This window comes from Aquamicrobium sp. LC103 (assembly GCF_001014615.2).
Classification (GTDB): domain Bacteria; phylum Pseudomonadota; class Alphaproteobacteria; order Rhizobiales; family Rhizobiaceae; genus LBCQ02.
Window position 1 is genome coordinate 1 of the sequence record NZ_LBCQ02000021.1, and the last position, 43,170, is coordinate 43,170.

Annotated in this window: 42 protein-coding genes and 2 pseudogenes; 18 read left to right on the forward strand and 26 right to left on the reverse strand. The window is 66.8% G+C overall.

Translation table 11 applies throughout. The features are described 5' to 3' along the window. Nucleotides 1-27: 27 nt before the first annotated feature. Nucleotides 28-1,947, reverse strand: coding sequence for a molecular chaperone DnaK (dnaK, locus tag XW59_RS28730; RefSeq protein ID WP_047149063.1), 1,920 nt, complete (start codon nucleotides 1,945-1,947; stop codon nucleotides 28-30). 267 nt (nucleotides 1,948-2,214) lie between these two features. On the opposite strand from dnaK, the gene XW59_RS28735 reads away from it, so the two are divergent. Together XW59_RS28735 and XW59_RS28740 are read left to right on the forward strand one after the other, a co-directional pair. Then, a complete protein-coding gene (locus XW59_RS28735) occupies nucleotides 2,215-3,294 on the forward strand; it encodes a zinc metalloprotease HtpX (RefSeq protein WP_246666265.1) in 1,080 nt (359 codons plus the stop codon). Between the two features lie 86 nt (nucleotides 3,295-3,380). After that, entirely contained in the window at nucleotides 3,381-3,818 is a 438-nt protein-coding gene (locus tag XW59_RS28740; RefSeq protein WP_047149065.1) for a VOC family protein, read from the forward strand. A 98-nt stretch (nucleotides 3,819-3,916) separates the two neighbouring features. Here XW59_RS28740 and mepA read toward each other — a convergent pair whose 3' ends face one another. The 4 genes from mepA to XW59_RS28760 form a co-directional block, all read right to left on the reverse strand. Next, a complete protein-coding gene (gene mepA, locus XW59_RS28745; protein ID WP_047149066.1) occupies nucleotides 3,917-4,939 on the reverse strand; it encodes a penicillin-insensitive murein endopeptidase in 1,023 nt (340 codons plus the stop codon). Between the two features lie 91 nt (nucleotides 4,940-5,030). Then, nucleotides 5,031-5,951: an SDR family oxidoreductase gene (locus XW59_RS28750; RefSeq protein ID WP_047149067.1), complete on the reverse strand. Its 921-nt coding sequence runs from the start codon at nucleotides 5,949-5,951 to the stop codon at nucleotides 5,031-5,033. Continuing rightward, a complete protein-coding gene (gene queG, locus XW59_RS28755) occupies nucleotides 5,948-7,114 on the reverse strand; it encodes a tRNA epoxyqueuosine(34) reductase QueG (RefSeq protein WP_047149068.1) in 1,167 nt (388 codons plus the stop codon). The genes XW59_RS28750 and queG overlap by 4 nt, the downstream gene beginning before the upstream one ends. Continuing rightward, nucleotides 7,114-7,806 carry a glutathione S-transferase family protein gene (locus XW59_RS28760; protein WP_047149069.1) on the reverse strand — a complete coding sequence of 231 codons (693 nt, stop codon included), beginning with the start codon at nucleotides 7,804-7,806 and terminating at the stop codon, nucleotides 7,114-7,116. The genes queG and XW59_RS28760 overlap by 1 nt, the downstream gene beginning before the upstream one ends. Nucleotides 7,807-7,962: 156 nt before the next feature. Here XW59_RS28760 and XW59_RS28765 point away from each other — a divergent pair, with 156 nt between their 5' ends. Then, nucleotides 7,963-8,769 (forward strand): undecaprenyl-diphosphate phosphatase, encoded by an 807-nt coding sequence (locus XW59_RS28765; protein WP_137327118.1) that lies wholly within the window; start codon nucleotides 7,963-7,965, stop codon nucleotides 8,767-8,769. 6 nt (nucleotides 8,770-8,775) lie between these two features. On the opposite strand, the gene XW59_RS28770 is transcribed toward XW59_RS28765, so the two are convergent. Next, nucleotides 8,776-9,747, reverse strand: coding sequence for a complex I NDUFA9 subunit family protein (locus XW59_RS28770; RefSeq protein ID WP_047149071.1), 972 nt, complete (start codon nucleotides 9,745-9,747; stop codon nucleotides 8,776-8,778). Nucleotides 9,748-9,925: 178 nt separating this feature from the next. Here XW59_RS28770 and XW59_RS28775 point away from each other — a divergent pair, with 178 nt between their 5' ends. Then, nucleotides 9,926-11,356: a sodium:proton antiporter gene (locus tag XW59_RS28775; protein WP_047149072.1), complete on the forward strand. Its 1,431-nt coding sequence runs from the start codon at nucleotides 9,926-9,928 to the stop codon at nucleotides 11,354-11,356. A gap of 242 nt (nucleotides 11,357-11,598) precedes the next feature. Here XW59_RS28775 and XW59_RS28780 read toward each other — a convergent pair whose 3' ends face one another. The 7 genes from XW59_RS28780 to XW59_RS29745 all read right to left on the reverse strand — a co-directional run bounded on the left by XW59_RS28780 (nucleotide 11,599) and on the right by XW59_RS29745 (nucleotide 16,639). Further along, on the reverse strand, nucleotides 11,599-12,735 hold the full coding sequence (locus XW59_RS28780; RefSeq protein ID WP_047149073.1) for an ABC transporter permease: 1,137 nt from the start codon (nucleotides 12,733-12,735) through the stop codon (nucleotides 11,599-11,601). Further along, a complete protein-coding gene (locus tag XW59_RS28785; RefSeq protein WP_047149074.1) occupies nucleotides 12,732-13,649 on the reverse strand; it encodes an ABC transporter ATP-binding protein in 918 nt (305 codons plus the stop codon). The genes XW59_RS28780 and XW59_RS28785 overlap by 4 nt, the downstream gene beginning before the upstream one ends. Beyond that, a complete protein-coding gene (locus XW59_RS28790; RefSeq protein ID WP_047149075.1) occupies nucleotides 13,646-14,608 on the reverse strand; it encodes an HlyD family efflux transporter periplasmic adaptor subunit in 963 nt (320 codons plus the stop codon). The genes XW59_RS28785 and XW59_RS28790 overlap by 4 nt, the downstream gene beginning before the upstream one ends. Continuing rightward, nucleotides 14,605-15,285 carry a CerR family C-terminal domain-containing protein gene (locus tag XW59_RS28795; RefSeq protein WP_246666266.1) on the reverse strand — a complete coding sequence of 227 codons (681 nt, stop codon included), beginning with the start codon at nucleotides 15,283-15,285 and terminating at the stop codon, nucleotides 14,605-14,607. The genes XW59_RS28790 and XW59_RS28795 overlap by 4 nt, the downstream gene beginning before the upstream one ends. Nucleotides 15,286-15,499: 214 nt before the next feature. Beyond that, nucleotides 15,500-15,847 carry an antibiotic biosynthesis monooxygenase gene (locus tag XW59_RS28800; RefSeq protein ID WP_047149077.1) on the reverse strand — a complete coding sequence of 116 codons (348 nt, stop codon included), beginning with the start codon at nucleotides 15,845-15,847 and terminating at the stop codon, nucleotides 15,500-15,502. Beyond that, entirely contained in the window at nucleotides 15,844-16,176 is a 333-nt protein-coding gene (locus XW59_RS28805) for an NIPSNAP family protein (RefSeq protein WP_047149078.1), read from the reverse strand. Before XW59_RS28805 ends, XW59_RS28800 begins: the two co-directional genes overlap by 4 nt. 247 nt (nucleotides 16,177-16,423) lie before the next feature. After that, nucleotides 16,424-16,639, reverse strand: coding sequence for a DUF1127 domain-containing protein (locus XW59_RS29745; protein ID WP_047149079.1), 216 nt, complete (start codon nucleotides 16,637-16,639; stop codon nucleotides 16,424-16,426). A gap of 91 nt (nucleotides 16,640-16,730) precedes the next feature. Here XW59_RS29745 and XW59_RS28815 point away from each other — a divergent pair, with 91 nt between their 5' ends. Next, entirely contained in the window at nucleotides 16,731-17,411 is a 681-nt protein-coding gene (locus XW59_RS28815; RefSeq protein WP_047149080.1) for a helix-turn-helix transcriptional regulator, read from the forward strand. 349 nt (nucleotides 17,412-17,760) lie between these two features. On the opposite strand, the gene XW59_RS28820 is transcribed toward XW59_RS28815, so the two are convergent. Together XW59_RS28820 and XW59_RS28825 are read right to left on the reverse strand one after the other, a co-directional pair. After that, the gene (locus XW59_RS28820) at nucleotides 17,761-18,069 is read right to left on the reverse strand and encodes a GIY-YIG nuclease family protein (RefSeq protein ID WP_047149081.1); all 309 of its coding nucleotides are present in this window, start codon (nucleotides 18,067-18,069) and stop codon (nucleotides 17,761-17,763) included. Nucleotides 18,070-18,935: 866 nt separating this feature from the next. Next, entirely contained in the window at nucleotides 18,936-19,439 is a 504-nt protein-coding gene (locus XW59_RS28825) for a ferritin-like domain-containing protein (RefSeq protein ID WP_047149083.1), read from the reverse strand. A 388-nt stretch (nucleotides 19,440-19,827) separates the two neighbouring features. On the opposite strand from XW59_RS28825, the gene XW59_RS29475 reads away from it, so the two are divergent. After that, complete coding sequence (locus XW59_RS29475) at nucleotides 19,828-19,980, forward strand: hypothetical protein (RefSeq protein ID WP_170990251.1); 153 nt, start codon at nucleotides 19,828-19,830, stop codon at nucleotides 19,978-19,980. Nucleotides 19,981-19,986: 6 nt separating this feature from the next. Here the strand turns inward: XW59_RS29475 and XW59_RS28830 are convergent, their stop codons facing one another. The 4 genes from XW59_RS28830 to XW59_RS28845 all read right to left on the reverse strand — a co-directional run bounded on the left by XW59_RS28830 (nucleotide 19,987) and on the right by XW59_RS28845 (nucleotide 24,360). After that, nucleotides 19,987-20,346 carry a DUF1850 domain-containing protein gene (locus XW59_RS28830; RefSeq protein ID WP_047149102.1) on the reverse strand — a complete coding sequence of 120 codons (360 nt, stop codon included), beginning with the start codon at nucleotides 20,344-20,346 and terminating at the stop codon, nucleotides 19,987-19,989. Continuing rightward, nucleotides 20,343-22,460, reverse strand: coding sequence for a TRAP transporter permease (locus tag XW59_RS28835; protein ID WP_047149084.1), 2,118 nt, complete (start codon nucleotides 22,458-22,460; stop codon nucleotides 20,343-20,345). Before XW59_RS28835 ends, XW59_RS28830 begins: the two co-directional genes overlap by 4 nt. Nucleotides 22,461-22,644: 184 nt before the next feature. Then, complete coding sequence (locus XW59_RS28840) at nucleotides 22,645-23,604, reverse strand: TAXI family TRAP transporter solute-binding subunit (protein ID WP_047149085.1); 960 nt, start codon at nucleotides 23,602-23,604, stop codon at nucleotides 22,645-22,647. A 138-nt stretch (nucleotides 23,605-23,742) separates the two neighbouring features. Beyond that, entirely contained in the window at nucleotides 23,743-24,360 is a 618-nt protein-coding gene (locus XW59_RS28845) for a LysE family translocator (RefSeq protein WP_047149086.1), read from the reverse strand. Between the two features lie 194 nt (nucleotides 24,361-24,554). Between XW59_RS28845 and lnt the strand changes: the two genes are divergently transcribed. Together lnt and gshB are read left to right on the forward strand one after the other, a co-directional pair. After that, nucleotides 24,555-26,153, forward strand: a complete 1,599-nt coding sequence (gene lnt / locus XW59_RS28850) for an apolipoprotein N-acyltransferase (protein ID WP_047149103.1) — start codon at nucleotides 24,555-24,557, stop codon at nucleotides 26,151-26,153. A 107-nt stretch (nucleotides 26,154-26,260) separates the two neighbouring features. Further along, complete coding sequence (gshB, locus tag XW59_RS28855) at nucleotides 26,261-27,202, forward strand: glutathione synthase (RefSeq protein ID WP_047149087.1); 942 nt, start codon at nucleotides 26,261-26,263, stop codon at nucleotides 27,200-27,202. Between the two features lie 122 nt (nucleotides 27,203-27,324). On the opposite strand, the gene XW59_RS28860 is transcribed toward gshB, so the two are convergent. Further along, nucleotides 27,325-27,516 (reverse strand): hypothetical protein, encoded by a 192-nt coding sequence (locus XW59_RS28860; protein ID WP_047149088.1) that lies wholly within the window; start codon nucleotides 27,514-27,516, stop codon nucleotides 27,325-27,327. A gap of 134 nt (nucleotides 27,517-27,650) precedes the next feature. Continuing rightward, the gene (gene znuA, locus XW59_RS28865; protein ID WP_047149089.1) at nucleotides 27,651-28,619 is read right to left on the reverse strand and encodes a zinc ABC transporter substrate-binding protein ZnuA; all 969 of its coding nucleotides are present in this window, start codon (nucleotides 28,617-28,619) and stop codon (nucleotides 27,651-27,653) included. A gap of 126 nt (nucleotides 28,620-28,745) precedes the next feature. On the opposite strand from znuA, the gene znuC reads away from it, so the two are divergent. From znuC to XW59_RS28880, 3 genes are read left to right on the forward strand one after another with little or no spacing between them, the layout of a single operon-like run. Beyond that, nucleotides 28,746-29,627: a zinc ABC transporter ATP-binding protein ZnuC gene (gene znuC, locus XW59_RS28870; protein WP_047149090.1), complete on the forward strand. Its 882-nt coding sequence runs from the start codon at nucleotides 28,746-28,748 to the stop codon at nucleotides 29,625-29,627. After that, a complete protein-coding gene (znuB, locus tag XW59_RS28875) occupies nucleotides 29,566-30,444 on the forward strand; it encodes a zinc ABC transporter permease subunit ZnuB (RefSeq protein WP_047149091.1) in 879 nt (292 codons plus the stop codon). Before znuC ends, znuB begins: the two co-directional genes overlap by 62 nt. After that, a complete protein-coding gene (locus XW59_RS28880; RefSeq protein WP_047149092.1) occupies nucleotides 30,441-30,842 on the forward strand; it encodes a Fur family transcriptional regulator in 402 nt (133 codons plus the stop codon). The genes znuB and XW59_RS28880 overlap by 4 nt, the downstream gene beginning before the upstream one ends. 39 nt (nucleotides 30,843-30,881) lie before the next feature. Here the strand turns inward: XW59_RS28880 and mbfA are convergent, their stop codons facing one another. Continuing rightward, a complete protein-coding gene (gene mbfA / locus XW59_RS28885) occupies nucleotides 30,882-31,865 on the reverse strand; it encodes an iron exporter MbfA (RefSeq protein ID WP_047149093.1) in 984 nt (327 codons plus the stop codon). A 168-nt stretch (nucleotides 31,866-32,033) separates the two neighbouring features. Between mbfA and XW59_RS28890 the strand changes: the two genes are divergently transcribed. From XW59_RS28890 to XW59_RS29480, 3 genes and pseudogenes are all read left to right on the forward strand, one after another. Beyond that, nucleotides 32,034-32,354, forward strand: coding sequence for a hypothetical protein (locus tag XW59_RS28890; RefSeq protein WP_047149094.1), 321 nt, complete (start codon nucleotides 32,034-32,036; stop codon nucleotides 32,352-32,354). A 121-nt stretch (nucleotides 32,355-32,475) separates the two neighbouring features. After that, nucleotides 32,476-32,943 (forward strand): annotated as a pseudogene (locus XW59_RS29750) (CYTH domain-containing protein); the annotation flags it as partial. A 60-nt stretch (nucleotides 32,944-33,003) separates the two neighbouring features. Beyond that, nucleotides 33,004-33,867: pseudogene (locus tag XW59_RS29480) on the forward strand (CHAD domain-containing protein); the annotation flags it as partial. Between the two features lie 29 nt (nucleotides 33,868-33,896). Here the strand turns inward: XW59_RS29480 and XW59_RS28900 are convergent. Together XW59_RS28900 and XW59_RS28905 are read right to left on the reverse strand one after the other, a co-directional pair. Then, complete coding sequence (locus XW59_RS28900) at nucleotides 33,897-35,624, reverse strand: SulP family inorganic anion transporter (RefSeq protein ID WP_246666267.1); 1,728 nt, start codon at nucleotides 35,622-35,624, stop codon at nucleotides 33,897-33,899. A 42-nt stretch (nucleotides 35,625-35,666) separates the two neighbouring features. Beyond that, the gene (locus XW59_RS28905) at nucleotides 35,667-35,936 is read right to left on the reverse strand and encodes a helix-turn-helix transcriptional regulator (RefSeq protein WP_047149096.1); all 270 of its coding nucleotides are present in this window, start codon (nucleotides 35,934-35,936) and stop codon (nucleotides 35,667-35,669) included. Between the two features lie 541 nt (nucleotides 35,937-36,477). On the opposite strand from XW59_RS28905, the gene XW59_RS28910 reads away from it, so the two are divergent. Further along, nucleotides 36,478-37,461 carry a GGDEF domain-containing protein gene (locus XW59_RS28910; RefSeq protein WP_246666268.1) on the forward strand — a complete coding sequence of 328 codons (984 nt, stop codon included), beginning with the start codon at nucleotides 36,478-36,480 and terminating at the stop codon, nucleotides 37,459-37,461. A 14-nt stretch (nucleotides 37,462-37,475) separates the two neighbouring features. Here XW59_RS28910 and XW59_RS28915 read toward each other — a convergent pair whose 3' ends face one another. Further along, complete coding sequence (locus tag XW59_RS28915) at nucleotides 37,476-37,814, reverse strand: hypothetical protein (RefSeq protein WP_047149097.1); 339 nt, start codon at nucleotides 37,812-37,814, stop codon at nucleotides 37,476-37,478. Nucleotides 37,815-38,019: 205 nt separating this feature from the next. Between XW59_RS28915 and XW59_RS28920 the strand changes: the two genes are divergently transcribed. The 3 genes from XW59_RS28920 (at nucleotide 38,020) to XW59_RS28930 (ending at nucleotide 41,580) form a co-directional block, all read left to right on the forward strand. Next, on the forward strand, nucleotides 38,020-38,862 hold the full coding sequence (locus XW59_RS28920; protein ID WP_047149098.1) for an alpha/beta hydrolase: 843 nt from the start codon (nucleotides 38,020-38,022) through the stop codon (nucleotides 38,860-38,862). A gap of 198 nt (nucleotides 38,863-39,060) precedes the next feature. Next, on the forward strand, nucleotides 39,061-40,425 hold the full coding sequence (locus XW59_RS28925; RefSeq protein WP_047149099.1) for a cytochrome ubiquinol oxidase subunit I: 1,365 nt from the start codon (nucleotides 39,061-39,063) through the stop codon (nucleotides 40,423-40,425). 150 nt (nucleotides 40,426-40,575) lie between these two features. Further along, entirely contained in the window at nucleotides 40,576-41,580 is a 1,005-nt protein-coding gene (locus tag XW59_RS28930) for a cytochrome d ubiquinol oxidase subunit II (RefSeq protein ID WP_047149100.1), read from the forward strand. A 20-nt stretch (nucleotides 41,581-41,600) separates the two neighbouring features. Here the strand turns inward: XW59_RS28930 and XW59_RS28935 are convergent, their stop codons facing one another. Continuing rightward, nucleotides 41,601-43,139, reverse strand: a complete 1,539-nt coding sequence (locus tag XW59_RS28935) for a DHA2 family efflux MFS transporter permease subunit (RefSeq protein ID WP_047149101.1) — start codon at nucleotides 43,137-43,139, stop codon at nucleotides 41,601-41,603. Nucleotides 43,140-43,170 lie beyond the last annotated feature (31 nt).

Genomic DNA, 43,170 nt, shown 5'->3' on the forward strand with positions numbered 1-43,170 from the left:
CTTTCCTGGTGTCGTAGGGACGATCCGTCAGGCGGACTTCTTCTTGTCGTCGTCCTCGTCGATTTCCTCGAAATCGGCGTCGACGACGTCCTCACCCGACTTTTCGGCATCGGACTTGGCGTCGGCCTCGGCGGCTTCCGCCTGGCTTGCCTCGTACATCGCCTGGCCGAGCTTCATGGAAGCTTCGGCGAGCGCGTTGGTCTTGGCCTTGATGTCCTCGACGTCGTCGCTCTCGGTCGCGGTCTTCAGCGCGGCGATCGCGTCGGAGATCGCGGTGCGGTCGGCTTCCGAGACCTTGTCGCCATAGTCGCCCAGCGACTTCTCGCTGCTGTGCACCAGCGCCTCGGCCTGGTTGCGGGCCTCGACCAGCTCACGCCGCTTCTTGTCGGCCTCGGCGTTCGCCTCGGCGTCCTTGACCATCTTATCGATGTCGTCGTCCGAAAGGCCGCCCGATGCCTGGATGCGGATCTGGTGCTCCTTGCCGGTGCCCTTGTCCTTGGCCGAGACGTTGACGATGCCGTTGGCGTCGATGTCGAAGGTCACTTCGATCTGCGGCACGCCGCGCGGCGCGGGCGGGATACCGACCAGGTCGAACTGGCCGAGCATCTTGTTGTCGGCGGCCATTTCGCGTTCGCCCTGGAAGACCCGGATCGTCACCGCCGACTGCGAATCCTCGGCAGTGGAGAAGACCTGGCTCTTCTTGGTCGGGATCGTGGTGTTGCGCTCGATCAGGCGCGTGAACACGCCACCCAGCGTCTCGATGCCCAGCGACAGCGGGGTCACGTCGAGCAGCAGCACGTCCTTGACGTCGCCCTGCAGAACGCCGGCCTGGATGGCGGCGCCGAGCGCGACGACCTCATCCGGGTTGACGCCCTTGTGCGGCTCCTTGCCGAAGAACTGCTTCACGATCTCCTGGATCTTGGGCATGCGGGTCATGCCGCCGACCAGGACCACCTCGTCGATCTCGCCCGCCTTGAGGCCGGCATCCTTGAGCGCTGCCTTGCAGGGCTCGATCGTGCGCTGGACGAGATCGTCCACCAGCGATTCGAACTTGGCGCGCGTCAGCTTCATCGTCAGGTGCTTCGGCCCGGAGGCGTCGGCCGTGATGAAGGGCAGGTTGATCTCGGTCTGCGAGGCCGACGACAGCTCGATCTTGGCCTTCTCCGCGGCCTCCTTGAGGCGCTGAAGGGCGAGCTTGTCGTTCTTCAGGTCGATGCCCTGTTCCTTCTTGAACTCCGCCGCCAGATACTCGACCAGGCGCATGTCGAAATCCTCGCCGCCGAGGAAGGTATCGCCATTGGTCGACTTCACCTCGAACACGCCGTCGCCGATCTCCAGCACGGAAATATCGAAGGTGCCGCCGCCAAGGTCGTAGACGGCGATGGTCTTGCCGTCCTTCTTGTCGAGGCCGTAGGCGAGCGCGGCCGCGGTCGGCTCGTTGATGATGCGCAGGACCTCGAGCCCGGCGATCTTGCCGGCGTCCTTGGTGGCCTGGCGCTGGGCGTCGTTGAAATAGGCGGGAACGGTGATGACGGCCTTCTCGACCTTTTCGCCAAGATATGCTTCCGCGGTTTCCTTCATCTTCTGAAGGATCATCGCGGAGATCTGGCTGGGCGACTGCTTCTTGCCGCCGGCCTCGACCCAGGCGTCGCCATTGTCGCCCTTGACGATCTTGTAGGGGACCAGCTTCTTGTCCTTCTCGGTGACCGGGTCGTCATAGCGGCGGCCGATCAGGCGCTTGATCGCGAAAAGGGTGTTTTCCGGGTTGGTCACCGCCTGGCGCTTGGCCGGCTGGCCGACGAGGCGCTCGTCGCCATCGGTGAAGGCGACGATCGAAGGCGTGGTGCGCGCGCCCTCGGCGTTCTCGATGACCTTGGCATCCTTGCCGTCCATGACGGCGACGCAGGAATTGGTCGTTCCCAGATCGATACCGATTACTTTTGCCATTTCTCTTCTCTCCGTATAGCAGGCCGTCAAGGACCCATATAGGCGTTCCGGGCGACAGCCCCTGTTCACTCGAATTCCGCGCGCCGGATCCTTGTTTTGACGGTGTGCGGAGTTGCCGCGTATATAAGAACCAGCCAATTATCGCGCAAGTCGCTGCGTGCTCCGATTTTATCCCCTATAAGGGGAAAGGCCGGCCGGCGAAGAGCGCGAACCTTCGCAGTGCCTATCGGAAATCGCGTCTTTGATAGCCATATTGCTGGTATGGACATGATCCCGCGTTCCAATTTGCTCGAGCAGCGTCGCAGCCGGCTTCGCAATCTTTTCCACACCTGGGTGCTGGCGGCGGCAAGCCTGGTGCTGCTCGCCGTCACCGCCTGGATCTTCGCCGGGCCCACGGGACTGATCGCGGCGCTGATCTTCGGCGGCATCTCCATGGTCGCCATCAGGCGCGTCAGCCCGCAGATGGTGCTCGCCATGTACAAGGCGCGACCGGTGACGCGGGCGCAATTTCCCGCCGGCGTCGCCATAGTCGAGGAGCTCGCCCGCCGCGCCGAGCTGCCCGCAATGCCCAAGCTCTTCGTCGTGCCGTCGAACATGATGAACGCCTTCGCCGTCGGCCGGCGCGAGGATTCGGCGATCGCCATCACCGACGCGTTGGCGCGCAGGCTCTCGCCGCGCGAGCTGACCGGCGTGCTGGCGCACGAGATGAGCCACATCGCGCATGAGGACGTGAAGGTGATGGCCTTCGCCGACATGGTCTCGCGCTACACATCGCTGATGTCGACGGTCGGCATCTTCTCCCTGCTGGTCAATCTCGGCGGTTTCGCCAGCGGCAACGAGGCGCCGGTGCCGTGGCCGGCGGTGCTGATTCTGGTTCTCGCCCCGACGATCGGCGGGCTCCTGCAGATGGCGCTTTCGCGCACCCGCGAATTCGACGCCGATCTCGGCGCCTTCATGCTCACCGGCGATGCGGACGGGCTCGCCTCCGCGCTTGCGAAGCTGGAACGCGCGCAGGGCCGCCTCTGGGAGAGCCTGATGCTGCCCGGCGGGCGGATACCCGACCCTTCCGTGTTGCGCACCCATCCGCAAACCGCCGAGCGCATTGCCAGGCTGATGGCGTACAAATCGGGCGAGGCGGTCGCGCCGGTGGTCGATATCCGGACGCCGCCGAAGGTCAGCCGCCCGTCGATCGTGCCCAAGCTGAAGCTGCCGCCCATGCACGGGCTTTCCGGGATGCCGCTGGTGGAGGGCGGGCTGGACGATGCCGCGCCCGCCAGCGATCGGCCTCTCTGCCTGCCCGAGGGCAATCCGCGCATCAGGCTGACGCGCGGCGCGGTGTGGTGGTGACCGCCGCGCCTGGAGCGTTTTCAGCTTTTGCCTGAAGCGCCCTCCGGCACCTGGTAGACTGCAACGACACCTTGGAGATCGGAAACATGGCTCTCAAGCGGATGGACAACGTGGGAATCGTCGTCGAAGACCTCGGAGCGGCGATCGATTTCTTTCGCGAACTCGGCCTCGAACTCGAAGGTCGGGCCACGATCGAGGGAGAATGGGCCGGACGTGTCACCGGACTGGGCGACCAGCGCGTCGAGATTGCCATGATGCGCACGCCGGACGGCCACAGCCGGCTCGAGCTCTCCCGCTTCCTCACGCCGCCTGTCGTCGCGGATCACCGGAACGCTCCGGTCAACGCCCTGGGCTACCTCCGCGTCATGTTCGCCGTGGACGACATCGACGAGACGCTCGAAAGGCTCCGCGCGCGCGGAGCGCGGCTCGTGGGCGAAGTAGTCCGGTATAAGGACGCGTATCTGCTCTGCTATATCCGCGGGCCTGAAGGCATTCTCATCGGGATCGCCCAGGAGCTCGGCTGAGCGCCGCGGCCGTCCGCAACCCGGCTCCTCCCCTGCGAAGCGGGGAGGTGGCCCGAAGGGGCCGGAGGGGGCGTTTTTCAGTGATTGTCCGAAACCGCCTAATCGAACGGTCGTGGCTGCGGCAGCGGTATTGCCGTCTCCGGCGTGGCGGCAAAGGCGTTGGCGGTGACCGGAACGGCGCCGGAGGCCGCGATCGTGGTGCGTCCGCCGCCGAAGGTCACCGCGGCCTCGGAGACCGGCTCGGGCGCGTTGAGCACGACACGGCAGGCGGCGGGCAGCGACGCCATCGTCATTATGTCGCGCGATCTGGGCTTCGCCGGCCCCTTGGCGGGACGCCACGGCTCCTCGGTGAACCACCAGGCGAGCGAGCTGTCGCAGCCGTCGCCGCGCGGCGTGCCTTCCTGGCCCTTGCAGCCGGCCGAGCCGGACGGGCAGCCGATGCGCAGATGGAAATGCGCGTCGTGTCCCCAATAGGGGCGTACCTTGCGCAGCCAGCTCCGGTCGCCCTTCACCGTGTCGCACAGCTTCTTCTTGATGCCGGGATGGACGAGGATGCGTTCGACATTGCCGTAGCTCGCCGCGCGCTTCAGCACCGCCGCATGCGCCGGCGTCCATAGGCGGTCGTCGACATGGAGCGAATCCTTCTTGATCATCGAGGTCGCGCCGATGTTCTCGCGCTCCGACGCGGTGAGCGTGCGGTTCGGCATCGGCGTCAGCCAGATGTCGGCGTCGAGGCCGATCTGGTGCGAGGCATGGCCGGTCAGCATCGGCCCGCCGCGCGGCTGCGAGATATCGCCGATGAGCAAGCCCGGCCAGCCGTCCCGGGACGCCTCGCGCGAAAGGCGCTCCAACGTGGCGATCAGCTCGGGGTGGCCCCAGCGGCGGTTGCGCGAAAGCCGCATCGCCTGCCAGGTCGGACCATCGGTGGCGATGGCGACGCCGCCGGAGAAGCAACCCTTGGAATAAAAGCCGAAGGATTCGGCATTGGTCGCGGCCGGCAGCCTGTGCGCGCCGAAGAGGTCCTTGGCGAGCGGATCGGCATTGGCGGGTATCGAGGTCGCGCCGAACGCGATCGCGGCAAAAGCGAGTGCGAGGCGGCGCACCCGTCCCGGGAAGGACATCAATTTCCCTACTCCCCTCTCTTGCTCAAATGCCCGGCGAGGATCGCCGTGATTCGTGTCAAAGATGAGTCCGCGCCTTGCCTTCGCCATTTCAGCGCCGGATTTTCGAGCGCCGGTCGGGTGCCGGCCCGTCCTGGCGGCCGCGCCAGTCGCCCGCCTCCCACATATGCCGCAAGGCCGCACGATGGTCTGGAAAGCGGAAGGCGTAGCCGGAGGCCTTGAGCCTGGCGTTGGAAACGCGCTTGCTCTCGCCGTAGAAGGAGCGCGCCATCGGCGTCATCTCGGCCTGGTCGAAATCGACTTCCGGCGGCGGCTCCACGCCCATCAGCGCGGCGGCGAGGGCGACGACGTCCTGCGGCGGCGCGGGCTCGTCGTCGGTGACGTTGAAGATGCCGCCGAGCTCGGCGCCGGCCAGATGCCGGAGCGCGCCGGCGATGTCCTCGACATGGATGCGGTTGAACACCTGGCCGGGCTTGACGATCCGCCGCGCGGTGCCGTTCTCCAGGTTGACGAAGGCGTTGCGCCCCGGCCCGTAAATGCCGGAAAGGCGTAGAATCGCCACCGGTTTGCCGGTTGCCTCGCCCAGCCTCAGCCATGCCTCGTCGGCCTCGAGCCGCGATTTCGAACGGCGCGAGACCGGCCGGCAATCGCTGGTCTCGTCCACCCATCGGCCCTGATGGTCGCCATAGACCCCGACGGTCGAGAGATAGCCGATCCATCGAAGCCGCGGCATGTTCGCGATCGCCGCGCCGGCTGTCCGCAGCACGGGATCGCCGGCCTCGTCCGGCGCCGTCGAGACGACGAGATGCGTCGCCTCCCGCAATTCGGCGGCGATCCCGGCTGAAATCCCGCTTCCGTCGAAGAGGAAGGGGGCGATGCCCTCCGCTTCCAGCAGCGGCGCCTTTTCCTGGGACCGGGTCGTGCCGGCGACATGGGCGCCCTCGGCGACGGCAAGCCGGGCGAAGGCGCGCGCGGAATATCCCGCGCCGAACAGGAAGACGCGCATCGTCATTGCAGGGCTCCTTCATGCGAGCGTGCCGCGGCGCGGCTCCATTCGGCCTTAACGTCGTCGTCCTCCTCGTTCCTCGCGCCGGCTGCGAGTTCCATGAAGGACGCCTCGTCCAGCAATTGCGAAAGCGCCCAGACGGCCGCGCCGCGCACCAGCGGCGAGGGGTCGAGGAGATGGCGCCTGCACGGCTCGGCCAGCGCGTCGCTCGCGGAATTGCCGGCGGCGGTCAGCACGTTGCGGATGAAGCGGTCGCGGCCGATGCGCTTGATCGGCGAGCCGGAAAAGAACGTCCGGAACTCCGCGTCGTCGAGCGCCAGCAGCTCGCCGAGCGCGGGCTCCTCGAGATCTGCCCGCGCCACCAGCTTGGCCTCGCTGGCCGCCTGGGCGAACTTGTTCCACGGGCAGACCGCGAGGCAGTCGTCGCAGCCATAGATGCGGTTGCCCATCGCGGCGCGGAATTCATGCGGGATCGGCCCCTTGTGCTCGATGGTGAGGTAGGAGATGCAGCGCCGCGCGTCGAGCTGGTAGGGTGCCGGAAACGCCGCCGTCGGGCAGATGTCGAGGCAGGCGCGGCAGGAACCGCAATGGTCCCTTTCGGGCGCGTCGGCGCGCAGCTCGGCCGTGGTGAAGATCGAGCCCAGGAACAGCCAGGAACCGTGCGCGCGGCTGACGAGATTGGTGTGCTTGCCCTGCCAGCCGAGGCCGGCCGCCTCCGCCAGCGGCTTCTCCATCACCGGCGCGGTGTCCACGAAGACCTTGACGTCGGCCCCGCTGCGTGCCGCGAGCTTCTGCGCGATTTCCTTGAGCCTGCCCTTGATGACGTCGTGATAGTCGCGGTGGCGCGCATAGGCCGAGATCGCGCCGCGCTCCCTCTTGCCGAGCAGCTCGAGCGGATCCTTGTCCGGCCCGTAGTTCATCGCCAGCACGACGACGCTGCGCACGTCCGGCCACAGCTTGCGCGGATCGCTGCGCCGCTCCGCCGTCTCCGCCATCCACTCCATCGAGGCGTGGCGGCCGAGCGCCAGATATTCGCCGAGCCGCGCGGGGGCGAGCGGCGTCGCGTCCGGCGTCGTCACCGCGATTTCGGCGAATCCCGCCTTCCTCGCTTCGTCTTCCAGAAAGTCCCGAAGCCGGTCTGAGGCGACTGGTTTCCGGGAGGCGCCCATCAGAAATCCAGGTCGGCGTAGTGCGAGACCGGGGAAAGACCCCGCACCCGGTCGTTGAGGAGGGGGCGGAAGGACGGCCGCGATTTCACCCGCGTGTACCAGTCCTTGGCGGCGGGATAGTCGTACCAGGTGATCTCGCCGAGATAGTCGAGCACCGAGATCGCGGCGGCCGCCGCCATGTCGGCATAGGTGATGCGGGGGCCTGCCAGCCAGTTGCGGGTGCCGGCCAGCCAGTTGGTGTATTTCAGGTGCTGGCGCACGTTGGAGCGCGCCGCGCGTATCGCCGCCGAATCCGGCGAGCCGCCGCCATGCTCGCTGCCCATCACCGGCTTCAAGACGCGCTCGCGCACGAGATGCCTGGTCACCTCGGCTTCGGTCTTGCCGAGATACCAGTCGACCAGGCGCCGTATCTCGGCCCGCGCCATCGGGTCCTCGGCGAAGAGCCGCTTCTCGCGCTTGAGCACGCCTCGAGTCTCGTCGACATATTCCGCGATGACCGCCGCGCCGACGATCGGCTCGTCGCCCTCGGCGAGCAGGACCGGCAGCGTCGCCGCGGGGTTGAGCGCCAGGAACTCCCGCCGCCGCAGCCACGGCTTTTCTTCGATCAGCGCCAACTCTTCGCCATATTCTCCGAAAGAAAGACGTACGAAACGGCACGAGGCGAACATTGGATGATGGAAGAGGGTCAGCATGGCACCGGTAGAGACATGAAGGCTCTGGTCATTTCAAGGCGGCGAGGCTAATTCTCAGCTTCGTTCCGAGTCGGACGCAGAAGACAGTCCCGTCCTATAGGCTCTCATCCCCGCCATGACAAGCAAGCGCCGCCGCTTGTACCGGAGAGGTTCTTCATGAATGAACAGTCGATCGTCGGCGCCGCGCTGCTCGGCATTCTGGAGGGTCTGACGGAGTTCATACCGGTCTCGTCGACGGGGCACATCCTCCTGGCGGGCCATTTTCTCGGCTTCCGGTCGACAGGGCGCGCCTTCGAGGTGCTGATCCAGCTCGGCGCCATCCTCGCCATCCTCAGCGTCTATTCCGCCCGCCTCCGCGACCTGTTCGTCAGGATGCCGCACGACCCGGGCGCCCGCCATTTCCTGTTCGGCGTCCTGCTCGCCTTCCTGCCCGCTGCCGTCATCGGCGCGCTGGCGCACGGCATCATCAAGACGGTGCTGTTCGAGACGCCGATGCTCATCTGCGTCATGCTCATCCTCGGCGGCTTCGTGCTCCTGTGGGTGGACCGCTGGGCGATAAAGCCGAAATACGAGGACGCCTCGAAATACCCGATGTCGATGTATTTCAAGATCGGCCTTTTCCAGTGCTTCGCGATGATCCCCGGCACGTCGCGCTCCGGCTCCACCATCGTCGGCGCGCTGCTGCTCGGCGCCGACAAGCGTTCGGCGGCCGAGTTCTCCTTCTTCCTGGCGATGCCGACCATGGTCGGCGCCTTCGCCTACGATCTCTTCAAGAACCGCGACATATTGACCGTCGCGGACCTGCCGATCATCGTCACCGGCTTCGTCATGGCCTTTTTCAGCGCGGTGATCGTCGTGCGCAGGCTTCTCGACTTCGTCTCGCGGCGCGGCTACGCGCTTTTCGCCTGGTGGCGGCTCGTGGTCGGCACGGTCGGCATGATCGCGCTGCTGATCTGGGGCTGAGCGGCCTCAGGCCGCCGTGTGCGTGAACTGGCCGGCCGGCCGGTACTGCCAGAGATAGCCGGGCAGGATCGCCTCCATCGCCTGCGGCGTGATGCCGAGGGCGGCGAATGTCCGTCCTTCGTCGACCGCCGCCTGCGAGACGACGTTGTCGTTCTGCAGAAGCGCCACCTGGTCCGTGGTCAGGATAGGCTTGGGCAGCAGGCCGAGGATGGAGGCCTGCAGCCGCGCCACCCACCACGGCAGCGAGATCAGCATGCGCTTGCGGTTGATGACCTTGAGCATCGTCTCCAGGCATTCGCGGAAGGTCAGCACTTCCGGCCCGCCGAGTTCGTAGATGCGTCCGCCGGCGACCTCGCCGTCGACCGAGCGCGCGACCGCCTCGGCCACGTCGCCGACATAGACCGGCTGGAACCTGGTGTGGCCGCCGCCGATCAGCGGCAGGAAGGGCGACAGCCGCGCCATCTTGGCGAAGCGGTTGAAGAACCCGTCCTCCGGGCCGAACACGATCGACGGGCGGAAGATCACCGCCTCCGCCATCGTGTCCATTACCGCCTTCTCGCCGCGCGCCTTGGTCGTTCCGTAGGCCGCCGGCGAATGGACGTCGGCGCCGATCGCCGAGACATGCGTCAGCCTCGCGCCGACCGCGCGGGCGGCTTCCGCCACGGCGCGGGCGCCGAAATCCTGCACCGCGTTGAAGGTCTGCTGGCCGCTCTCATGGAGGATGCCGACGAGGTTGATGACGTGATCCGCGCCCTGCACCGCCCGGTCCACCGACCAGCGATGGCGCAAATTCGCCTGCACGGCCTGGATTTGGCCGACATTGCCGAGCGGCTGGAGGTGCCCGGCGAGGTTGGGATTGCGGCAGGCAACCCTGACCCGGTAGCCGCGCCGTGCCAGCGCCCGGACGACGTGCCGGCCTAAGAAGCCGGATCCTCCGAAAACGACGACGAGAGGCGGAACCTGCGTGATGGTTGTCATGGCTGGCAATTCTCCGGATCGTTACAGCCGCTTCATAATCGCTTTCCCCGCAAAGGCAAAGGGTCGGCGTCGGCGCGCATGCGCGGGCGGCATTTTGTCCGGAAAGCTCAAATTGTCGCTTTCGCGGCACGAATTGCGAGGCTATGACGTGCCTCGAAAAGCTCGTTGAGGGGGAAATATGCGATCTGCGACACGCCTGCTCGCGCTTGCCGCCGCCGTTGCGGCTGCTTCCGTGCTGCCCGAATATGCTTTCGCGGCCGAGGAACACGGCCTGCCGGGGGGCACGATGTCGCTTCTCTGGGCGATACCTTTCGTCGGCATGCTTTTGTCGATCGCGACCGGGCCGCTCCTCTATCCCCATCTCTGGGAGCATCACTACGGCAAGATAACCGCCCTGTGGGCGGCCCTCGTCATCGTGCCGCTGGCCTATGCGTTCGGCCCGAGCATCACCGCCGAGGCGGTGCTGCACACGATGCTGCTCGAATACATGTCGTTCATCATCCTCCTGTTCGCGCTGTTCACCATCTCCGGTGGCATCCTGATCGCGGGCAACATCCACGGCACGCCGCTGGTCAACGCCGGCCTTCTGGTGATCGGCTCGCTGCTGGCCTCGGTCGTCGGCACCACCGGCGCCTCGATGATCATGATCCGGCCGATCATCCGCGCCAACGACAACCGGCCCTTCAACGCGCATGTCATCGTCTTCTTCATCTTCCTGGTCTCCAACATCGGCGGCTCGCTGACGCCGCTGGGCGACCCGCCGCTGTTCCTCGGCTTCCTCAGGGGCGTCGACTTCTTCTGGACGACGACGCATCTCCTGCCTGAGATGGCCTTCGTCGGCGGCATCGTGCTCGCGGTCTTCATCGTGCTCGACACGATCCTGCACAGGCGCGAGGGCGGGATGCCGAAGATCAAGGATCCGACGCCCGATTCGACGGTGCGCATTCGCGGCCTCGTCAACTTCCCGCTGCTTGCCGGCGTCATCGCCGCCATCCTGATGTCGGGCGTCTGGAAGCCGGGCATCAGCTTCGCCGTCCACGGCGTCGAGCTCGAACTGCAGAACCTGCTGCGCGATGCGATCATCCTCGCCCTCGCGCTGGTCTCGCTCGCGATCTCCAGCAAGGAGTACCGCCGGGCCAACGGCTTCAACTGGGGGCCGATCCTCGAGGTCGCCAAGCTTTTCGCCGGCATCTTCGTCTGCATCATCCCGGTGATCGCCATCCTGCAGGCCGGGCTCGACGGCGCCTTCGCGCCGCTGGTCTCGCTGGTCACCGGAGCCGACGGCGCGCCCAACGATCTCGCCTATTTCTGGCTGACCGGCGTCCTTTCGTCCTTCCTCGACAACGCGCCCACCTATCTGGTGTTCTTCGAGCTGGCGGGCGGCGATCCGCAGGTCCTGATGACGACGCTGTCGCGCACGCTGGTGGCGATCTCGGCCGGCGCGGTCTTCATGGGCGCCAACACCTATATCGGCAACGCGCCCAACTTCATGGTGTACGCGATCGCGCGCGAGCAGGGCATCCGCATGCCGAGCTTCTTCGGCTACATGCTCTGGTCGGGCGCGGTCCTCATCCCGTCCTTCATCCTGGTCAGCCTGGTGTTCTTCTAGGGCAGTCCAGGTTTTCACCGAAACACCCCTCCACCACTTCGTGGGGTCCCCCCTTCCCCCATGAAAATGGGGGAGGGCCCACGGTGCGGCCGGCCGCGACGCCTGGTTCCTCCCCTGCGGAGCGGGGGGGGGCCGAAGGACGGGCGAGACAAGCGGCTCGCCCTGAAGGACCACGCGAAGCGTGGTGGAGGGGGCGTTCCAAGCGACGATTCCATTTCATCTGGAAACGCCCTAGGAAGGGATCAATCGAGCGTCCGGCGGAAGCGCAGGAGCGCGACCGCGGCGTAGATCGCCACGAAAAGCACGAGGATGCCGACCTCCCAGGCCACCGCCGGCAGGTCGGCGCCCTTGAGCATGATGGCGCGGATGACGCGCAGGAAATGGGTGAGCGGGAATATCTCGCCGAAAAGCTGCGCCCAGTCCGGCATTCCCCGGAACGGGAACATGAAGCCTGACACCATGATCGAGGGCAGGAAGAAGAAGAAGGTGAGCTGCAGCGCCTGCATCTGCGTGCGGGCGAATGTCGAGATCGTGTAGCCGAGCATCACCAGCGAAAGAACGAAGATCAGGATCGCCGAGAACAGCAGCGTCATGCCGCCCATGAAGGGCACGCCGAAGAGCAGCTTCGCGGCGACCAGCACCACCACCACCTGCACCGCGCCGACCGCCAGATAGGGCAGCACCTTGCCCAGCATGATCTCGACCGGGCTCGCCGGCATGGCGAGCAGGTTCTCCATCGTGCCGCGCTCGGTCTCGCGCGTCAGCGCGATCGAGGTCATCATCACCATGGTCATCTGCAGGATCACGCCGAGCAGGCCGGGCACGATGTTGTATTGCGAGATTCCTTCCGGGTTGTAGCGGCGGTGGACGACCACTTCGAGCTGGCTGTCGGCCTGTTCCCTCGCGGCCGCCTCCATGCCGCGCTCGCGCGTCAGCGCGTTGGCGGCGACCGTGCCGAGCGTCGAGATCGCGCCGCTGGCGACCGCCGGATCGGTGGCGTCGGCCTCGATCAGGATTTGCGGCCGGTCGCCGCGGTCGACGCGGCGCGCGAAATCCGAGGGGATCGTCACCACGAAGGCGACCGCGCCGCTCGCCATCAGCGCTTCCGCTTCCGCCGCGCTCGCGACGACATGGTCGAAGCGGTAGTAACCGGTCGTCTCCAGCGCCGACACCATGGCGCGCGTGTAGTGGTCCTGGCTCGTCGCCACCAGCGCGGTCGGCAATTGCTTGGGATCGTTGTTGATCGCGTAGCCGAACAGCAGGAGTTGGATCAGCGGCACGCCGAGCATCATGCCGAAGGTGATGCGGTCGCGCCGCATCTGGATGAATTCCTTCATCAGGAGCGCGCCGAGCCTGGCGAAGGAGAACAGCGTGTTCATTGCATGTTGTCCTGCGACGTCGCCATGAACTGGATGAAGACGTCCTCGAGGCTGGTCACGCCCGGCTCGACCGTGATGTCGGGGCGCTTGGCGAACGGCTCCAGCGTGGATTTGAGCCGCGCCGCGTCCGTTCCCACCACATGCAGCGTCGTGCCGAAGGGGGCGACCTGCTCGACGCCCGGCAGCCCCTCGATTTCCTGCGCGAGCCGCTGGAGGTCCGGCCCGCGCAGCACGAAGGTGGTGAGGCCGGCGTCGCGCACCACCTCGTCGACCGTTCCCGACGCCAGCATCTTGCCGTAGGCGATGTAGCTGATGCGGTGGCAGCGCTCCGCCTCGTCCATGTAATGGGTGGAGACCAATACGGTCAGCCCGTCCGCCGCGAGGCGGTGGATCTCGTCCCAGAAGTCGCGCCGCGCCTTGGGATCGACGCCCGCCGTCGGCTCGTCGAGAAGCAGCAGCTTCGGCTTGTGCATGATGCAGGCGGCGAGCGCCAGGCGCTGCTTCCAGCCGCCCGAGAGCGTGCCGGCGAGCTGGTCGCGGCGGGAAGTCAGGCCGAGATCCTCCAGCGTGCGGTCGACATGTTCGCGCACCGGCTTGAGCTGGTAGAGCCGCGCGACGAACTCCAGGTTCTCCGCGATCGTCAGATCCTCGTAGAAGGAGAAGCGCTGCGTCATGTAGCCGACCTCGCGCTTGATCCGGAGGCTGTCGGTGAGCAGGTCGTGCCCGAGCACCTCTCCCTCGCCCTCGTCCGGTGTCAGCAACCCGCACATCAACCGGATCGTCGTCGTCTTGCCGGAGCCGTTCGGACCGAGGAAGCCGACGATCTCGCCGGTCCCCACCGTCATCGACACGTGGTCGACCACCGTGCGGTCGCCGAAGCGCTTGACGAGGTTGCGGACTTCGATGGCGTTCATCGTGCCTGCTCGCTGTCCGCCGCTCGGGTCACGTCGACGATCTGTCCCGGCTTCAGCATGCGCGCGTCACCGTCAGGCCGCGCCTCGACGAGATGGACGAGCTTCTGGCGGGTTTCGAGCGAATAGATCACCGGCGGGGTGAATTCGGGGTCGGGCGAGACATAGCTGACGCGCGCCCGCAGGCCTTCCGGGCAGCCGTCGCAGCGCACGTCGAGCAGCGAACCGACCTCGATCGACGAGAAGGCGGGCTCGGGAACGTAGAGCTTCAGCTTGATCGCGCCGTCCGGCAGCAGCGAAAGCACCGGCGCGGTAGGGCCGGAAATGTCGCCCGGATTGCGGATGATGTCGTCGACGCGGCCGGGCGAGGGCGCCGTTATCGTCCGTTTCGCCAGCCGCCAGCGCGCCTGTTCCAGAAGCGCCCTCGCGACCTCGACCTGGTTCTCGGCCGCCCTGATCGTCTCCTCGCGTGCGGGAAGGCTGGCGACGACCAGATTGGCCTCGGCCTCTCCGACCGAGGCGTTCGCGAGCTCCAGCGAGGTCTTCGCCTTGTCGAAATCCGCCTCGGCGGCGATGCCGCGCCGGTTGAGGTCCGTGGCGCGCCTGAGCACGCGCTCGGCTTCGGTCGCCTCCGCCTTGGCGGAGCGCAGGGCGGCTTCGAGCACCGCGATCTCCTCCGGCCGCTTGCCGAGCTTGAGGTCGGCGAGCTGCGCCTCGGCCTGGGCCAGCGAGGCCTCCGCCTCGGTGACCGCCAGGCTCGCATCGTCGCTCTCGAGTTCGGCGAGCACGGCGCCGGGCTCGACATGGTCGCCGCGCCGCACGCCGACCGATCGGATCTGCGCCGTCTCGATCGGCGCCAGCAGCACGTAGTCGCCCTCGACATAGCCGACGGCCAGCGTCTCTTCCGCCGCGCAGCCCGAAAGCAGCGAGGCTATGAGCGGGATCGCGCACAGAAAGCTCACGGCTTGTCCTCCTTGCGGGCAGCCAGCGCCGCCATCAGATTGTCTCCCGCGACCTCGGCGATCCTTGCCGCTTCCTCGGAGCCGATGCTTGCCCAGCCCATGCGGCGCAGCACGGCCTCGCGGCCGATGCGGAAATAGATGACCTGTCCGATCATGGTGAAGACGGCGAGCTTGGTGCGCTCGCTCTCGGCGGGCTCGCCGGTCGCCAGCTCCCATATCCGGCAGAGCCGCCTGTGAACCGGCTCGAAGACGCCGGAATAGACGATGTCGAGCGCCGGCGTCGGCTGCGACATTTCCCTGAGTATGAACTGGGCGATGCGTCCCGCCTCAGGCTGGACGACGAGAAAGCCGATCATCCGCTCGAGGATCGCGCGCAGCAGTTCGTCGGCGGCGGGCCCGCCGGTCTCCGGCGAGGGAAGCGGGGAGGCGAGGATCGGACCGGCGACGGTCTGCACCGTGTCGACGATATGCCTGGCGCAGGCGTCGCGCAGGCCTTCCTTGCTGCCGAAATGATAGGCGATGCTGCCGATATTCGCCTTCGCCGCGGCCGCGATCTCGCGCGTCGAGGTCGCGGCGAAGCCCTTCGTGCCGAAAAGCGTCAGCGCGGCGTCGATGAGCGCCTCGCGGGTCTTCGCGGCGCTGGGCGCCGTTTCCTGGGTGGTTCTGTTCGTCGTCATCATCCAACTTTAATCAATCGATTGATTAAAGTCAAGGCGTAGAGGCTGCACGGCAGTTGGCCGCCGCGACTGGAGGAAAAGGCTGTGCTCGGCATCTCCCGGCACTCCTCCTTTCCGGGCGAGGGCGCTCGCATGCACTGCCCACGCCGAAGCGGTGGAGAGCGCCGGCTTCCCGGAAGATGCCCGGCGGTTCGGCGACCTGTCGAAAAGCGGCTTATCCGCCGTGCGCCGAACGGCTGTCCTCCGGCGCCTCGCCGCGCTCGAACATGCCGTAGTCGCGCACGACATGGGCGATCCGCAGCCGGTATGTCGAGAACACGCCGTCGCGGCCGGCCTTCTGCGCGGCGCGGTGCGCTTGCATGTTGCGCCACGCCTGCACCGCCGCCTCGTCGCGCCAGAAGGAGAGCGAGAGGATGCGGCCGGGCTCGGAAAGGCTCTGGAAGCGCTCGACCGAGATGAAGCCGTCGACGTCGTCGAGCAGCGGGCGCAGGCCGGCGGCGATGGTCAGATACGCCTCGCGCCGCCCCTCGGCCGGCTCGACCTCGAAAATCACGGCGATCATGGCAGCACCAGCGGCGCATGCGGTGCCGAGGCGAGCTTCAGGAAGACGCGGTCCTCGCGCCGGATGAAGCGGCGCTCCCTGGCGAACTCGTAATTCGCCTTGCCGAGCGGGTCGGCGGCCAGCCGCGCGCGATAGGCCTCGTAGGCGGCGAGGTTCTCGACATGGTAGACGCCGTAGGCCGTCGTCGCGGAGCCCTCATGCGGCGCGAAATAGCCGACCAGATCGGCCCCGCAGCGCGGTATGGCCTCGCCCCAGTTGCGCGCGTATTCGGCGAAGGCTTCCTTCTGGAACGGGTCGATCTCGTAGCGGATGAAGCAGGTTATGGTCATGGCCGTTTGCCTTTCTGTTGAATGGGTTTCTTTTTCCGGTTGAATTTCGAACGGCGGCGGTCTCCCCGCGTCGCAGGGGAGGAGCCGAGGTCGCGGACGGCCGCAGCGCCGGTTCCTCCCCCGTTTACGGGAGTCCGAAGGACGGGCGAGACCAGTGGCTCGCCCCGGCAAGGGACCGCCAAAGGCGGTGGAGGAGCGAATCCTCCGATACTTCGACGCGCATCGAAACATCGAAACCTCGTTTCCGCTATCGCCAGAACGGCCGGCTGCATTCGGCCCGGCGCTGCTCGGGCGTCACGCCGATGTCGCGCAGCAGGTGGTCGTCGAGATCGGCGAGGTGCCGGCGCTGCAGATGGCGGTCGTAGAGGCGCATCGGCCTGGCGAAGGCGCGGCGCACCCGCTGCCACGGGCTGGCGGGCGCAAGGCTCCCCGCGAACGGGCGGCGCGGGCGGACGGCATGCATCGGACATCTCCTTTTCGACGATGTCCAGACTACGGATTGCCCGGCGGGAATGCTTCGATTACGATCGAACTGTGGTCGACAGGAGAATGCGATGAAGGACGGTCCCGACATTTCGCGCATCGCCACGCTGGTGGGCGACCCGGCGCGCGCCAACATGCTGGCCGCGCTGATGGACGGCGGTGCGCTCACGGCGAGCGAGCTGGCGCTGGAGGCCGGCGTGACGCTGCAGACCGCGAGCTCGCATCTCGCCAAGCTCGGCGATGGCGGACTGGTGACGGTGACGCGGCAGGGCCGGCACCGCTACTACGCGTTGAAGGGAACCGAGGTCGCCTCCATGCTGGAAGCGATCATGGGCGTGGCGGCCGCTGTCGGGCCGAAACGGACCCGGCCGGGGCCCAGGGACACGGCGCTGCGCGAGGCGCGCATCTGCTACGATCATCTCGCCGGCGACCGGGGCGTCGCTCTCTACGACCATCTGCGACGGCGCGGCTATGTCTGCGAGGACGGCGATGCGCTCTCCCTCGGCGAGGGCGGGCGCGCCTGGTTCGAGGATTTTGGCATCGATTTCGGCGCCCTTGCCGCGTCGCGCCGGCCACTCTGCCGCGCCTGCCTCGACTGGAGCGTCCGACGCTCCCATCTCGCCGGCGCGCTCGGCGCGGCCATGCTCGACCGCATCATCGCCAGGCGCTGGGCCCGGCGCGACAAGAACAGCCGCGCCATCGTCTTCACCCCGCCCGGCAAGCGCGCCTTCGAGGAGCTCCTGCGCGGGTGATGCTGCCGGTGCGTCCTTCGAGGCTCCCCTTCGACAAGCTCAGGGTCGCACCTCAGGATGAGGGGGGATGGTGGGCGGCATCCCAAGTTCTGGAAGGCTGGTGCGGAAGGCTTCGGTATGGCGCAATGCACCCTACCCCTTGAACGCCACCTTCAAACACTGGTCTGAAGCCCACCGCCCTTCCTCATCCTGAGGTGCGACCCTGAGCTTGTCGAAGGGGAGCCTCGAAGGACGCACCTCTCAACTCCGACCTGAAGCCCACCGCCCTCCCTCATCCTGAGGTGCGAGCCCGCGACCACGTTCGAAATACTGGCGCCGGCGTCGGAAGGGCGAGCCTCGAAGGACGCACTCATTCGGCCCCCGGAAGCAGATGGCCGCGCCGGGAAAGCTCCGGCAGCCTCTCATAGGCGAGCGCGATCAGCGCCTCCTTCTTCCTGCGCGACCAGCCTTTCAACTGACGCTCGCGGGCGATCGCGTCGGTGATGCGGTCGTAGGTCTCGGTAAAGACGAGGCTGACCGGCCGTCGCCGCGCCGTATAGCCGTCTAACGGCAGATTGTTGTGCTCCCAGACCCGGGCCTCGATCTCCTGCTTGGTCGAGCCGACATAGTATGACCCGTCCGAGCATCTGAGCATGTAGACCGTCATCTCGAACGGCATGTCGCTTCCCCCCCGCACGCATTAGATGCAGGACGGCGGCCGATGTCCACGGATTTGCGGGCGGTGGTGTGTTGGGGGGTGCGTCCTTCGAGGCTCGCCCGCGAGAGGCTGGCGCCAGTATTTCGAACGTGGTCGCGGGCTCGCACCTCAGGATGAGGGAGGGCGATGGGCTTCAGGCCAGCGTTTGAGGGTGGCGTTTAAGGGGTGGGGGTCAAGACGGCGCGGCAACGGAGGTCGGATGCGGGTTAGGTTCGTCGCGCTCGCTCGGTATGACCGAAATTGGCATTGCGCCATACCGAAGCTGTCCCGCACCGCCTTCCAGAACCTGGGATGTCGCCCACCATCCCCCTCATCCTGAGGTGCGACCCTGAGCTTGTCGAAGGGGAGCCTCGAAGGACGCACCTCTCTGGGCCCTGGAGCCCACCCGCCTCCTCATCCTGAGGTGCGAGCCCGCGACTACGTTCGAATACTGGCGCCGGCGTCGGAAAGGCGAGCCTCGAAGGACGCACCAATTCCTGCCCTCCCAACCCCGACCTGAAGCCCGCCCGCCCCCCTCATCCTGAGGTGCGAGCCCTCGACTACGTTCGAAATACTGGCGCCGGCGTCGGAAAGGCGAGCCTCGAAGGACGCACCAATTCCTGCCCTCCCAATCCCCGACATGAAGCCCACCCGCCTCCTCATCCTGAGGTGCGAGCCCTCGACCACGTTCGAAATACTGGCGCCGGCGTCGGAAGGGCGAGCCTCGAAGGACGCATACCCTGCAACACCCAACCACAAGAGCAGCCCGCCATTCGGGGAGAACGGCAGGCTGCGGCGCCGGCGGTGGTGGGCTCACGAGGTCCGGCGCTTGAGGTTGGTCGCCGGTTCTACGCCGCCCGCAGGTTCACGCGGCTTTCGGCGAGCTCGGTCAGCTTCTTGTCGGTCGCCTTCTCCTCGTCGAGGTTCTGCTGGAGGAGCTGCGCGCAATCGCTGCGGCCGAGTTCCTTGGCCCAGGCGATCAGCGTGCCGTAGCGGGTGATCTCGTAATGCTCGACCGCCTGCGCGGCGGCGATCACCGCGGCGTCGAGAACCTGCTTGTCCTCCACTTCGCCGACAACCTCGTCGGCTTCCTCCAATATGCCGTCGATCGCCGGGCAATTGACGCCCTTGGCTTCCGTGCCGTGCATCCTGAAGACCTCCTCGAGGCGCTCGATATGGCCCTCGGTCTCGACCAGGTGCTTCTCGAAGCCCTTCTGCAGCTCCGGATTGGTCGCCTTGTCGATCATCGTCGGCAGGTTCTTCGCAATCTGCTTCTCCGCGTAATAGATGTCGCGGAGCGTGTGGACGAAGAGATCGTCCATGGTTTTGATGTCCTTCGTAAACAAGCCCATCTTCGTAGCCTTTCATGCTCTTCCGTTGGAGGGGCAGAGTTTCTTGACACTCTGGCGAAGCCGGCTCTCGTCCGACCATGTTCCCAACAAGCGGCGCGGACGAGTGTTCCCGCAATTCGCGCGCGCCGGCCGAACTTTTTTCGTGGTGACCCGGGAACGCCTTTTCACGACGAGAGGCGGACGCGGAACGCGCGTTTCGCGTTGCAGGAATGCAACAGCGATATCTTTTCGTCGGATGTGAGCGAAATCACATCCAAAGCTTCGCATTTCAGACAATCTGGTGGCGCTAAACAGCCAATGATTAACATCGCGTTCACCGAGTATTCACCGGCGCTCGCTATGGTGCCCCGCAATCGGAAGGGACATCCGAGGGACAGGAAGAAGTGTCATGAAGTTCTGGGTTTACATGACGAGCTGCGCCATCGCGCTGAGGGAGTTTTTCGCGCCGAGCTACAGGCCGGAGCGCCACTACATGCGGGGCCCCGGACCCGCCTGCCAGAAGCGCGGCGGCCCCATGCGGACGCATGTCAGCTTCCGCTGAACTCTTTTAGCCGCACGGTCGCAGGAGCACCGGTTCCGCGGCCTCGACGCCGACCGACACGCACCTCCCCCCGCCGCATATCGACCATCCCGACGAGGTCGCCCCCGACGCCGCCAGCGACAGCGAGGCCTGCGCGGGCAGAGCCGGCCAATAGACCCACCAATCATCCCTCAGGACGGATCCCTCGGGCGGCTCCATGCCGGCGCCCGACCCCTTGACGCGCGCCTCGACGATCTCGAGCCCGGCGGGCGTGACCCGCCAGTCCTCCTCCCAGCGCGTCTTCTGCACCGAATGCTCCCAGGAGAGCGTGAACAGCCCGGCGGCGAGAACCGTCGTCTTGCCCGCCGCCAGGATGCACAGGCTCACGTGACGGCCGTCTGGTGGCCGCCGCGCGCGCCTCGCGTGCGCCACCAGTGGAAGGCGACGACGAGCACGCCGAGCGCGAAGCCGATCTCGTCGGTGAGCGGCAGCGCCAGCACGAGGAGCACGCCGGCGGCGAAGGCGGCCAGCCGTTCCCACCAGAAGGCGCGGGCGAAGAGGAAGCCGACGACCGCCACCCCCCACAGCGCGATGCCGAAGCAGGCCTTGAAGACGATATAGACGACCTCGACGGGATAGCCCCAGGCTTCGGCCATCGGGCCGGCATCCTGCAGCATCAGCGCCGGCGTGTAGACGGCCATGAACGGCACGACGAAGCCGGCCGTCGCCAGCTTCGTCGCCTGCAGCGATATCTTGAGCCCTGAGGTCTTCGCCATCGGCGCGGCCGCGAAGCAGGCGAGCGCCACCGGCGGGGTCAGGTCGGCCATGATGCCGAAATAGAAGACGAACATGTGGCTGACGAGCAGCGGCACGCCGAGTTCGAGCAGCGCCGGCCCGGCGAGCGACGAGGTGATGATGTAGTTCGGGATGGTCGGGATGCCCATGCCGAGCACCAGGCAGGTCAGCATCGTCAGGATCAGCGACAGGAACAGGTTGTTCTCGCCGATGCGGATGATCGCGCCGATGAAGGTGGAGGCGATGCCGGTCAGCGTCAGCGTGCCGATGACGATGCCGACGACGGCGCAGGCGATGCCGACCGGCAGCGCGTTCTTGGCGCCCTCGGCGAGCGAATCGCGGCAGATGGCGAGCGTCTCGCGGCCGCCCTTGAAGACGACGCAGGCCAGCACCAGCAGCCCGATGACCAGCGCGAGGACGTTGACGCCGAACCGCATGAAGGCGGCGGCCGCAAGACCGAGCGCCACCCAGAAGACGACGCGGAAGGCGAACGGGCCGATGAGGGCTGCGAGCGGCGTTCCGAGGATGAGTACGACGATCAGCGCCAGCCCCATCGTGCCGGCGAAGATCGGCGTGTAGCCGGCGAAGAGCAGGTAGACGAGCGCGCCGAGCGGCAGCACGAGCGGCCAATGCTGCTTCACCGCGAGCCACGGGTTGGGCAGCGACGCCCTGTCCATGCCCTTGAGGCCGGCCTTTCCGGCTTCCAGGTGGACCATCCAGAAGCAGACGCCGAAATAGAGCGCCGCCGGGATGAGGGCGGCCTTGACGACCGCGACGTAGGGCACGTTGAGCGTCTCGGCCATGATGAAGGCGACCGCGCCCATCACCGGCGGCATGATCTGGCCGCCCATGGACGACGTCGCCTCCACGCCGCCGGCGAAGGCCGAGCGAAAGCCGAAACGCTTCATCAGCGGGATGGTGAACTGGCCGCTGGCCACCACGTTGGCGACGCCGGAACCGGAGATCGTCCCCATCAGCGCGGAGGAGAGCACGCAGACCTGCGCCGGCCCGCCGCGCCAGGCGCCGACCAGGCCGAGCGCGAAATCGTTGAACAGCGCCAGCATGCCGGCGCGTTCGAGGAAGGCGGCGAAGACGACGAAGATGAAGATATAGGCTGCCGAGACATAGATCGGCGTGCCGTAGATGCCCTCGGTGCCGAAGCCGAAATGCTCGATGATCAGCTCGAAATCGTAGCCGCGGTGGATGAAGGGCGCGGGCAGGTACTGGCCGAGGAAGCAATAGGCGAGGAAGATGCCGGCGATGATGGTCAGCGGCAGTCCCATCAGCCGCCGCGCGCCCTCGAAGACCAGCGCGATCATCACCGTGCCGACGGCGAGATCGAGCGGCGTCAGGAAGCCGGCGCGCTGGATCAGCGGCACGTAGTTGACCCAGTTGTAGATGCCGGTGAGGAAACCGATGATGCCGAGCGCCCAGAACCAGGTCTTTCCCCACTGGGTCTTGGCCACGAGATTGGCGAAGAGCGCGAAGCCGAGAAGCAGCAGGAAGCCGACATGCATGGCGCGCACCACCTGGCTCGGCAGCGTGCCGTAGGCCGCCGTCCAGAGCTGGAACAGCGAGAAGGAGAAGGCGATCCAGAAGGCGATCCGCCCGGTGATGCCCTCGCCGAAGCCGGCCGGCAGGCCTTCGATCGGCTCCTCCGCCGAATCCTGAAGGATCATCGATCCTTCGGTCTTTGTCGCGCTCATTTCCCCTCCCGGGCTGTCGAAATCACGCATCTGTTTGGCTGGAACGCCCTCTCCGGCCCTTCGGGCCACCTCCCCCGCTTTGCAGGGGAGGAACCGGCGTCACGGACGGCCGCATCCTGGATCCTCCCCCGTTCACGGGGAGGAGGACCGCCGAGGCAGACAGGCCGGCCAAGCCGGGAGCCTGCTATTTCAGCAGGCCCGCCTCGCGATAATAGCGCTCCGCGCCCGGATGCAGCGGAACCGGCATGCCGTCGAGCGCCTTCTTCGGGTCGATCGCCTTGGCCGCGGCGTGCGAGGCCGCCAGCTTTTCGAGGTTCTCGAAGAGCAGCTTCGTCATCTGGTAGGCGGTCTCCTCCGAGACGCCGTCATGGGTGATGAGGAAATTGCCGACCGCCGCCGTCTCCACGTCCTCGTCCTGGCCGTCATAGGTGCCGGCGGGAATGGTGGCGGACATGTAGGGCGCGCCGATCTTCTCGACATCGGCCGCGGGCACCGCGACCACGTTGATCGGCAGCGACGTCGCCAGGTCGCGGATCGAGGCCACGCCGAGGCCGGCCGACTGCAGCGTCGCGTCGAGCTGGCGGTTCTTGATGAGCTCGACGGATTCGGCGAAGGGCAGGTACTCGGTCTTGCCGAGATCCTGATAGCTCATGCCCGCCGCCTCGAAGATCGCCCGCGCGTTGAGCTCGGTGCCGGAGGCCGGCGCGCCGACCGAGAGGCTCTTGCCCTTGAGGTCGGCGAGCGTCTTGACGCCGGATTCCTGCGAGGCGACGATCTGGATGAAGTTCGGATAGATGGCGGCGATGCCGCGCAGCTTGTCGAGCTTGCCGGGGAAGCCGGCCTCCTTGTTGCCTTCCCATGCCTCCTGCACCGAATCGCCCAGCGAGAAGGCGATCTCGCCGCGGCCAGCCTGCAGCAGGTTGAGGTTTTCCACCGACGCCTTGGTGGCCTGCACCTGGGCGCGGGCGCCCTCGATGCCGGCGCCGTAGATTTCGGAAAGCGCCACGCCGAGCGGATAATAGACGCCGGACGTGCCGCCGGTCAGCACGTTGATGAATTCCTGTGCCTTGGCGGGAACCGCCGCGAAGCCGAGCGACAGCGCGACCGCGCCGGCGAGCAGGAACCTGTTCTTCATGATCGACATAACTCCTCCCAGAGATCGTTGCCTAGCCATGCGATGGGCTAGGTCCTTTTTAGACGCTGCGGCGCAAATGCCAATCAGTAATTGGTCGCGTGCGGACGGACGGGCTGTCCCGTTGCCCGGCGAGGAGCGGCGCGGAAGCTACTGGCGCAGGGCGATCGCCGCGGCGGCCGCCGCCATGAAGGAGGCGGCCGTGCGGTTGAGCAGCCTCAGCGCACGCGGCGTTTGCAGGAACCAGCGCGCCTTCGCCGCGAGCGCCAGGTAGGGGATGAGCACCACCAGCAGCACCGCGCCGGTCAGCATCACCAATATGCCGTAGTCGCCGACCGAGATCTGCTCGAGGTCGATGATCGTCGGCATCAGGGCGATGTAGAACACCATGACCTTGGGATTGCCGAGCGTGACGACGAGGCCGGCGAGATAGCTCGCGACGGCGCCGCTCCTGTCCGTCCTCGGGTTCACCGTCTCGGTCGCGATGCCCTTCGTCCAGAACGACCAGGCAAGCCAGGCGAGATAGGCCACGCCGAGCCATTTTATGATCAGGAAGGCGGTGCCGAAGGTCTGCGCGACGAGCGCCAGGCCGAGAATGACGGCGGTCAGATAGATCAGGTCGCCGCTGATCAGCCCGAGCGCCATGAACAGCGAGGCGCGGAAGCCGGAGCCCAGCGCCCGCGCGATCAGCGCCGCCACGCCCGGCCCCGGGATGGCGGCGGCGAGCGCGAGCGCGCCGGAATAGGTGATGAAGCCTGCGACGGTCATTCTGGAGCCTGCTGCGGACCGGAAACGGAGCCGCTTATCGCATGGCGCCGCGCGGCGGAAAAGCCGGTTCGATTGTGCCAGTTGCCGGGGTGAGGGGCGCCGAACGCGCATCCGCCCGCCCGCTTCCGTTTGGAAGGCGGGGCTCGGGCTGGTAGAAGAACGGCTGGGGTGATTCTCGCGATCTGGACATGCTCATGGAGCGGCTGGCGGGCCGGGTGATATTGCTGAGCGGGTGGCGCCGTGCGCTGGTCGGTTTCCTGGCCGGCGCGCTGGCCGCGTTCAGCCAGCCGCCCTACGACTTCTTCGCCGTCTGCTTCGTCTCCTTTCCGGTCCTCGTCTGGCTGCTCGACGGTTCCGCCGGCGAGCCGGGGCAGGGCGCGATCCGCCGGTCGCTGCCCGCTTTCATGATCGGCTGGTGGTTCGGCTTCGGCTATTTCGCGGCCGGCCTGTGGTGGACCGGAAACGCGCTTCTCGTCGAGGCCGAGCTCTTCGCCTGGGCGCTGCCGCTCGCCATCTTCGGCCTGCCGGCGCTGCTGGCGCTGTTCTACGGCGCGGCGACGCTGCTCGCCCGCGCGCTGTGGAGCGACGACATCTGCCGCATCGCGGCGCTCGCCTTCGCCTTCGGGCTTGCCGAATGGGTGCGCGCCACCGTGCTGACCGGCTTTCCCTGGAACGCGATCGGCTACGCGGCGATGCCGGTCCCGGTGCTGATGCAGTCGGTGCGCGTCGCCGGGCTCTTCGGCATGTCGGCGCTCGCCGTCTTCGTCTTCGCCATGCCCGCCCTGCTCGCCTCGCGCCGGCACCGGCGGTTGGGCCTCGGCCTCGCGCTGCTGCTCGCCGCGGCGCATGCCGGCTACGGTTTCTGGCGAATGGGAACCGCCGAAGCCGCGACCGGGACGCTCGATGTCCGCATCGTCCAGCCGTCGATCAGCCAGTCGGAAAAATGGGACGCCTCGATCCGCGACCGGATATTCAGGACCTATCTCGATCTTTCGGCGCGCCCGCCGGAAGCAGGCATGCCGCGTCCCGAGCTGATCCTCTGGCCGGAAACCTCGGTTCCCTTCCTGCTGACGCAACGCCCGGGTGCGCTGCCGGCGCTGGGCGACCTCGTCGGCGAGGGCCAGGTGCTGCTCGCCGGCGCCATCCGTGTCGAGGGTCCGGAGAGCACGGCCCGCTATTACAACAGCGTCGTCGCCATCGACGCCGCCGGCGAGATCTACGACGCGACGGACAAGGTGCATCTGGTGCCGTTCGGCGAGTACCTGCCGTTCCAGGCGCTGTTCGAGCGGATCGGACTGCGCCAGCTCGCCCAATCGGTCTCGGCCTTCTCGTCCGGCTCGCAGCGCCACGCGATCACGATGCCCGGCGGGACGGCCGGTCTGCCCTTCATCTGCTACGAGATCATCTTCCCGGGCGTGGCGGGCTTCGGCGACGCCGACGCGGATTTCCTGATCAACGTGACCAACGACGCGTGGTTCGGCGACACGCCCGGCCCCTACCAGCATTTCCGCCAGGCGCAGGTGCGCGCGGTGGAGGCGGGCCGGCCGCTGGTGCGCGCCGCCAATAACGGCATATCCGGCGTGGTCGACGCCTATGGCCGCGTCGTCGACGCCTTCGCCATCAACGCGGTCGGCGTGCTCGACGCGGCCCTGCCCATCCAGCGCGTCGAGGGCCGGGTGCTCGCCGGGCCTTCGGCGAACGGCGCCGCGGTGCTTGCCGTGCTGGCGCTTGCCGCGCTCGCGGCGCGTCTTCTGGCGGGCTCACGCGGCAGGAAAAGCCACAAGCGGATGTAAGTCGGGCGAAGTCCCCACCGTTGCGATATGGTGGGTCGGAACGGGAGCTTGACAGCGGCGGCGGCAGTCCTTCATCTGCCCTTCCCTGAATCTCACGGAGCCTCGCCATGGCCCTTCGCGTCGCCGTCCAGATGGACCACATTTCCACCGTCTCGATCGCCGGAGACACCTCCTTCGCGCTTTCACTGGAGGCGCGGAGGCGCGGCCACGAGCTCTACCACTACACGCCCGATCGGCTCTCCATGCTCGGCGGCAAGGTCTTCGCCCGCGTCGAGAGGATGGAGGTGCGCGACGTCGAGGGCGATCACTACACGCTGGGCGAGCCGGTGAGGACCGATCTGTCGACGATGGACGTGGTGCTGCTGCGCCAGGATCCGCCCTTCGACATGAACTACATCACCACCACGCATCTGCTGGAGCGCATTCACCCGAAGACGCTGGTGGTCAACGATCCGGCCTGGGTGCGCAACAGCCCGGAGAAGATCTTCGTCACCGAGTTCCCGGACCTGATGCCGGAGACGCTGATCACCAAGGACGCGCGGGAAGTGGACGCCTTCCGCAAGGAATTCGGCGACATCATCGTCAAGCCGCTCTACGGCAATGGCGGGGCCGGCATCTTCCATCTCCACGAGGCCGACCGCAACCTCGCCTCGCTGCTCGAAATGTTCGGCCAGATGTTCCGCGAGCCCTTCATCGTGCAGCGCTATCTGAAGGGCGTGCGCAAGGGCGACAAGCGCATCATCCTCATCGACGGCGAGCCGGTCGGCGCGATCAACCGCGTGCCGGCCGAGCATGATTCGCGCTCCAACATGCATGTCGGCGGGCGCGCGGAGAAGACCGAGCTGACGGCACGCGAGCGCGAGATCTGCGCCCGCATCGGCCCGTCGCTGAAGGAGCGCGGCTTCATCCTCGTCGGCATCGACGTGATCGGCGACTTCATGACCGAGATCAACGTGACCTCGCCGACCGGCGTGCGCGAGGTGAAGAAGTTCGGCGGCGCCGACATCGCCGCGCTCTTCTGGGACGCGGTCGAGGCGAAGCGGTGCTGAGCCAAGGTCGCGGACGGCCGCATCGCCGGTTCCTCCCCTGCGAAGCGAGGGAGGGGGACCATGCGAAGCATGGTGGAGGGGGCGCGAGCGCACTGGTAGTGCGATAGACCCTGCCCTCGCCCTCAGTCGTGGACGGCGCCGGAGCCGCCGATCGTGACGATGTTGAAGGGCTTGCCCTCGACGGCGATGTCGCGGCTCTTTTCGAAGCTTTCCGCGTCGATCATGTGGATCACGCTCTTCGGCGGGTCGGTGACGGCGATCTCCGTGCCCGTCACCGCGACGCGCAGGCGCGGCTCGTTCCAATGGCCGTCCATCGAATGGGCTCCGTCAGCGCGATCGATTTCGCGATCCTGTCCGAGAGCACGTTGATCTGGTGGAGCTCGCTGTCGCGAAGAAGAGGCGGGCTTGCCCGCCTCCCGTTTCCCGCGCGGCGAAAGCCGGTTCCGCGTCAGCTCGCGTTGCCGAGGCAGTCCTTCAGCGACCCCGCCATGTCGCGGATCAGCCCGAGATAGAGTTCGGGACCGTCGGTAAGGTCCGCCCCCAGCGGGTCGAGCACGCCGGTTTTCGCATTCGTGCCTTCGGTGACGACGGAGACGAGGCGCGGCTCGAATTGCGGTTCGGCGAAGACGCAGGCCGCGTCGAGCTCCTCGATCTTGGCCTTGATCTCGGAGACGCGCTGCGCGCCGGGCATCACCTCCGGGCTGACGGTGATGGAGCCGACCACGTTCAGCCCGAACTTCGTCTCGAAATACTGGTAGGCGTCGTGGAAGACGACGACGGGCCTGTCCTTGACCGGCCCCAGCTCCGCCTCGATCTCGGTGGAAAGCTCGTCGATCCTCGTCGCATAGGCGGCGGCGTTGGCCGTGTAGCGCTCGGCGTTGTCCGGGTCGGCCTCGGCCAGCGTGCGCTCGATCTCGTCGAGCATCAGCTTGGCGTTGTCCGGATCGAGCCAGAAATGCAAATCGTGCTCGCCATGGTGATGGCCGTGGTCGTGCTCATGGTCGTGCCCATCGTCATGACCGTGACCGTCGCCATGGTCGTGCGCCTCGAACGGCCCGCCCTCGCGGAATTTCAGCTTGACGAGTCCCCTCGTGTCCTCCAGTGCCACCACTTTCGCGCCGCCGCCCAGTGTCTTGATCGGATTGTCCAGGAAGGTCTCCATCTCGTGGCCGACCCAGAAGATCACGCTCGCCTGCTCGAGTGCCGCGGCATCGGAGGGACGCAGGGAATAGACGTGCTCGGATCCCGTGCCGCGCACGATCAGCGTCGGTTCCCCAACGCCTTCCATCACCGCCGAAACCAGCGAATGCACCGGCTTGATCGAGGCGACGACGCCGTCGAGCGCATGGGCGGAACCCGGTCCGGCGAAAAGGAAGGCCGCGGAGGCGAGGCAGAGGGCGCGGGTGCTTTTCGTCACGTCGATACTCCTGTCACGATACGGAAAGAGGCTGGTTTGCCCGATGGTGAATGTTATGACATAACATGTTATTGCGAAACGCTATAACGTGTGCCATATGCTCATGGCAACCCGTCAGGACATCCGATGCTGGAAAAAAATCAAGACGCCCCGCGCGACATCCTCGTCAGCCTCAAGGGCGCCGGCGTGTTCCGCGGCGGGCGATGGCTGGTGCGCAACGTGGATTTCGACATCAGGCAGGGCGAGATCGTCACGCTGATTGGCCCGAACGGTTCGGGCAAGAGCACCACCGCGCGCACGGCGATCGGCATCGTTCGGCCGGACGAGGGCGGCGTCACCCGCAAGCCCGGCCTGAAGGTCGGCTACGTGCCGCAGAAGCTCGCCATCGACTGGACGCTGCCGCTGACCGTCGAGCGGCTGATGACGCTCACCGGGCCGCAACCGCCCGCCGCGATCGCCGAGGCGCTGGAGGCCGTCGGCGCGGCGCATCTCGCCAGGGCCGAGGTGCAGGCGCTTTCCGGCGGCGAGTTCCAGCGCGCGCTGCTTGCCCGCGCCATCGTGCGCAATCCCGACCTGCTGGTCCTCGACGAGCCGGTGCAGGGCGTCGACTTCTCCGGCGAGGTGGCGCTCTACGACCTGATCCGCCAGATCCGCGACCGCACCCGATGCGGCATCCTGCTCATCTCGCACGATCTGCACGTGGTGATGGCCGACACCGACACCGTCATCTGCCTCAACGGTCATGTCTGCTGCCGCGGCACGCCGGAATCGGTCGTCGCCAGCCCGGCATACAGGAAGCTGTTCGGCGCCCGGGCCGCCGAGACGCTGGCGATCTACCGCCACCATCACGACCACACCCACATGGCCGACGGGCGCGTGTTGCACGAGGACGGCACGGTGACCGACCATTGCCACCCGCGCGACGGCCATCACCACGATCATGGTCATGACGATCACGACCATAAGGGGCATGCGCACGGCCACGCGGGAGACGGCGATGCTCGATGATTTCTTCACCCGCGCGCTCATCGCCGGCATCGGCGTCGCGCTGACGGCGGGCCCGCTCGGCTGCTTCATCGTCTGGCGGCGCATGGCCTATTTCGGCGACACCATGGCGCATTCCGCGCTGCTCGGCGTGGCGCTCGCCTTCCTGTTCGAGATCAACCTGATGGCCGGCGTCTTCCTCGTCGCCGTGCTCGTCTCGATCGCGCTGCTGCTCCTGCAGCGGCGCAACGCGCTCTCGACCGACGCGCTGCTCGGCATTCTCTCGCATTCCACGCTGGCGCTCGGCCTCGTCATGGTCGCGTTCATGAGCTGGGTGCGCGTCGATCTGATGGGCTTCCTGTTCGGCGACATCCTCGCCGTCTCGCGGCTCGACATCGCCTTCGTCTACGGCGGCGGCGCGCTAGTCCTCGCGCTCGTCGCCTGGCTGTGGCGGCCGCTGCTGGCCGCCACCGTCAACGAGGAACTGGCCCAGGCCGAGGGCATGGCGCCCGGGCGCTCGCGCTTCGCCTTCATGCTTCTGATGGCGCTGGTGATCGCCATTTCCATGAAGATCGTCGGCATATTGCTCATCACCTCGCTCCTGATCATCCCGGCGGCGACGGCGCGTCGGTTCTCGGCGACGCCCGAGCAGATGGCGGTGATCGCCTCGCTGATCGGCGCGGTCGCGGTCACCGGCGGGCTCTTCGGCTCGCTGCGTTTCGACACGCCGTCCGGCCCGTCCATCGTGGTGGCGGCGCTTGCTCTTTTCCTTCTGAGCCTGCTGCCTTACGCTGGGCTCCTGAAGCGCAGCCAACCCGCAACCGAAGGCATCGACCGATGACCACCGCCTCTCCCGAACTCACGCGCAACCAGTCGCTGGTGCTGGAGACGCTGGCGAAGGCCGAAGGGCCGCTTTCGGCCTACACGATCCTCGACAAGCTGCGCGACGACGGTTTCCGCGCGCCGCTGCAGGTCTACCGCGCGCTCGACAAGCTGCTCGGCTTCGGGCTGATCCACCGGCTCGAATCGCTCAACGCCTTCGTCGCCTGCGCCCATCCGCATTGCCATGCGCACGGTCTGATCGCCTTTGCGATCTGCGAGAAATGCGGCCAGGTCGACGAATTCTCCGACGAGGTGGTGCAGAAGCGGCTGGCCGGCTGGGCCGAAGATCACCGCTTCAAGGCGGAGAAGACGACCATCGAGATCCGCGGTCGCTGCGCCAACTGCCTGGCCGCCTGAGGCTCCGGAGCGGTTCCGGCTTATCACTGAAAAACGCCCCTAGGCACTGCCGATCAGCACGCCCGCCGCGAACACCAGCCCGCCGCCCAGAACCACCTGGAAGGCGGCGCGCAGGAACGGCGTTTCCATGAAGCGGTTCTGGATATAGGCGATCGCCCAGAGCTCGACGAAGACCACGATCGCCGCCACCGTCGTCGCGGTCCAGAAGTCCGGGATCAGATAGGGCAGGGCATGGCCGAGCCCGCCGACCGTCGTCATGATGCCGGAGGCGAGCCCGCGCTTGACCGGCGAGCCGCGTCCCGAAAGCTTGCCGTCGTCATGGGCGGCCTCGGTGAAGCCCATCGATATGCCGGCGCCCACCGAGGCCGAGAGGCCGACGAGGAATGTCTGCCAGGTGTCGCCGGTGGCGAAGGCCGCGGCGAAGATCGGCGCCAGCGTGGAGACCGAGCCGTCCATCAGGCCCGCGAGGCCGGGTTGCACGAAGGTCAGCAGGAACTGCTTGTGCTCGGCTGCCTTCTCCTCGTCGCGGACGTCGTCGGGCGTGTGCTTCAGGCCGAGCCTTCTCGCCAGCGATTCATGCGAGCTTTCGGCCGCCGCCAGATCGCCGAGCAGCTTGCGGGTCGAGGCGTCGCTGGCGCGGCCGGCGGCGGCGAGGTAGAAGCGCTGCGCTTGCCGCTCCATCTCCTCTGCCTGCGCGCGCACGTGCTCGATGCCGAGCGGCCGCACCAGCCAGTCCGGCTTGCGCTCGTAATAGCCGCGCACGTGTTCGCGCCGGATCAGCGGGATGCGCTCGCCGAAGCGCTTGCGGTAAAGCTCGATCAGCGCCGCGCGATGCCCGTCCTCCTCGTCCGCCATCTCCTCGAAAATCTTCGCCGATTGCGGGAACCGGTCGCGCAGCCCGTCGGCATAGGCGCGGTAGATGCGTCCGTCGTCCTCCTCCGAGGAGATCGCGAGGGCGAGGATTTCCTGCTCGGAAAGCGAATCGAACGAACGGCGGCCAAGGCCGAAGACGCGGGAAAGCACGAGCGGAAACCTCTTATTTAGAATAGTTCTAAACTAGAGGAGGCCGCCGATCGATTCAATCTGCATTTGCGTCGCATGGCCCATGCAGAAATGCCGGGGCTTCGCGCCTTACATTAGCCTAAGGTTTGCCTATATGACGGGTTTCGCTCTCTCCCCGAAAGGATTCCCATGTCGAAAGACGACGCGCAGCCCCTCGATGCCGGTCTCGCCCTCGATCTCATCGAACGCATCCAGGCCGACCTCGAGCGGCTCAAGGCGCTGGTGGAGCCGCGTGCCGGGGCGTTCGATCCCGCCGATCCGCGCAACAAGACCTGCGACGGCAAGCTGACGCCGGAGGGCGTGGAGACCTGCTACCGGCTCTTCGACGAAGGCCAGACGCGCTATTCTGTCGCCCGGGCGATGAAGATCTCCTTCGCCGCCGCCACGCACCGCTTCAACGCCTGGCGCAAGGCCGGCGGCAGCAAGCGCAGGAACATGCGCTTGGGCTAGGCCGGGGCCTCGCAAACCGAAAGAGCGGCAATCCGGCAAACCGGGCCGCGGTTAACCGAGAACCGCTTAAAATCCGCCGTCCGGCTTGCCTTCGGCGGCGCCGGGCATTCAGATAGCCGCGATGGCCAAGGAAATCGAACGCAAGTTTCTGGTCGACGAGGATGGCTGGCTCGGCCGGGCCGGCGAAGGAGTTGCCATCCGGCAGTTCTATGTCGCCGCCGGCGGCGACCGTTCGGTGCGGGTTCGCCAGCGCAAGGGTGGAGCGACGCTGACCCTGAAGTTCGGGGAGCACGCCCGCGAGCGTGACGAGTTCGAATATGAGGTTTCGCCCGACGATGCGCGGGAAATGGCGGCTTTCGCCGTCGGCGTGGTGGTCGAGAAGACCCGCCACCTCGTCCCCCATGCCGGCCATGTCTACGAGGTCGACGTCTTCGCCGGCAGCCTCGCGGGGTTGGTGATCGCCGAGCTGGAGACGCCGGACGAGGTCGCGGATGCCGACCTGCCGGCCTGGCTCGGCCGCGAGATCACCGGCGAGGCGGAATACTACAATGCGAGCCTCGCCTTGAACGGCATGCCCCGCCCCGGCGCGATGCGCATCGATCCGTCCCGCCCGTTCGATCGCGAGCTCGTCCGCAACGCCCTTGCCCAGGCCGATGCCGCGATCGCCAGCCTCGGGCGGGCCTCGCCCGAAAACCCGGTCGCGCTCCACGAGGCCCGCAAGGCGATCAAGAAGCTGCGCGCGCTCCTCGGCCTTGCGCGAGCGGCCGCGCCCGGCATCCTGGCGGCGGAGGCGCGCCGCTTCCGCGACGCCGCGCGCCCGATCGCCGCCCCGCGCGAGGCGGGCGCGCTGGTCGAGACCATGGATCGGCTGATCGCGGAATTTCCCGGCAAGGTCGCGGCCTGCCGCCTGGCGGACATCCGCGCGGCGCTCGCGGCCCGCCATGCCCGCCTGTTCGAGGATCGCGCGGATCTCGACGCAGCCGTCGCCGCCGCGCTGCAAGCGTGCGGGGAGGGTCGCGCCGCTCTGCGGGCGCTCGTCGTCGGCCCGGATGTCGACCCGGCGGAGGTGCTGGCTCGCGGCGTGAAGAGGAACCTGGCGCGCGGACGCAAGGCGCTCGTGGCCGCGCGAAACCGGGCGGCGCCCGAGGATTTCCACGCCTTGCGCAAGACGGTGAAGGCGCATTGGGCGCATCTCGGCCTGCTTCGCAACGTCTGGCCCGGCAAGGTCGGAAAGCGCCGCGCCGCCGCCGAAAGGCTCGGCGAGGATCTGGGCGAGCTCAACGACATCCACGTCATGCGCGCCGAAATCGCCGCCGGCACGCTGGGCCTGCCGGAAGGGATCGACACCGGCCCCTTCGACCGGCTGCTCAAATCCAAGGCGAAGGCGCTTTCCAGGCAATGCATCGCCGATGCGGAAAAGCTGCTTTCGGCCGCGCCGCGCAATTTGCAAAAGACCCTCGCTGCCGCGTTCGGCGACGCTGGTGCCGCCGGCTCGCCGGGCAAGGCCGGCTGACCCTCCGCCTCGCGCACGATCCTGCCGGCTCAGCTCCCTTCCGGTCCGCGCTCCCGCCTTATGTCGCGCAGCGCCCCGGCGATGTTCTTGCGGTAGCGCACGCGCGAGCGCGTGAGGCCATGGGTCATCAGCATGCGGCGAACCTGCTGCCCGGCTCCCGAGACATGGAAGCTGACGCCGGCCCGCTCCGCCCGCCGCAGCGTTCCTTCCACGACATTGGCGGCCGTCGAATCGAGGAACGGCACCTGCGAGAAATCGAGCACGAAGTTTTTGGGCTGGTCGGCGATGCGATCGAGAACGGTCCCCACCGTCGAGGCCGCGCCGAAGAAGAACGCGCCGGAAATCCGGTAGACCACCGTGTCGGGATCGTCGGCGCTCGAAGGATCGTAGGCGACGCGCCCGCCATTCTCGGCGTCCGGCCTGTCGTCCTCCACGACGGGCATGTGGCTTTCGACCTCGATGGCCGACGCCATGCGGTGGATGAACAACAGCGCGCCGAGCGAGAAGCCGACGACGATGCCTTCGGTCAGGTCGCGGAAGATCACCAGCGCGAAGGTCACGCCGAGCACGATGGCGTCGCCCCAGGAGGAGCGCACGAGCGCGCCGATGGCATGCTTCTCGATCATGTTCCAGGCGACCGTCGCCAGCATGCCGGCGAGGGCTGCGAGCGGGATGTAGCTCGCCAGCGGCGCGGCCACCAGCATGAAGACGAGCAGGAAGAGCGCGTGCAGCATGCCCGACACCGGCCCATGCGCGCCGGCGCGCACATTGGTGGCGGTGCGGGCGATCGTGCCAGTCACGCAGATGCCGCCGAACAGCGCCGAGCCGATATTCGCCGCGCCCTGCGCCACCAGTTCGCAATTCGAACGATGGCGCCGGCCGGTCATCCCGTCGGCGACGACCGCCGAAAGCAGCGATTCGATCGCCCCGAGCAAGGTGAAGGCGACGGCGTCGGGCAGCACGGCCGCCGCTTTCTCCAGCGTGAATTCCGGCAGATGCGGCAAGGGCAGCGTGCGCGGGATGCCGCCGAAGCGGCTTCCGATGGTCTCGACCTGCAATCCCGGCAGCGCCGTCGCCGCCGAGGCCGCCGCGATCGCGATCAGCAGCGCCGGCCATGCCGGCCGCCAGCGCTTTATCGCCATGATCGTGCCGATGGTGAGCAGCCCGACGCCCACCGCCTGCGCGTTGACCGTTGCGGCCGCGTCCGCCAGGGCGTGCAACTTGGCGATGAGCTCGCCCGGTTCCGGGCCGGACAGCGTCAGGCCGAAGAAATCGTGCAACTGGCTCGCAAGTATCACCACCCCGATGCCGGCGGTGAAGCCGATCGTCACCGGGTAGGGGATGAACTTGATGTAGCTGCCGAGGCGCAGATATCCCGCCAGCATCAGCAACACGCCGGACATGGCGGTGGCGAGGATCAGTCCCTCGACGCCGTGGCGCTGGGCGGTGGCGCTGACGAGCACGATGAAGGCGCCGGCCGGCCCGCCGATCTGGAAGCGGCTTCCGCCGAGCGCCGAGACGATGAAGCCGCCGACGATGGCGGTGAAAAGGCCGCGATCCGGCGACACGCCGGAAGCGATCGCGATCGCCATCGAGAGCGGCAGCGCGACGATCGCCACCGTCAGCCCGGCGATCGCGTCGGCACGCAGGGCCGTGGGGCCGTAGCCCTCGCGAAGCACGCTCGCCAGCTTGGGCATGTAGAGTTCGCCGAAGCTCGGCCCCCGGCTTGCCGTCCGCCGGCCGCGGCCGGCGCTCATCCCCGCCATTTCCGTTCCGGCCGTCTCATCGGCCGCCCTTGCCTATCCCGCCTTCGATTCCGGCGGTGCCTGCCGGAGCCGCACGCCGCGGCCGCCTGCATCGCTCGTCTGGTTCTCGCCGATCAGCTCGACGCCGGCCTTGTTCAGCCCTTCGATGACCTTCACCAGAGTATCGACCACGCCGCGCACCACGCCGTCGCTCGCCTCCATTCTCTGGATGGTCGGAAGCGAAACGCCCGAAAGCTCGGCGAGCGTTTTTTGGTCGATGCCGGCGAGTGCTCGTGCCGCACGCATTTGTGAAGCTGTAATCATACGGTTTCACAGTCCAATTATGATGTTTGAAACATGCTAAATGATGTTTTCCCGTCGCGCAAGCCTTGCCTCCGCTTCCACCTCGACAGGGAGCGGCTCGAAACCTGTCCGTACCCTCGACCCGCTACCGCTCGCCGCTTCCCGGTCCGCGCGCCTCGAAATTTCCGCGGGGAAAGCTTTGCCATCGGGCAAATCTTCATCGTTTCGGGGAATGGAAAGATTTTTCATGATGGTTCGGGGAGAAAGCGCCTCGGCTTCTTGCGCGGAAACGAAAACATGTTTAACGAGCGCTTTGATTACGTTGCGTCAGTTTACTTGCGCGTGCCGTTGAACAAGCAACATAAACACGGCCAATCATTTCAAAGGCATTCGCCTGGACCGACGACATGGGGAACGTCGATCCGCGCCCGGTAGAGGTGCCGCGATGCCTTTCAATGGCGAGGTAGAATATCTCATGCAGACGTCGGAAATGCTGACGCCGCGCGCATCGGATACTGCAACAAGGGTCGTATCGACGATGAGACGACTTGGAGTTGCTGCGTTGCCGCGCAATTACGAACTTTTCTACGAGGCGGCCACCGGCACCAATCCCAAGCTTGCGGCGGCCATCGCCGCGCTTGGTCCGCGCCCCTCGCAGCAGGCGCTCGACCGTGTTCGCGGCGAGTTCCTCGCCATAGCCGATCACCGGATCGTCGAGGACGCGCGGGAGACCATCTCCGCCAGGCTCGACGAGATTCTCGGCCTCCTGCGCAGGGACCGCTCGTCGATGGAGGCCTATGGCCGTATCCTCGGCGAAACCTCCGACGGGCTTTCCCGGCGCGGCGCCATGACGAGGGAGTTCCTCGACCGCATCGTCTCGGTCATGGCGAACGCCACCACCAGCTCGATCGAAAGCCGCACCCGGCTCGTCGGCTCGATGACGGACAGGTCGAACGAGCTGAAGGCGGTGAAGACGAAGCTCGAGGAGTACAAGCGTCTCGCCGACACCGATCCGCTCACCCAGCTCGCCAACCGCCGCGTCTTCGACGAGGCGCTGGCGCGCATCTACGACAGCAATCGCGGCGTCGCCTTCGGCGCCCTCGTTCTCGGCGACGTCGACCGTTTCAAGCAGATCAACGATCGTTTCGGCCATCCGGTCGGCGACCGCGTTCTGCAGGTCGTCGCCGGCATCATCAGGTCGACCGTCAAGGAGGACATATTGGTGGCGCGCACCGGCGGCGAGGAGTTCGCGCTGGTGCTTTCCGGGCGCGGGGAGGACGCCACCTGGCGCGTCGCCGAGGAGGTGCGCAAGGCGATCGAGGAAGCGCCCTTCGTCAACATGGCGAACGGCGTCGATTACGGCCCGGTGACGATTTCGCTCGGCACCTGCATGGCCACCCAGGCGCAGGGTGCGGCGGATCTCTACGACAAGGCCGACAAGGCGCTCTACGCCTCCAAGAACGCCGGCCGCAACCGCGTCACCCGCTTCTCCTCGCTTTCGGAAGGCGACTTCTCGAAGGACTGGCTCATCTACCGTAAGGATTGAAGGCGCCGGGCTGCCTAGCGCGGGGTGATGTAGGGTCCGAGCGTGATCAGGCCGACGGCGAGGATGGCGACGGCGATGCCTATCCCCTGCAGCCCGCTCACCTTCTCGCCGAAATAGGCGAAGGCGACGAGGTTGACCGCGACGAGCTGGATGACGGCGGAGAGGCTGAGAGCGATGCCCATGCCGAATTCACGGATCAGCCGCAGCATGATCAGGTTGCCGATCGTATAGAGCGCCAGCACCAGCGCGAGCCGCCAATGGTTCGGCGAGATGGTCCAGGTCTTGGCCGCGCTCGCCGCCATCAGGAAGACGATGGTCGAAGCGCCGAGCTGCGCGATCCCCGAAAGTGTCACCTGTTCCTCCGCCCGAAATTTCCGCTGAAAGTCTTGCACCTGCTCTGCGCCGCGCCGGAGCCGGCGTCAAGCGGGGGAGGCGGCTCGACCACGGAATTTGGAGGCGGGAAACTCGGCATCGCCGCGACGCATCCGGATTTTGAGACACGGCCTCTCGGAATGTATGCTTGCGAACATTGGTGTGCCGGTATCAAGGGGATGTCCGATGCCGTGGAAACTCGATGAAACCGTGAAAACGTCGGCCGGCGCGGTGGCCGCGGGCCGAACCGGCAGCGGTCCTGCACTGGTGCTCGCCCACGGCTGGCCGTGGTCTTCGTTCTCGTGGCATCGCATCGTTCCGGACCTCGCCGGCCGGTTCAGCGTCCATTGGTACGATATGCCCGGATACGGTCGCTCCGACAAAGCTGCGGAGCAGCGCACCTCGCTCGACGTTCAGGGTGAGGTGTTCGTCGAGATGCTCGCGCATTGGGGGCTCGAGCGGCCGATGGTCGTTGCCCACGACATGGGTGGGGCGACGACATTGCGGGCGCATCTGCTGCATGGTTGCGATTTCGAGCGCTATGTCATGATGAACGTCGTCGCCATGCGCCCGTGGGGATCGGAGTTCTTCGATCACGTCGGCCGCCATGTGGATGCCTTTCTCGGCCTGCCGCCGCATATCCACAAGGCGGTGGTGGAGGCATATATCGGGGGAGCGATCGTGAACGGCATCGACCCCGGAGATTTCGCCAAGCTCGTCGAGCCGTGGATTTCCGGGGAGGGGCGGGCAAGCTTCTATCGGCAATTCGCGCAGGCCGATGAAAGATACACCGCCGAAGTCGAACCCGTGTTCGCACAGATTCGCTGCCCGGTAGGAATAATATGGGGCGAAGACGATCCGTGGATTCCGCTCGAACGCGGCAAGGCGCTTCATGCGCTCGTCCCGCAGGCATCGTTCGAGACGCTGCCCGGCGTCGGGCACCTGCCTCAGCTCGAAGCCCCGGATCTCGTCGTCGAACGGCTGGGCGCATTCCTGTCGGGCGAAGGCGGCGGTTCGCGAAGGGCGTGACCACGCGGGCGGACCGACGGTTCGGGCCTTCTCCGACGGCCCGCTGTCCGATGCCGCCGCATTCCCCCTCCGCGCCACTTTGCCACTCCGCGACACTCCGCCCCTGCGGCAGGGCGCCTCTGCGTCAGGGCGTACCTTTGACCGATGCCGCAATGCTGGCTATCCTTCGCCACAATAAAGGCAGGAGAGCTTTCGGTCATGGACGCACTTCTACTCTCGCGAATCCAGTTCGCCGCGAACATCTCCTTCCACATACTTTTCCCGACAATCACCATCTCGCTCGGCTGGGTGCTGCTGTTCTTCAAGCTGCGCTACAACGCCACCGGCGACGCCGCCTGGATGCGCGCCTATTTCTTCTGGGTGAAGGTGTTCGCGCTGTCCTTCGCGCTCGGCGTCGTCTCCGGCGTCACCATGACCTTCCAGTTCGGCACCAACTGGCCGGGCTTCATGGAGACGGTCGGCAACATCGCCGGCCCGCTGCTCGCCTACGAGGTTCTGACCGCATTCTTCCTCGAGGCGGTCTTCCTCGGCATCATGCTGTTCGGTTTCCGCCGGGTGTCGAACGCGGTGCACACGCTCGCCACCCTCCTCGTCGCCTTCGGCACGACGATGTCGGCGGTGTGGATCCTGGCGCTCAATTCCTGGATGCAGACGCCCGCCGGTTTCGAGATGCGCGACGGCGTCGCCCACGCCACCGACTGGTGGGCGATCGTCTTCAACCCGTCCTTCCCCTACCGCTTCGTGCACATGCTGATCGCGTCGGGCCTCACCGTCGCCTTCCTCGTCGCCGGCATGTCGGCGCTGCGCTACCTTGCCGGCGACCGTTCGGCCTCGATGTGGAAGGCGCTGCGCACCGGCGTCTTCCTCGGCGCGGTCTTGATCCCCGTCCAGATATTCGTCGGCGACCTGCACGGCCTCAACACGCTGGAGCATCAGCCGCAGAAGATCGCCGCCATGGAAGCCAATTGGGAGACGCGCGCCGGCGTGCCGCTGGTGCTGTTCGCCTGGCCCGACGAGGCGGCGCGCGAGAACCGCTTCGAGGTCTCCGTGCCCTACGGCGCCAGCATCATCCTGAGGCACAGCCCCGACGGCGTGGTGCCGGGGCTCAACGACTTTGTCGACAATCATCCGCCCGTCGCGCCGGTCTTCTGGGCCTTCCGCATCATGGTCGGCACCGGCCTTCTGATGCTGGCGCTGTCCTGGGCGGCCGCCTTCTTCCTGCTGCGGCGCGATCGCCTGCCGAAATTGCTTGCCTACGCCTATACGCCGATGGCGTTCTCCGGCTGGGTGGCGACGCTCGCCGGCTGGTACACGACCGAGATCGGCCGCCAGCCCTGGCTCGTCACCGGCGTGCTCAAAACCGCCGACGCCGTCACCCCGGTGCCCGGCTCGCATGTCGGCTTCACCCTCGCCATCTATCTCGTCCTCTACGCGGTGCTGATCGTCGTCTATCTCGGCGTCCTCACCCACCTGGCGCTGAAGGCGGCCAGGGAAGGCGACAACTCGCCCTTGCCGGGCGTCATCGACAAGCCGATGTCGCAGCCCGCCCAGGCTGGGGAGTGAGGAGATGCGCGCTGCGCAGAAAACAGTCTCCCCCGTTTACGGGGGAGGGGGACCGCCGGAGGCGGTGGTGGGGGGCTGCCGGCAATCTTCAACCATCGCCGTCAGCGGAAGCTCGCCTGCCAATAACCGGCAAACACAGGTGCTAGAACCATGACCCTCGACTGGCCGACCCTCCTGCCTCTGATCTTCGCCGGGCTGATGGGCCTGTCGATTCTCATCTATGTCGTGCTCGACGGCTTCGACCTCGGCATCGGCATCCTCTTCGCCATGGCCGACGACGAGGAGAAGGACACGATGATCGCGGCCATCGGGCCGTTCTGGGACGCCAACGAGACCTGGCTGGTGCTGGCCGTCGGCCTGCTGCTCGTCGCGTTCCCGATCGCCCACGGCGTCATTCTCACCGCGCTCTACCTTCCGGTCTTCGTGCTGCTCGTCGGCCTGATCCTGCGCGGCATCGCCTTCGACTTCCGCGCCAAGGTGCCGGTTCACCGCAAGGGCCGCTGGAATTTCATCTTCTTCGCCGGCTCGCTGATCGCCTCGCTCGCCCAGGGCTACATGCTCGGCATCTACGTCCTCGGCCTCGACACCGGGCTTGCCGCGATCGGCTTCGGCGTGCTGGTGGCGCTCTGTCTTGCCGCTTCCTACGCGGCGATGGGGGCGGCCTGGCTGATCTACAAGACCGAGGACGAATTGCAGCGCAAGGCCGTGCGCTTTCTGCGCTCCGCGCTCGTCTTCACCGCCGTCGGCATGGCGGCGATCTCGATCGTCACGCCGTTCGCCAGCCCGCGCATCTTCGACAAATGGTTCACCTGGCCGGAGATCGCGCTGCTCGCGCCGCTGCCGCTGATCACCGCCGCGCTGTTCGTCTGGCTCTGGTTCCTGACGCTCAGGCTGCCGGCGCGCGGCGACCGCCACTCGATCACGCCGTTCGTCACGCTCGCTACGATCTTCACGCTGGGCTTCGCGGGGCTCGCCTATTCCTTCTACCCCTACGTGGTGCCCGAACGGCTGACCATCTGGGAGGCGGCGGCGGCGGCGGAGAGCCTCGCCATCATCCTCGTCGGCACGGTGTTCGTGCTGCCGGTCATCATCGGCTATTCCTTCTACGCCTACCGCGTCTTCGGCGGAAAGGCGACCGAGCTGACCTACGACTGAGAAAGCGCCGGCTCCGCCGCTCAATCCATGTGAGCGGCGGCTGGCGCACCGGCGGCGGCCGTCTTCGGCTTGCGCAGCAGCAGCGCCAGCGGGATCGCGCAGAGCGTGACGATCATCATCAGCTTGAAGTCGTCGACATAGGAGATCATCAGCGCCTGCTGGTTGACGAGCTGGTCGAGCTGGGCGAGCGCGGTCGGATTTCCCGCCGCCGCACCCGGCAGGATCGCCTTCAGGTTCTGGTTGAAGGGCGTCAGCCCCGCCGTGAGCTCGGCATGGTTGATCTGCGTGTTGCGCGTCAAGAGCACGGTGACGATCGAGATGCCGATCGACGAGCCGATGTTGCGCACCAGGCTGAACAGGCTCGCCGCATCCGTCCGGAAGCGCGGGTCGAGCGTCGCGAAGGCGACCGTCGACAACGGCACGAAGACGAGGCCGAGGCCCAGCCCCTGCACCACGCCGGAGACGATGATCAGGTGGTCGTCCATCTGCGGCGAGAAGCCCGTCATCATGTGCAGCGACCATGCCGTCAGCGACAGGCCGGTGACCACGAGCACGCGCGCGTCCACCACCTGCACGAGCCGGCCGACCAGGAGCATCGAGATCATCGTGCCGACGCCGCGCGGCGCCATCACGAATCCGGTCAGCACCGTCGAGTGGTTGAAGAGCCGCGACAGCATCGGCGGCAGCAGCGCCAGGCTCGCCAGCAGGATCACGCCGACGATGAAGATGAAGACGAGGCCGGTCACGAAGTTGCGGTCGGCGAAGATCTTGGGGTCGATGAACGTGTCCTTGCCGGTCATCAGGTGCACGGCGAAGACCCAGAAGCCGGTGATCGCCAGGCCGAGCTCGATCCAGATCTCGACCGCCGAGAACCAGTCGACCTCGGCGCCGCGGTCGAGCATGAGCTGCAGCGCGCCGACGCCCAGCGACAGCATGGCGAAGCCGAAGAAGTCGAAGCCGCGCAGGCGTATGCCGGTCCGCGGCAGGAACGCGGCCGAGCCGAGGAAGGCGAGGATGCCCACCGGCAGGTTGATGAAGAACACCCAGCGCCAGTTGGCCGCCTCGGTCAGCCAGCCGCCGAGGGTGGGGCCGATGATCGGACCGACCATGATGCCGGCGCCCCAGATCGCCATCGCCTGGCCGTGCTTTTCCTTCGGGTTGATGTCGAGCAGGAAGGTCTGCGACAGCGGCACGATGGCAGCGCCGAACAGGCCCTGCATGACGCGGAAGGCGACCATGCTCTCCAGGCTCCAGGCGAGCCCGCACAGCATGGAGAAGATGGTGAAGCCGGCGATCGCGACGAGGAACAGCTCGCGCCGGCCGAACCGGTCGGCGAGCCAGCCGGTCACCGGCGTCATGATCGCCGCGGCGACGATGTAGGAGGTCAGGACCCAGTTGATCGTGTCCTGGCTCGCGCCGAGATCGCCCGTCATCGTCGGCAGCGCGACATTGGCGATGGTCGTGTCGAGGACCTGCATGATCGTCGCGAGCATGATCGAGATGGTGATCAGCCCGCGATGTGGGACTTCGGTGGAAGGTGTCGTGGCTGCCGTGCTCATTGCACAAGCTTCTTTCTTCGGGTTTTAGGGC

Bases quoted from the DNA above. Each gene is read 5' to 3' on its own strand.
- XW59_RS28900 (WP_246666267.1), bottom strand. From the start codon at position 35,624: ATGAGCGCCGGCCGCGGCCGGCGGACGGCAAGCCGGGGGCCGAGCTTC.
- XW59_RS28815 (WP_047149080.1), top strand. From the start codon at position 16,731: ATGAAGGACGGTCCCGACATTTCGCGCATCGCCACGCTGGTGGGCGAC.
- znuB (WP_047149091.1), top strand. From the start codon at position 29,566: ATGACGATCACGACCATAAGGGGCATGCGCACGGCCACGCGGGAGACG.
- XW59_RS28760 (WP_047149069.1), bottom strand. From the start codon at position 7,806: ATGCTGACCCTCTTCCATCATCCAATGTTCGCCTCGTGCCGTTTCGTA.
- XW59_RS28770 (WP_047149071.1), bottom strand. From the start codon at position 9,747: ATGACAACCATCACGCAGGTTCCGCCTCTCGTCGTCGTTTTCGGAGGA.
- XW59_RS28880 (WP_047149092.1), top strand. From the start codon at position 30,441: ATGACCACCGCCTCTCCCGAACTCACGCGCAACCAGTCGCTGGTGCTG.
- lnt (WP_047149103.1), top strand. From the start codon at position 24,555: ATGGAGCGGCTGGCGGGCCGGGTGATATTGCTGAGCGGGTGGCGCCGT.
- XW59_RS29475 (WP_170990251.1), top strand. From the start codon at position 19,828: ATGAAGTTCTGGGTTTACATGACGAGCTGCGCCATCGCGCTGAGGGAG.
- XW59_RS28920 (WP_047149098.1), top strand. From the start codon at position 38,020: ATGCCGTGGAAACTCGATGAAACCGTGAAAACGTCGGCCGGCGCGGTG.
- XW59_RS28800 (WP_047149077.1), bottom strand. From the start codon at position 15,847: ATGATCGCCGTGATTTTCGAGGTCGAGCCGGCCGAGGGGCGGCGCGAG.
- XW59_RS28775 (WP_047149072.1), top strand. From the start codon at position 9,926: ATGCGATCTGCGACACGCCTGCTCGCGCTTGCCGCCGCCGTTGCGGCT.
- znuC (WP_047149090.1), top strand. From the start codon at position 28,746: ATGCTGGAAAAAAATCAAGACGCCCCGCGCGACATCCTCGTCAGCCTC.
- XW59_RS28805 (WP_047149078.1), bottom strand. From the start codon at position 16,176: ATGACCATAACCTGCTTCATCCGCTACGAGATCGACCCGTTCCAGAAG.
- XW59_RS28825 (WP_047149083.1), bottom strand. From the start codon at position 19,439: ATGGGCTTGTTTACGAAGGACATCAAAACCATGGACGATCTCTTCGTC.
- XW59_RS28925 (WP_047149099.1), top strand. From the start codon at position 39,061: ATGGACGCACTTCTACTCTCGCGAATCCAGTTCGCCGCGAACATCTCC.
- queG (WP_047149068.1), bottom strand. From the start codon at position 7,114: ATGGGCGCCTCCCGGAAACCAGTCGCCTCAGACCGGCTTCGGGACTTT.
- XW59_RS28835 (WP_047149084.1), bottom strand. From the start codon at position 22,460: ATGAGCGCGACAAAGACCGAAGGATCGATGATCCTTCAGGATTCGGCG.
- XW59_RS28780 (WP_047149073.1), bottom strand. From the start codon at position 12,735: ATGAACACGCTGTTCTCCTTCGCCAGGCTCGGCGCGCTCCTGATGAAG.
- XW59_RS28840 (WP_047149085.1), bottom strand. From the start codon at position 23,604: ATGTCGATCATGAAGAACAGGTTCCTGCTCGCCGGCGCGGTCGCGCTG.
- XW59_RS28750 (WP_047149067.1), bottom strand. From the start codon at position 5,951: ATGACGATGCGCGTCTTCCTGTTCGGCGCGGGATATTCCGCGCGCGCC.
- XW59_RS28735 (WP_246666265.1), top strand. From the start codon at position 2,215: ATGATCCCGCGTTCCAATTTGCTCGAGCAGCGTCGCAGCCGGCTTCGC.
- XW59_RS28860 (WP_047149088.1), bottom strand. From the start codon at position 27,516: ATGGACGGCCATTGGAACGAGCCGCGCCTGCGCGTCGCGGTGACGGGC.
- XW59_RS28890 (WP_047149094.1), top strand. From the start codon at position 32,034: ATGTCGAAAGACGACGCGCAGCCCCTCGATGCCGGTCTCGCCCTCGAT.
- XW59_RS29745 (WP_047149079.1), bottom strand. From the start codon at position 16,639: ATGCATGCCGTCCGCCCGCGCCGCCCGTTCGCGGGGAGCCTTGCGCCC.
- XW59_RS28935 (WP_047149101.1), bottom strand. From the start codon at position 43,139: ATGAGCACGGCAGCCACGACACCTTCCACCGAAGTCCCACATCGCGGG.
- XW59_RS28740 (WP_047149065.1), top strand. From the start codon at position 3,381: ATGGCTCTCAAGCGGATGGACAACGTGGGAATCGTCGTCGAAGACCTC.
- XW59_RS28930 (WP_047149100.1), top strand. From the start codon at position 40,576: ATGACCCTCGACTGGCCGACCCTCCTGCCTCTGATCTTCGCCGGGCTG.
- XW59_RS28820 (WP_047149081.1), bottom strand. From the start codon at position 18,069: ATGCCGTTCGAGATGACGGTCTACATGCTCAGATGCTCGGACGGGTCA.
- XW59_RS28845 (WP_047149086.1), bottom strand. From the start codon at position 24,360: ATGACCGTCGCAGGCTTCATCACCTATTCCGGCGCGCTCGCGCTCGCC.
- XW59_RS28795 (WP_246666266.1), bottom strand. From the start codon at position 15,285: ATGACGACGAACAGAACCACCCAGGAAACGGCGCCCAGCGCCGCGAAG.
- XW59_RS28765 (WP_137327118.1), top strand. From the start codon at position 7,963: ATGAATGAACAGTCGATCGTCGGCGCCGCGCTGCTCGGCATTCTGGAG.
- XW59_RS28785 (WP_047149074.1), bottom strand. From the start codon at position 13,649: ATGAACGCCATCGAAGTCCGCAACCTCGTCAAGCGCTTCGGCGACCGC.
- mepA (WP_047149066.1), bottom strand. From the start codon at position 4,939: ATGTCCTTCCCGGGACGGGTGCGCCGCCTCGCACTCGCTTTTGCCGCG.
- gshB (WP_047149087.1), top strand. From the start codon at position 26,261: ATGGCCCTTCGCGTCGCCGTCCAGATGGACCACATTTCCACCGTCTCG.
- dnaK (WP_047149063.1), bottom strand. From the start codon at position 1,947: ATGGCAAAAGTAATCGGTATCGATCTGGGAACGACCAATTCCTGCGTC.
- XW59_RS28905 (WP_047149096.1), bottom strand. From the start codon at position 35,936: ATGATTACAGCTTCACAAATGCGTGCGGCACGAGCACTCGCCGGCATC.